The 54,947-nt window shown below is 72.6% G+C and carries 58 protein-coding genes (1 of these 58 running past the window's edge); 33 read left to right on the top strand and 25 right to left on the bottom strand.

The features are described from left to right. The 9 genes from BZL64_RS11065 to BZL64_RS11025 all read right to left on the bottom strand — a co-directional run. A protein-coding gene (locus tag BZL64_RS11065; protein ID WP_086768554.1) for an ABC transporter permease crosses the window boundary here: on the bottom strand, positions 1-65 show its 5' portion. It extends 907 nt beyond the left edge of the window; only the first 65 of its 972 coding nucleotides appear in the window; it begins with the start codon at positions 63-65; its stop codon lies off the left edge, out of view. After that, positions 62-1,636 (bottom strand): ABC transporter substrate-binding protein, encoded by a 1,575-nt coding sequence (locus tag BZL64_RS11060; RefSeq protein WP_086768552.1) that lies wholly within the window; start codon positions 1,634-1,636, stop codon positions 62-64. Before BZL64_RS11060 ends, BZL64_RS11065 begins: the two co-directional genes overlap by 4 nt. Positions 1,637-1,676: 40 nt before the next feature. Beyond that, positions 1,677-2,477: a class I SAM-dependent methyltransferase gene (locus BZL64_RS11055; protein ID WP_086768550.1), complete on the bottom strand. Its 801-nt coding sequence runs from the start codon at positions 2,475-2,477 to the stop codon at positions 1,677-1,679. Continuing rightward, entirely contained in the window at positions 2,474-3,871 is a 1,398-nt protein-coding gene (locus BZL64_RS11050) for an MFS transporter (RefSeq protein WP_107430266.1), read from the bottom strand. Before BZL64_RS11050 ends, BZL64_RS11055 begins: the two co-directional genes overlap by 4 nt. Next, positions 3,855-4,886: a mandelate racemase/muconate lactonizing enzyme family protein gene (locus BZL64_RS11045; protein WP_086768549.1), complete on the bottom strand. Its 1,032-nt coding sequence runs from the start codon at positions 4,884-4,886 to the stop codon at positions 3,855-3,857. The genes BZL64_RS11050 and BZL64_RS11045 overlap by 17 nt, the downstream gene beginning before the upstream one ends. Next, complete coding sequence (locus tag BZL64_RS11040; RefSeq protein ID WP_086768547.1) at positions 4,883-5,971, bottom strand: PLP-dependent cysteine synthase family protein; 1,089 nt, start codon at positions 5,969-5,971, stop codon at positions 4,883-4,885. The genes BZL64_RS11045 and BZL64_RS11040 overlap by 4 nt, the downstream gene beginning before the upstream one ends. Beyond that, positions 5,968-6,807: a Rossmann-like domain-containing protein gene (locus BZL64_RS11035; protein ID WP_086768545.1), complete on the bottom strand. Its 840-nt coding sequence runs from the start codon at positions 6,805-6,807 to the stop codon at positions 5,968-5,970. Before BZL64_RS11035 ends, BZL64_RS11040 begins: the two co-directional genes overlap by 4 nt. Further along, positions 6,804-8,060 (bottom strand): ATP-grasp domain-containing protein, encoded by a 1,257-nt coding sequence (locus BZL64_RS11030; RefSeq protein WP_208639417.1) that lies wholly within the window; start codon positions 8,058-8,060, stop codon positions 6,804-6,806. The genes BZL64_RS11035 and BZL64_RS11030 overlap by 4 nt, the downstream gene beginning before the upstream one ends. A 209-nt stretch (positions 8,061-8,269) precedes the next feature. Then, on the bottom strand, positions 8,270-8,563 hold the full coding sequence (locus BZL64_RS11025; protein ID WP_086768541.1) for a DUF6355 family natural product biosynthesis protein: 294 nt from the start codon (positions 8,561-8,563) through the stop codon (positions 8,270-8,272). A 266-nt stretch (positions 8,564-8,829) separates the two neighbouring features. Between BZL64_RS11025 and BZL64_RS11020 the strand changes: the two genes are divergently transcribed. From BZL64_RS11020 to BZL64_RS10970, 11 genes are all read left to right on the top strand, one after another. Next, entirely contained in the window at positions 8,830-10,404 is a 1,575-nt protein-coding gene (locus tag BZL64_RS11020) for a hypothetical protein (RefSeq protein ID WP_208639416.1), read from the top strand. 236 nt (positions 10,405-10,640) lie between these two features. Continuing rightward, entirely contained in the window at positions 10,641-12,329 is a 1,689-nt protein-coding gene (locus tag BZL64_RS11015; RefSeq protein WP_086768539.1) for an FAD-dependent oxidoreductase, read from the top strand. Positions 12,330-12,551: 222 nt separating this feature from the next. Next, positions 12,552-13,019 carry a hypothetical protein gene (locus BZL64_RS11010; RefSeq protein WP_086768537.1) on the top strand — a complete coding sequence of 156 codons (468 nt, stop codon included), beginning with the start codon at positions 12,552-12,554 and terminating at the stop codon, positions 13,017-13,019. A 111-nt stretch (positions 13,020-13,130) separates the two neighbouring features. After that, positions 13,131-13,808, top strand: coding sequence for a class F sortase (locus tag BZL64_RS11005; protein WP_425276034.1), 678 nt, complete (start codon positions 13,131-13,133; stop codon positions 13,806-13,808). Between the two features lie 148 nt (positions 13,809-13,956). After that, on the top strand, positions 13,957-15,111 hold the full coding sequence (locus tag BZL64_RS11000) for a SchA/CurD-like domain-containing protein (protein ID WP_086768535.1): 1,155 nt from the start codon (positions 13,957-13,959) through the stop codon (positions 15,109-15,111). Between the two features lie 60 nt (positions 15,112-15,171). Further along, positions 15,172-15,627: a cupin domain-containing protein gene (locus BZL64_RS10995; protein WP_229894670.1), complete on the top strand. Its 456-nt coding sequence runs from the start codon at positions 15,172-15,174 to the stop codon at positions 15,625-15,627. Then, the gene (locus BZL64_RS10990; RefSeq protein WP_086768531.1) at positions 15,624-16,895 is read left to right on the top strand and encodes a beta-ketoacyl-[acyl-carrier-protein] synthase family protein; all 1,272 of its coding nucleotides are present in this window, start codon (positions 15,624-15,626) and stop codon (positions 16,893-16,895) included. Before BZL64_RS10995 ends, BZL64_RS10990 begins: the two co-directional genes overlap by 4 nt. Then, a complete protein-coding gene (locus BZL64_RS10985) occupies positions 16,892-18,142 on the top strand; it encodes a ketosynthase chain-length factor (protein WP_086768529.1) in 1,251 nt (416 codons plus the stop codon). Before BZL64_RS10990 ends, BZL64_RS10985 begins: the two co-directional genes overlap by 4 nt. A 54-nt stretch (positions 18,143-18,196) precedes the next feature. Continuing rightward, positions 18,197-18,454: an acyl carrier protein gene (locus BZL64_RS10980; RefSeq protein WP_086768527.1), complete on the top strand. Its 258-nt coding sequence runs from the start codon at positions 18,197-18,199 to the stop codon at positions 18,452-18,454. A 1-nt stretch (position 18,455) separates the two neighbouring features. Then, on the top strand, positions 18,456-18,935 hold the full coding sequence (locus BZL64_RS10975; protein ID WP_086768525.1) for an SRPBCC family protein: 480 nt from the start codon (positions 18,456-18,458) through the stop codon (positions 18,933-18,935). 17 nt (positions 18,936-18,952) lie between these two features. Further along, entirely contained in the window at positions 18,953-19,288 is a 336-nt protein-coding gene (locus BZL64_RS10970; protein WP_086768523.1) for a TcmI family type II polyketide cyclase, read from the top strand. A 21-nt stretch (positions 19,289-19,309) separates the two neighbouring features. On the opposite strand, the gene BZL64_RS10965 is transcribed toward BZL64_RS10970, so the two are convergent. Both BZL64_RS10965 and BZL64_RS10960 read right to left on the bottom strand, forming a co-directional pair. Further along, positions 19,310-20,338, bottom strand: coding sequence for a methyltransferase (locus tag BZL64_RS10965; RefSeq protein WP_086768522.1), 1,029 nt, complete (start codon positions 20,336-20,338; stop codon positions 19,310-19,312). Positions 20,339-20,383: 45 nt separating this feature from the next. Then, positions 20,384-21,442, bottom strand: coding sequence for a right-handed parallel beta-helix repeat-containing protein (locus BZL64_RS10960; RefSeq protein ID WP_086768520.1), 1,059 nt, complete (start codon positions 21,440-21,442; stop codon positions 20,384-20,386). Positions 21,443-21,633: 191 nt separating this feature from the next. On the opposite strand from BZL64_RS10960, the gene BZL64_RS10955 reads away from it, so the two are divergent. The 6 genes from BZL64_RS10955 to BZL64_RS10930 all read left to right on the top strand — a co-directional run bounded on the left by BZL64_RS10955 (position 21,634) and on the right by BZL64_RS10930 (position 26,033). Next, positions 21,634-22,047: a VOC family protein gene (locus BZL64_RS10955; protein ID WP_086768519.1), complete on the top strand. Its 414-nt coding sequence runs from the start codon at positions 21,634-21,636 to the stop codon at positions 22,045-22,047. Between the two features lie 104 nt (positions 22,048-22,151). Further along, complete coding sequence (locus BZL64_RS10950) at positions 22,152-22,769, top strand: DUF6629 family protein (protein ID WP_086768517.1); 618 nt, start codon at positions 22,152-22,154, stop codon at positions 22,767-22,769. A gap of 229 nt (positions 22,770-22,998) precedes the next feature. After that, positions 22,999-23,505 (top strand): DUF2617 family protein, encoded by a 507-nt coding sequence (locus BZL64_RS10945; RefSeq protein ID WP_086768515.1) that lies wholly within the window; start codon positions 22,999-23,001, stop codon positions 23,503-23,505. After that, positions 23,502-23,909 (top strand): DUF4247 domain-containing protein, encoded by a 408-nt coding sequence (locus BZL64_RS10940; RefSeq protein ID WP_086768513.1) that lies wholly within the window; start codon positions 23,502-23,504, stop codon positions 23,907-23,909. Before BZL64_RS10945 ends, BZL64_RS10940 begins: the two co-directional genes overlap by 4 nt. 70 nt (positions 23,910-23,979) lie before the next feature. Beyond that, positions 23,980-24,420 (top strand): DUF350 domain-containing protein, encoded by a 441-nt coding sequence (locus tag BZL64_RS10935; RefSeq protein WP_086768512.1) that lies wholly within the window; start codon positions 23,980-23,982, stop codon positions 24,418-24,420. An 11-nt stretch (positions 24,421-24,431) separates the two neighbouring features. Continuing rightward, entirely contained in the window at positions 24,432-26,033 is a 1,602-nt protein-coding gene (locus tag BZL64_RS10930; protein ID WP_086768510.1) for a polyamine aminopropyltransferase, read from the top strand. A 53-nt stretch (positions 26,034-26,086) separates the two neighbouring features. Here the strand turns inward: BZL64_RS10930 and ligA are convergent, their stop codons facing one another. Continuing rightward, positions 26,087-28,180, bottom strand: a complete 2,094-nt coding sequence (ligA, locus tag BZL64_RS10925; RefSeq protein WP_244205297.1) for an NAD-dependent DNA ligase LigA — start codon at positions 28,178-28,180, stop codon at positions 26,087-26,089. 180 nt (positions 28,181-28,360) lie between these two features. Here ligA and BZL64_RS10920 point away from each other — a divergent pair, with 180 nt between their 5' ends. Further along, a complete protein-coding gene (locus BZL64_RS10920) occupies positions 28,361-28,810 on the top strand; it encodes a carboxymuconolactone decarboxylase family protein (protein ID WP_086768507.1) in 450 nt (149 codons plus the stop codon). A gap of 9 nt (positions 28,811-28,819) precedes the next feature. On the opposite strand, the gene BZL64_RS10915 is transcribed toward BZL64_RS10920, so the two are convergent. Beyond that, complete coding sequence (locus BZL64_RS10915; RefSeq protein WP_086768505.1) at positions 28,820-30,061, bottom strand: erythromycin esterase family protein; 1,242 nt, start codon at positions 30,059-30,061, stop codon at positions 28,820-28,822. 69 nt (positions 30,062-30,130) lie between these two features. Between BZL64_RS10915 and BZL64_RS10910 the strand changes: the two genes are divergently transcribed. From BZL64_RS10910 to BZL64_RS10900, 3 genes are all read left to right on the top strand, one after another. Next, positions 30,131-30,850 (top strand): TioE family transcriptional regulator, encoded by a 720-nt coding sequence (locus BZL64_RS10910; RefSeq protein ID WP_086768503.1) that lies wholly within the window; start codon positions 30,131-30,133, stop codon positions 30,848-30,850. A 66-nt stretch (positions 30,851-30,916) separates the two neighbouring features. Then, complete coding sequence (locus BZL64_RS10905) at positions 30,917-31,459, top strand: GNAT family N-acetyltransferase (RefSeq protein ID WP_208639415.1); 543 nt, start codon at positions 30,917-30,919, stop codon at positions 31,457-31,459. A gap of 150 nt (positions 31,460-31,609) precedes the next feature. Beyond that, on the top strand, positions 31,610-32,851 hold the full coding sequence (locus BZL64_RS10900; protein WP_208639414.1) for a phosphodiester glycosidase family protein: 1,242 nt from the start codon (positions 31,610-31,612) through the stop codon (positions 32,849-32,851). Between the two features lie 48 nt (positions 32,852-32,899). Here BZL64_RS10900 and BZL64_RS10895 read toward each other — a convergent pair whose 3' ends face one another. The 6 genes from BZL64_RS10895 to BZL64_RS10870 all read right to left on the bottom strand — a co-directional run bounded on the left by BZL64_RS10895 (position 32,900) and on the right by BZL64_RS10870 (position 38,249). Next, complete coding sequence (locus tag BZL64_RS10895; RefSeq protein ID WP_086768499.1) at positions 32,900-33,094, bottom strand: hypothetical protein; 195 nt, start codon at positions 33,092-33,094, stop codon at positions 32,900-32,902. Between the two features lie 144 nt (positions 33,095-33,238). Further along, positions 33,239-34,123 carry a phosphatidylinositol-specific phospholipase C/glycerophosphodiester phosphodiesterase family protein gene (locus BZL64_RS10890; protein ID WP_086768497.1) on the bottom strand — a complete coding sequence of 295 codons (885 nt, stop codon included), beginning with the start codon at positions 34,121-34,123 and terminating at the stop codon, positions 33,239-33,241. Positions 34,124-34,297: 174 nt separating this feature from the next. Next, a complete protein-coding gene (locus tag BZL64_RS10885; protein ID WP_086768495.1) occupies positions 34,298-35,371 on the bottom strand; it encodes an acyl-CoA dehydrogenase family protein in 1,074 nt (357 codons plus the stop codon). Next, positions 35,368-36,549, bottom strand: coding sequence for an acyl-CoA dehydrogenase family protein (locus tag BZL64_RS10880; protein ID WP_086768493.1), 1,182 nt, complete (start codon positions 36,547-36,549; stop codon positions 35,368-35,370). The genes BZL64_RS10885 and BZL64_RS10880 overlap by 4 nt, the downstream gene beginning before the upstream one ends. Beyond that, complete coding sequence (locus tag BZL64_RS10875; RefSeq protein ID WP_086768491.1) at positions 36,546-37,517, bottom strand: NADPH:quinone oxidoreductase family protein; 972 nt, start codon at positions 37,515-37,517, stop codon at positions 36,546-36,548. Before BZL64_RS10875 ends, BZL64_RS10880 begins: the two co-directional genes overlap by 4 nt. A 117-nt stretch (positions 37,518-37,634) precedes the next feature. Then, the gene (locus BZL64_RS10870; RefSeq protein WP_244205296.1) at positions 37,635-38,249 is read right to left on the bottom strand and encodes a helix-turn-helix domain-containing protein; all 615 of its coding nucleotides are present in this window, start codon (positions 38,247-38,249) and stop codon (positions 37,635-37,637) included. Positions 38,250-38,327: 78 nt separating this feature from the next. Here BZL64_RS10870 and BZL64_RS10865 point away from each other — a divergent pair, with 78 nt between their 5' ends. The 5 genes from BZL64_RS10865 to BZL64_RS10845 all read left to right on the top strand — a co-directional run bounded on the left by BZL64_RS10865 (position 38,328) and on the right by BZL64_RS10845 (position 43,028). Beyond that, positions 38,328-39,275, top strand: a complete 948-nt coding sequence (locus tag BZL64_RS10865) for an NAD(P)/FAD-dependent oxidoreductase (protein ID WP_086768489.1) — start codon at positions 38,328-38,330, stop codon at positions 39,273-39,275. Positions 39,276-39,304: 29 nt separating this feature from the next. Next, complete coding sequence (locus BZL64_RS10860) at positions 39,305-40,843, top strand: ATP-dependent DNA ligase (RefSeq protein WP_086768487.1); 1,539 nt, start codon at positions 39,305-39,307, stop codon at positions 40,841-40,843. Continuing rightward, positions 40,840-41,304, top strand: a complete 465-nt coding sequence (locus BZL64_RS10855) for an NUDIX hydrolase (RefSeq protein WP_086768486.1) — start codon at positions 40,840-40,842, stop codon at positions 41,302-41,304. The genes BZL64_RS10860 and BZL64_RS10855 overlap by 4 nt, the downstream gene beginning before the upstream one ends. A gap of 76 nt (positions 41,305-41,380) precedes the next feature. Further along, positions 41,381-42,766, top strand: coding sequence for an NADP-dependent succinic semialdehyde dehydrogenase (locus tag BZL64_RS10850; RefSeq protein WP_086768484.1), 1,386 nt, complete (start codon positions 41,381-41,383; stop codon positions 42,764-42,766). 25 nt (positions 42,767-42,791) lie between these two features. Then, positions 42,792-43,028 carry a DUF6213 family protein gene (locus BZL64_RS10845; protein ID WP_057580803.1) on the top strand — a complete coding sequence of 79 codons (237 nt, stop codon included), beginning with the start codon at positions 42,792-42,794 and terminating at the stop codon, positions 43,026-43,028. Positions 43,029-43,075: 47 nt separating this feature from the next. Here the strand turns inward: BZL64_RS10845 and BZL64_RS10840 are convergent, their stop codons facing one another. Continuing rightward, complete coding sequence (locus BZL64_RS10840) at positions 43,076-44,305, bottom strand: acyl-CoA dehydrogenase family protein (protein WP_086768482.1); 1,230 nt, start codon at positions 44,303-44,305, stop codon at positions 43,076-43,078. Between the two features lie 168 nt (positions 44,306-44,473). Between BZL64_RS10840 and BZL64_RS10835 the strand changes: the two genes are divergently transcribed. Then, positions 44,474-45,115, top strand: a complete 642-nt coding sequence (locus BZL64_RS10835; RefSeq protein ID WP_086768480.1) for a TetR/AcrR family transcriptional regulator — start codon at positions 44,474-44,476, stop codon at positions 45,113-45,115. Positions 45,116-45,144: 29 nt separating this feature from the next. Here the strand turns inward: BZL64_RS10835 and def are convergent, their stop codons facing one another. Then, positions 45,145-45,684 carry a peptide deformylase gene (gene def / locus BZL64_RS10830; protein WP_086768478.1) on the bottom strand — a complete coding sequence of 180 codons (540 nt, stop codon included), beginning with the start codon at positions 45,682-45,684 and terminating at the stop codon, positions 45,145-45,147. Between the two features lie 158 nt (positions 45,685-45,842). Here def and BZL64_RS10825 point away from each other — a divergent pair, with 158 nt between their 5' ends. The 5 genes from BZL64_RS10825 to BZL64_RS10805 all read left to right on the top strand — a co-directional run bounded on the left by BZL64_RS10825 (position 45,843) and on the right by BZL64_RS10805 (position 50,450). Beyond that, on the top strand, positions 45,843-47,081 hold the full coding sequence (locus tag BZL64_RS10825; protein WP_086768476.1) for a Mur ligase family protein: 1,239 nt from the start codon (positions 45,843-45,845) through the stop codon (positions 47,079-47,081). An 18-nt stretch (positions 47,082-47,099) separates the two neighbouring features. Next, the gene (locus tag BZL64_RS10820) at positions 47,100-47,828 is read left to right on the top strand and encodes a type 1 glutamine amidotransferase (RefSeq protein ID WP_086768474.1); all 729 of its coding nucleotides are present in this window, start codon (positions 47,100-47,102) and stop codon (positions 47,826-47,828) included. Between the two features lie 215 nt (positions 47,829-48,043). Continuing rightward, complete coding sequence (locus BZL64_RS10815) at positions 48,044-49,069, top strand: 6-phosphofructokinase (protein WP_086768472.1); 1,026 nt, start codon at positions 48,044-48,046, stop codon at positions 49,067-49,069. Between the two features lie 118 nt (positions 49,070-49,187). Beyond that, positions 49,188-50,135 (top strand): cytochrome c oxidase assembly protein, encoded by a 948-nt coding sequence (locus BZL64_RS10810; RefSeq protein WP_086768470.1) that lies wholly within the window; start codon positions 49,188-49,190, stop codon positions 50,133-50,135. 132 nt (positions 50,136-50,267) lie between these two features. Then, positions 50,268-50,450 carry a hypothetical protein gene (locus tag BZL64_RS10805; RefSeq protein WP_086768560.1) on the top strand — a complete coding sequence of 61 codons (183 nt, stop codon included), beginning with the start codon at positions 50,268-50,270 and terminating at the stop codon, positions 50,448-50,450. A gap of 12 nt (positions 50,451-50,462) precedes the next feature. Here BZL64_RS10805 and BZL64_RS10800 read toward each other — a convergent pair whose 3' ends face one another. The 4 genes from BZL64_RS10800 to BZL64_RS10785 are packed head-to-tail and all read right to left on the bottom strand — an operon-like array spanning position 50,463 to position 54,491. Continuing rightward, complete coding sequence (locus BZL64_RS10800; RefSeq protein ID WP_086768469.1) at positions 50,463-51,668, bottom strand: sensor histidine kinase; 1,206 nt, start codon at positions 51,666-51,668, stop codon at positions 50,463-50,465. Next, on the bottom strand, positions 51,665-53,380 hold the full coding sequence (locus BZL64_RS10795; protein ID WP_086768464.1) for a sodium/solute symporter: 1,716 nt from the start codon (positions 53,378-53,380) through the stop codon (positions 51,665-51,667). Before BZL64_RS10795 ends, BZL64_RS10800 begins: the two co-directional genes overlap by 4 nt. After that, complete coding sequence (locus BZL64_RS10790; protein ID WP_086768558.1) at positions 53,377-53,739, bottom strand: hypothetical protein; 363 nt, start codon at positions 53,737-53,739, stop codon at positions 53,377-53,379. The genes BZL64_RS10795 and BZL64_RS10790 overlap by 4 nt, the downstream gene beginning before the upstream one ends. A 2-nt stretch (positions 53,740-53,741) precedes the next feature. After that, complete coding sequence (locus BZL64_RS10785; RefSeq protein ID WP_086768462.1) at positions 53,742-54,491, bottom strand: LytR/AlgR family response regulator transcription factor; 750 nt, start codon at positions 54,489-54,491, stop codon at positions 53,742-53,744. 78 nt (positions 54,492-54,569) lie between these two features. Here BZL64_RS10785 and BZL64_RS10780 point away from each other — a divergent pair. After that, a partial coding sequence (locus BZL64_RS10780) for an Lrp/AsnC family transcriptional regulator (protein ID WP_244205295.1) occupies positions 54,570-54,947 on the top strand: 378 nt, incomplete at its 3' end.

The raw sequence follows: 54,947 nt of genomic DNA, 5'->3' as shown, positions 1-54,947 counted from the left end.
GCGCCGAGGAGCAGCCGCCGGGCGACGAACGAGCGCAGGCCACTCGTCCTCGGGCTCTTGGTCACGCCAGCCAGACCTTGTCGAAGCGGGCCCAGTCGAGCGTGTTGGCGGGCGCCTCGGTCTCGACTCCCTTCACCGCACGGGCCGTTCCGATGATCCAGTCGGCGAACCCCCAGATCAGGAAGCCGCCCTCGGCGTACAGGCGGCGCTGCATGCGCTCGTAGACGGCGGCCCGTCCTGCCTTGTCACGGGTGGCCTGCGCCTGCTGGTAGAGGGCGTCGAAGTCCTTGTGCTGCCACTTGGTGGCGTTGGTGGTGGAGTCGGTGAGCAGGCGCTGCGAGATGTGCGCCTCGATGGGCATGGCGCCGGAGCGGTAGCAGCACAGGGTGCCGCTGTCGAGGATGTCCTTCCAGTAGGAGTCCTTGCTGCCCACCTTCACGTCGACGGTGACGCCGGCCTTGGCTGCCTGGTCGCGGAAGATGCCTGCGGCCTCGGTGAATCCGGCGGCGACGGCCGAGGTGTCCAGGGTGACCTTCAGTTTCTCGGCACCGGCCTGCTTCAGCAGGGCGCGGGCCCTGTCGAGGTCCTGGGCGCGCTGCGGGAGGCCGTCGGCGTAGTACTCGTATCCCTTGCCGAACAGGTCGTTGCCGACGACGCCCGCGCCGGACAGGGCGCCGTCGACGAGTTCCTGGCGGTCGGCGATGAGGAAGAACGCCTCGCGGACCCGCTTGTCGTCGAAGGGGGCGCGGTCGGTCTTCATGCAGAAGGCCTGCATGGCGCTGCCGCGCAGCCGCACGATCTCGATCTGCCCCTTGCCCTCGTGGGCGCGGGCGGTCGTCGGCGCGAGTTCGTGGGCGTACTCGATCTGGCCGCCGAGGAGGGCGTTGACGCGGGCCGACTCCTCGTTGACGACGACGAGTTCCAGCTCGTCGAGGTGCGGGGCGCCGTCCCAGTAGGCGTCGTTGCGGCGGAAGACGGCCGAGCGGCCCGGCGCGAAGGAGACGAACCGGAAGGGCCCGGAGCCGATCGGCTTCCTGTCGAAGTCGGTGGCGTTCTCGGGGACGACGTACGCGCCGAACGCGGCGAGCACGTTGGGGAATTCTGCTGTCGGCCGCTTGAGTACGAACTCGATGACCCGGTCGCCGGTGGCGCGGCTCGCGTCGAGGTCGATGGGCTCCAGCGACGCCTTCGCGCGGTACGCCTGCTTCGGGTCGGCGATACGGCGGTAGCTGTACAGGACGTCCCTGGCGGTGACCGGCCTGCCGTCGTGGAAGGTGGCCTGGCGCAGGGTGACCTTCCAGCGGGCGAGGGTCTTGTCGGGCTCCCACGAGGCGGCGAGCCGGGGCTGCGCGGAGAGGTCGGCGCCGAAGTCGGCGAGCTTGTCGTAGAGGGCCTTGGCGCGGGCGGCGTCGGCGAACAGGTTGGCCAGGTGCGGGTCGAGGGTCTCGCTCGCGCCACCGCCGGCGAACGCGGCGCGCAGCCGCCCGCCCTTGGCGGGCTTGCCGTCGCCGCTGTCGGCCGGGTCGTCGCCGGTGCCGTTGCCGTTGCCGCAGCCGACGAGGGCGAGGGCGGCGGCCCCGGTGCCGGCGGCGAGGAAGCCGCGTCGGCGCAGGCCGGAGAAACGTTCGTCATGCATGGCTGTTCCTTGGGGTGGAGTCGACAGGAGCGTGGGTGGATCAGGGGGTGGTGGTCAGGCGGGCCACGAGGTGCAGGCGGTCCCCGTCGGCAGTGACGCCGGGCGCATCGCCTTCCCGCCAAGGGGGTTCGGTGCGCGGACCGGGGCCGTCGTGGAGTTCGAGGACCTCGAAGCCGTGCGCGCCGAGGAAGTGCCGCAGCTCCTGCGGGAACAACAGCCGCCAGGCGGAGTGCTGTTCGACCGGTGGCGTGCCGTCGTCGGCGGTCCATACGCGGATACGGCGCAGGAGTTGGGCGCCGTGGTCGACGTACAGATTCGTGGCCGAGCGGTAGTTGACGCCCCGCCAGGTGAACGCGTCGACCTTCGGGGTGTCCAGGAGGTCCGTACGGCCCAGGAGGTAGGCGCCGTTGCGCATCTCCGCGACCAGCAGTCCGCCGGGCGTGAGGGCGTGGCGGCAGGAGGCGAGGAAGCCGTCGAGCTGGTCGTTGGTGTGGCAGTACAGCAGGGAGCTGTCGAGGCAGACCACCGCGTCGAAGGCGGCCCGGCCGAGGTCGAAGCCGTGCAGGTCGGCCCGGAGGTAGGCGGGTCCCCGGTGGTGGGCGCGGGCGTGGCCGAGCATCGCCTCGGAGAGGTCGGCGCCGGTCACCGTACGGCCGGCGCGGTGCAGGTGGGCGGCGTCGCGGCCGGTGCCGCAGCCGATGTCGAGGACGCGCGGACCGGCGTCGTGCCGGCGCAGGCGGTCCTCGGCCCAGCGTCCGGCGAGCCGGTCGGGGTCGGGGAACCGGGCCTCGTAGAGGGCGGGGTTGTCGGTGAGGAGGTTGCCGTCGGCGTGGACGGTCACGCGTTGCTCCTCTCGTCGGCGGAGGCGGTGGAGCAGGAAGACGCGGAGGAGGTGGAGGCGGAGTTGGAGGCCGCGCAGGAGGTGGAGGTGGCGGACGCTCCCGAGGCGGCCTGGGCCGGCGAGCCCGTCAGGTCGGCCGGGGCCGTCAGGTCGGCCGGGCCCGCCGGATCGGCCCCCCGGCCCGCGGGCAGTGCCCCTCGCCTGTGCAGCCAGGCCACCCCGGCCGCCGAAGCGGGCCCGAACACGGCGCAGAACACCCACGGCAGCCACTCGGCGCCGGTTCCCTCGCCCGTGTCCATGGCCCAGCCGACGACCGTGTTGCCGAGGGCGGCGGCGACGCCCGAGACGGCGTAGAAGATCCCGAAGTAGGTGCCGGTCAGCTCGGGGCGGCCGAAGCCGGGGATCAGTTCCATGACGAACGGCGAGGCGATCATGACGCCGAGGTGCAGCAGCAGGGCGCCGAGCAGGACGGGCACGGCGACCAGCCATCCCTCGGACGACGATCCGGCCACCACCGCCGGGGGCAGGAACGCCAGGCCCATCAGCGTGAGTCCGGCGGCGATCCAACGGGCCCGGTGGCCGCGGGACTTCAGGGCCCGGGTGACGCGCAGCTGGAACGCCAGGTTGGCGAGTGTGCCGACGAGGAGGACGAGGCCTGCCGCGCCGTCCCAGCCGGTGGCCCGCCGGGCGCCGTCGGGCAGCAGCAGGTAGAGCTGGTTCTCCAGGGTGAACATGCCGACCATGGCGAGGGCGAAGCCGAGGAAGGCGCGGTTGCCGGCCACCTCGCGCCAGTCCGCGAGGACGCTCGCCTCGCTGGGCGGCACCTCGCGGGCGGGCAGCACGAGGGCCTGCGCCACGGTGAGGACGGCGAAGATGCCGGCGGCGGTCAGCGCGGAGGCGCGGAAGTCGACGAGGAGGAGGGCGCTGCCCAGCAGCGGGCCGATCAGGGCGCCGGTGGTGGCGAACACGTTGAACAGGGCGAACGCCTCCGCCTTGCGCTCCCCCGCCTCCTGGGAGAGGTAGGTGCGCACGGCCGGGTTGAACAGGGCGCCCGCGAGTCCGCTCAGCACCGACGCGGCGAGCAGCACGGGCAACCCGTCGCCCAGCGCGAACAGCGCGAACCCGACCGTCCGCAGGGCGCACCCGGCGATGATCACGCCCCGCGCGCCGAGCCGGTCGGCCGCGGAGCCGCCGATGAGGAACAGGCCCTGCTGGCTGAGGTTGCGCACGCCGAGGACGATGCCGACGACGGCCGCCGACATGCCCAGGTTCTCGCCGAGGTGGACGGCGAGGTAGGGGATGAGGAGGTAGAACCCGGTGTTGACGCCGAGCTGGTTGACGAGCAGCAGCCGGACGGCGACCGGGAAGCCGCGTATCTCATGCCAGGTCCGCATGCGTCACCCCCAGTCCCGGACGGTCGCTCGCGCGGACGAAGCCGTCGGCGCCGCCGATGCCGCTCCAGGGGTCGTCGGCGAGGAGCAGGTGTCCGTCGAGGTCGGTCCAGCGGGCGCGGTCGGCGAGGTGGACGGCGGGCGCGAGGCCGAGGCTGCTGGCGGTGAGGCAGCCCAGCATCAGCGCGGTGCCGCTGCCCTCGATGGCCTCGGCGATGCGCAGGGCCGCGTGGACGCCGCCGCACTTGGCGAGCTTGACGTTGACGCCGTGCACGCGTCCGGCGAGGCGGCGGGCGTCCTCCAGGCCGACGGCGTCCTCGTCGGCGATGACGGGCAGCGGTGACCTTTCGGCGAGGGCGGCCAGCGTCTCCGGATCGCCGGGCGCGAGGGGCTGTTCGACGGCCTCGACGCCGAGTTCGGCGTAGCGGGGCAGGAGCTTCTCGGCCTGGCGGAGCGTCCAGGCACCGTTGGGGTCGAGGAGCAGCCGTGCACCGGGGGCCGCGTCGCGCACGACGCGGACGCGTTCCACGTCGTCCTCGGGGTCGGGGCTGCCCGCCTTCACCTTGAGGACCTGGAAGCCGCTCGCGGCGAGCCGGCGGGCCTGCGCCGCCGCATGGGTGAGCGAGGTGATGCCGAGGGTGCGGGCGGTGGCGGCCACGGGGGCCGCGGGCGCGCCGAGAAGCCGGTGGACGGGAGCGTTCGCCCGCTTGCCCACGAGGTCGAGGAGGGCGGCCTCGACGGCGGCGGTCACGGCCGGCGGCACGGAGGGTTCGTCGTCGCGCAGGGCTTCCAGGGCGGTCTCCGGGTCGGCGAAGCGGCCCAGGTCGACGGCGGCGAGGAGACGTTGCAGGGTGGGGGTGTCGAGGCCGTAGTACACGCTGGTGACGGCCTCGCCGTGGCCGCGCAGTCCGTCGTGCTCGACGGTCAGCCACACGGCGTCGCGGGCGGCCATGGTGGAGCGGGAGATGCGCAGCGGCTCGGCGAGGACGAGGCGCACGGTGCGCAGGCGGGCGTTCACCTGTGGGCCTCCGTGCCGCGGAGGGCGCCGAGCGGGTCGGTGACGCGGGTGCAGCGCGCCCAGCCCGTCGCCTCGGCGGTGTGCGGGTGCGGTATCTCCACGGGCCGGGTGGCCGCGGTGGCGGGGTCGACGCCGTGCGCGGCGGTGAAGTCCTCGTCGTAGACGGTGCCGAGGTAGCGGTGCGGGCCGTCGGGGAAGACGGTCGCGACGACCGCGCCGGGGTGCACACGGGCCGCCCAGGCGGAGACGCGGGCGACCGCGCCGGTGCTCCAGCCGCCGGTGACGAAGCTGCCGCGGGCGAGTCTGCGGCAGCTGTCGACGGCCTCGGCGGGGCCGATCCAGTGGACCTCGTCGAAGGCGTCGTAGGCGACGTTGCGCGGGTGGATGCTGCTGCCGAGGCCGCGCATCAGGCGGGGGCGGGCGGGCTGGCCGAAGATGGTGGAGCCGGTGGCGTCGACGCCGATCAGCCGCAGTGCGGGCCAGTGGCGGCGCAGCGGTCCGACGACGCCGGCACTGTGGCCGCCGGTGCCGACGCTGCACACCAGGATGTCCAGGTGGTCGAGCTGGGTGGCGAGTTCGGCGGCGAGGGAGGCGTAACCGGCGGTGTTGTCGGGGTTGTTGTACTGGTCGGGCCAGTAGGCGCCGGGGAGTTCGGCGAGGAGTTCGCGGAGCCGGGCGAGGCGGGCGGCCTGCCAGCCGCCCTGGAGCGCGGGCCGTTCGGCGATCTCCAGGCGGACGCCGTGGGCGCGCAGCAACTGCCGCATCGACCGTTCCAGTTCGCGGTCGCCGACCAGCACGACCGGGTGGCCGAGCGCCTGTCCGGCGAAGGCGAGGCCGATGCCGAGCGTGCCGGAGGTGGACTCCACCACCGGGGCGCCGGGGCGCAGTTCGCCGCGTTCGCGGGCGCCGAGCAGCATGGACACCGCGGCCCGCGCCTTCATGCCGCCGGCCGAGAGCGCCTCCAGCTTGGCCCAGAAGCCGGGGTGCGGGCCGGGCAGGTCGGCGGTGACGCGCACCACGGGGGTGCGGCCGAGGAGCGCGAGGAGTTCGCGGCGCGCGTCGGGCAGGACGGCGGTCGTGGTCATCGAGCGGCTCCCGGACGGCCGTAGCGGTGGACGGTTCCTGGTCCGCCGTCGAGCCAGAAGAAGGGGTAGGGCTCGGCGCAGACGGCGCTCACCCCGTGGCCGAGGAGGCGGGGCAGGACGGCGCTGCCGGTCTGGGCGAACGCGACCAGTTGCTTGCCGTGCGTCTGGGCGTGCCGGCGCAGGGGTTCGAAGGTGCCGTTGCCGAGGGTCATGCCGGAGACGAGCAGGGCGTCGCAGCGGTCGGCGGCGGCGAGGGCGTCGGTGAGGACGGGCTCGCCCCACTCGGTGGTGCCGCCCTTGAGGTCGCTCGGCAGGTAGCCGAGACCGCGCGAACGGAGCGCTTCGAGGAGGGAGTTGACGACACCGACGACGAGGACGGTCGCTCCGGCGGGCAGGTCGAGCAGTTCGACGACGGCGCGGGCGCGGGCGCGGGACTTCTCCAGGGAGGATCCGGCGGGCAGCGGGACCGGGCGGGCGCCGTGCTCGGGGGTGTGGGGGGTGACGTGCAGGAGGTAGGCGTCGAGGGCGGCGACCCGCACCGGCAGCAGGGGGTGCTCCAGGAGGTGGGCCACGTCGGCGCCGACGCAGTCGTCGAGCGCGCTGTCCGGCAGTTCTCCGGGTTCGACGGCGCAGGAGCCGACGGCCTCGGCGAGGCGCAGGCTGAGCACCTCGTTGCGGTAACCGGTGCCGCGCCCGTCGTGGCGTACGGCCTGCCGGGTGGTGAAGGCGACGGCGATCCGCCGGGTGGCCGGGTCGGGGCCGAGGGCGCCGGCCCGGACGCGGTCGACGAGGTCGTCGTACGCGTGGAAGGTGTGGAAGGCCGCGGTGGTCGTCATCGGACGACCAGTCCCGCGCGCAGCCCGGACAGCAGGTCCTCGACGCGGGCGCGGGCGCCGGGGCCGCCGGTGTCGGCGGTCATGACGTGCCCCAGGTATTCGTTGTTGCTGCCGGCCGCCTTCACCGTCCGGCCGGGTTCGGCGAGTTCGACCTCCAGGACGCCGTCCGCCTCGCGTACGCCGTTCCCGTCGAGCGCTTCCAGGGTGCCGGCGCGCTCCGGGACGAGGAAGCCGATGGCGGCGCTGCGCACTCCGGTGTCGGTGCGCCGCAGGTCGGGCGCGCGGCCGAGGGCGACGTCCACGAAGGCGGCGGCGAGGTCGACGCCGGTGACGTGGCGGACCAGTTCGGTGATGCGGTTTCCGGCGGGCCGGGGGTTGACCTCGACGACGCGCGGTCCGGCGGAGGTCAGCTTGATCTCGGTGTGCGCCACGACCCCCTCGGTCAGGCCGAGGGCCTTGAGCGCGCTCAGTGCGGTCTGTTCGGCGGCCTCGGTGTCGGCGGGGGTCAGGTCGGCGGGGAACATGTGGCCGGTCTCGATGAAGGCGGGCGCCCCGCCGACGCTCTTGTCGGTCACACCGACCACCTGGACCATGCCGGCGTGCGAGACCGTCTCGACGCTCACCTCGGGCCCGTCCATGAGTTCCTCCAGCAGCACGGCGGTCGACCTGCGCTGCCCGCGCGCATTCACCGGGAAGCCGGCCATCGCCCGTACGGCGTCGGCGAGTTGGCGCTCGTCGTCCACGCGGCGCACGTACATGCCGGCGCACAGGTCGACCGGCTTGACGACGAGTGGGTAGCCGATCTCGCGGGCGGAGCGGGCCAGGTCGGCCCACTCCTCGTGCAGGGCGAAGCGGGGGCCGGGCACGGCGGCCTCGGCGAGGACGCGGCGGGTGGCGTCCTTGCGGCAGGCGTTCCCGACCGCTTCGGGGCCGGGGCCGGGCAGTGCGAGGCGGTCGGCGATCCGGGCCACGGCCGGCAGGTAGTAGTCGCAGGAGGTGAGGACGCCGTCGAAGCGCAGTGCCGCGTGCAGCCGCTCGGCCTCGGGGAGCAGGGCGTCGAGGTCGTTGGTGTCCGCCGTGATCACGTTGCGGGCGCCGAGCAGCGGGTGCGCCGTCCCCTCGGGGGCCGAGCGCAGGTAGTGGTGCAGGTCGCGGGTGAGGAAGGTGAACGTGTGGCCGCCCTCCCCGATGGCCCGGGGCAACAGCCTGCTCATCGATCCGACCCAGCTCTCGACCATCAGCAGATGAGCCACAGTTCCCCTTTTTCGAGCGGCGAGTTCGGGCGCGCCAGGGCAGCCCGGCGAACCCTCGCCGAAGGTCGAGGATGCCGGGCTGCGCGCACCCACACGCTATCGATAACCATTTTCATTTGCCAGCCCCTTTCGCCCCTCCGTTCCGGAAGGCCGCATGCCGGAGGGCCGGGACGAAGCCGTCCCGGCCCTCCGTGGCCCCACCGCTTCGGTCAGCAGGTGCGGCCGGTGTAGTGGGCACCCTGGATCTCACCGGCGGAGCCCAGCCACGTCTTGCCGGGCGCGACACACCGCTCGTAGTCGGGCGCCCAGGCCACCTCCACCTTGACGATCACGCGCGAGCCGTCGGAGGTGCAGTGGTTGTAGTAGGCGTCGGAGCCGGTCTCGTAGAAACCGCAGGGGTCCGCTGCGGCGGAGCCCGCGGTGACGGCGGTCACCGCGCCCAGGGAGGCGAGAACGAGAGCGGCGGAACCGAGGGTGCTGAGCACCGTACGAGGAACACGCACAGCGGAACTCCTTGAGGAAGAGTCGGGAAAGTCAGGAAAAGGCCTGCGCCAGCATCGCCGCGCGGCCCTGTGCCTGACCGTGCGTCACCTCTCGATTCACCCAGCGAATCGATTCATCGCTGGGCCGAAGGGGTGATCCCGTCGCACGTCGGGCATGATCGGGCGAACCGGGGGATCAATGCCCGGCACCTCTGTCAGCCGCGCATCGGCGCCCGTAGACTGACAAGTCACCGAAGTTCGGGCGCTGTTGATGGGGGAGGACAGCCATGTCCGGGGATCCGTACGGCATGCAGAACCACAGTTATCCGATGCCACCCATGCCGGCGGCGCCGCCACCGGCCCCGCCCTCGCCGCCGGACGGCGCGCGGGCCGTCGCGGTCGCGGTGCTCAACCTCAGCGGCCTGGGGCTCGGGTACGCGCTGCTGCGCCGCTGGGTGCTCATGCTGCTGTGCTGGACCGCCACCGCCGTACTGCTCCTCGTGGCCCTGCCGGCCGAACCGGACGGCGTCCCGGTCGCGGCCCTCCTGCTGTACGCCGTCTTCCTCGCCGGGGCCGCGGCGCACGGCGCGTCCGTCGGCCTGCGCTCCCGCACGGCCGTCGTCCAGCGAGCTCCCCTCGCCCTCTTGCTGGGCCTGGTCCTGCTCGCCGTACCGACCGGCGGTGTCGTGCTGTACGACGACGCGCGGGACGAGGCGACGGAGCAGATGCTCCTCGACCGGCTCGACGAGGCCGACGAACTGGTCACCGCCTCCGGCAAGAAGGACTTCAGCGGCGGCAAGGCCGGCTACCGCGAAGCGCTGAAGGCCTACGAGGCCCTCAGATCCGACCACCCCGGCTCGCGGGCGGCCGAGCGGGTGCCGACCCGGATGAAGACCTTCTACACCACGGTCGCCGCACCCTTCGAGGACGCCGACTACTGCACCGCCGTGGCACCCCTCACCTATCTGCGCACCGTCCCCGAGGAGATGCCGTCCACGGACCTCGGAACCCTGGAGAAGTGGCCCGACGACCGGCTGGCCACCTCCCTGTACGAGTGCGCCTCGCGCGGCCTCGCCTCCGACCAGTCCACCTGGGCGGCACAGTTCGGCGAACTGCTGACCACCTTCCCCGACTCCGACCAGGCCGCCAAGGTCCAGCCGGCCGTGGCCGCCGCCGTCACCCGCGAGGTCAAGGGCCTCTCCGGAGCCGAACCCTGCACGGCCGTCCAGCGGCTGAGCGACCTCGGCTCCCGCATCGCGGACCTGCCGGGCGACGAGGCGGGCATCGAGGCCGCCCTCACCGCGGACGCCGGACGCGCCACGAGCAGCGCCGACGCGGGCGCGTACACCTGCGGCGTGGACCAGTACCGGGACGGCGACTTCGAGGCCGCGCAGACGACGATGAACGAGTACGTCTCGGCGCACGGCACCGCCAAGAACGCGGCCCGCGCAAAGAAGATCGCGATCGGGGCGGAGATAGCCCAGACCCTGCCGGCCGCGGGCAAGACCCTGCCCACGACGCGGTCCGGCGGCAGCATCTCCGTCACGGTGAAGAACGACAGCCCCGACGAGGTCACCGTCCTCTACACCGGCCCGGTGACGGGCAGCCTCACCCTCAAGGGCTGCGGCAGCTGCAAGGCGTACTCCGTGTCCAGCACCCTCAACCCCTCGTTCGAGCCGTGCAGCGGCAGCAAGAACTACCCGCAGCGCACGATCAGCCTGCCGCCCGGCACCACCTACTTCGTACACAAGTCGACATCGGACTCCATCTCCACCCCGGCCACGGACACCGCGAAGCTGGAGCCCGGCTACATCTACACCGAGTGCGCCTACACGACGGGGACTCTGGGTTCGGGCATCTGAGAGGCCCGCACCGCCCCCGAGGGCCGTCGCCGCCGCCGGACCGTTCCTCACGGCTCACCGGCGCGTGCGACGGCCCTCGCGCACGCCCGGACTCCGGCCGCCACGGCCGCCCCGCCGGCGCACGGTCAGGTGGGTGAAGCCTGAGCCGCCGTTCGTCGCGTGGGGCATGCATGAGAGTCCCGGCCGTACCGGCCGCACCGGCCGAGTCGGCGGACACGACGTGCTGGAGACACATCATGAACCAAAGAACCGACCAACCGGGCGGCGCGATCCACAGGGTCCCCGTCCTGATCGTCGGCGGCTCCCTCGTGGGCCTGTCGACCTCACTGTTCCTGGGCCGGCTGGGGGTGCCGCACACCCTCGTGGAGCGCCATTCCGGAACCTCCCGCCACCCCCGCGGGCGCGGCAACAACGTACGCACGATGGAGCTGTTCCGGGTGGCCGGCATCGAACCGGCGATCCACCGGGCCGCGGCCACCCTCGCCGACAACCACGGCATCCTCCAGGCCCGCGACCTGGTGGGCGACCCGGGTGAGTGGCTGGTCAAGGACATCGACCCGGGCGGCGGACTGGCCCGCTTCAGCCCGAGTTCCTGGTGCCTGTGCAGCCAGAACGACCTGGAGCCGGTCCTGCTCGACCACGCCACCGAGCTGGGCGGCGACCTGCGGTACTCCACCGAACTGCTGTCGTTCGACACCGACCCGGGCGGTGTCACCGCGCTCGTCAAGAGCCGGGAGACGGGCGAGCACACCAGGATCCGCGCCGACTACCTGGTCGCCGCCGACGGCCCCCGCAGCCCCGTCCGCGAGCAGCTCGGCATCGGCCAGAGCGGCCCCGGCGAGCTGTTCAGCAACGTCAGCATCACCTTCCGGTCCCGCCTTCTCGCCGACGTGGTGGGCGAGCGCCGGTTCATCGTCTGCTACCTCACCGACCCCGACGGCGACGGTGCGCTCCTGCCGGTGGACAACCGGGAGAACTGGGTCTTCCACGCCCCCTGGCACCCCGAACGCGGGGAGACGCTGGAGGACTTCACCGACGAGCGCTGCGCGCAGCACATCCGCCGCGCGGTCGGCAGGGCCGACCTCGACATCGAGATCACCGGGCGGGCACCCTGGCACGCCGCCCAGCGGGTGGCCCGCGGCTACCGCTCGGGACGCGTCCTGCTGGCGGGCGACTCCGCGCACGAGATGTCCCCCACCGGCGCCTTCGGCTCCAACACCGGCATCCAGGACGCCCACAACCTGGCGTGGAAACTGGCGGCGATGCTCGGCGGCTGGGCGGGGCACGGGCTGCTGGACTCCTACGACCTCGAACGCCGCCCGGTGGCGGAGGCCACCAGTGCCCGCGCCGCCGTCCGGTCGGCCGAGCACAGCCACCCCGGCTTCGCCCCGCCGGCCGGCGGGGGCGGCGGCGCGCCCGCGGCGGGGCCGCAGCGCGGCATCCTCAACGTGGCCCTCGGCTACCGCTACCCGCGGGGCGCCGTCGTCGGCACCGACCCCACCTCGCCGGTCGTCCCGGAGAAGCTCGCCCTGAACGGCGAACCCGGCACCCGGGCGCCCCACCTGTGGGTCCGCCACGAAGGCACCCGACTGTCCACGCTCGACCTGTACGAGCGGTCCCTGGTCCTGCTGAGCGACGGCGACGCCGGAGCCCGTGCCGACGGGCCGAGCGGATGGCACGAGGCCGCCGTCCGCCTCGCCGCCGAACTCTCCGTCCCCCTGGTGTCCTACCGCCTGGGAGCGGGACCTGACGCCGAGTTGGTGCCCGAGGACGGCGCGGACTGGCGGGAGCGCCACGGCACGGCGCACGGCGGCGCCGTCCTGGTGCGGCCCGACGGGTTCGTCGCCTGGCGCTCGCCGGGCCCCGTCCCGGAGGCCGAGGGCGTGCTGCGGCGCGTCCTGAGCACGGTTCTGGCGTTGAGCTGACCGGTCGTCGGATGCCGTACGGGCGTCCGCGGGCCTGTGCCGGCCACCCCTCGGGGCGGCCGGCACAGGCCTTTCGGCTTTCCCCCGGCTGCCGCCCGCGCTCACCCGGCTGAGCGCCTCGAGTGGTGGAAGTCGACGGGGTGACTGACGGTGGATCACGTCGGGGCCGGGTCACCTCAGCTGACGGACCGCCAGCTGCCCGGCCGACGGAAGGACCCACAGATGCGCTCAGCACGCATGATCCTGGCCACCGCGGCGGCTTCGGCCGCCCTCGCCCTCTCCGCGCCCGGCGCGTACGCGGCGGGCGGTGACTGGGAGCACGAGGACTCCTCCTACAGCAAGGAGCAGGACAACGGGAGCAAGCACGACGCGCCGCGCGGCGGAATGCACACGGGTGGCGGCGCGCTGACCTCGGTCACGGCCGACGACTGGGGCACCGCGCGCGACCCCAAGCACGACCCGGAGACGTACAAGAAGGACAGCGAGCAGAGCAAGGACTCCTCCTGGACCAAGGACGGCGAGCAGAAGGAGTCCTGGAGCGGCGAGGAGAAGCCGCGCGGCGGAATGCACACCGGTGGCGGCGCCCTGGACGCGCCCACCGCGACCGCGGGCGGCCTCGCCGTCCTGGCCGTCGCCGCGACCGGCCTGTACGCCGCGCGCCGTAAGAAGTCGGCCCACGGCCTGGCCTGACCCATGCCGGGCGACATAGCAGCCGTGGCCGCCACCTGAGCTCCATGTGGCGGCCCGGCTCGCTTTCCGCCCCCTTCCGCTGCCGCGCACCAGCTAGTGAGGTCACCTCAGATGGCTGTCCACTCCTCCGACTCCTCCCCCGACGGCCGCACGCCGGCCCGGCAGCCCCGCCGGGGGCTGACCATGCTGTGCGCCGGGGCGCTGCTGCTGCTGGCGGTGCGCCTGCTCGGCGACGACACCCCACAGGCCGGCGCGCCCAGCCCGCCGCCCGACGCGCGGTCCGCCCCGCGGGCCGCCGCACCCGCCTCGCCCGGCGCCCGGCCGGTGGCGGAGCACCTGCCACGGTCCAGCCCCGTGCGCCTGCTCATCCCGAAGATCTCCGTCGACGCCCCCTTCACCGACCTCGCCGTCGGCGCCGACGGGCAGCTCCAGGCCCCGCCGCCGCACAACACCAACCTCGTCGGGTGGTACGCCAAGGGCGCCTCCCCCGGTGAGACGGGCACCGCGGTCATCGCCGGGCACGTCGACACCGCCACCTCCGCCGCCGTCTTCGCCGAACTGAGCCGGCTGAAGAAGGGCGACGTCTTCCGCGTGCGGCGGGCCGACGGACGCGCGCCCGTCTTCGTCGTCGACAGCGTGGAGACCTTCGACAAGGACCGCTTCCCCAGCCGGCGGGTGTACGCCGACACCGCCGACGCCCAGGTGCGGCTCATCACCTGCGCGGGGGACTACGACCGCACGGTCAAGGACTACACGGAGAACCTCGTGGTCTTCGCGCACCTCAGGTGACGCAACCTCACACGGACGAGGGGAGCAGGTCACCCGCGTAGTCCCTCCCGGTCGCGCACCGGTCTGGACCGCCACAGGATCGAGGCACGCTCACGTCGCTTCACCGCAGCCGAGGTTCCGCCTCGCTTCCCGAAGGAGATCTCCCACGATGACCACCACGTCCGCCCCCGTTTCGGAAGCGCTGACACGTCAGGTGTCGCAGCGCGTCTCCCAGTCCGTCTTCGACGGCTCCCACCTCCGGGTCGTCCTTCTGGTGGACGTCTACGACGGAGCCCAGCAGCAGTTCCTGGAGGCGTACGAGCAGCTCTGCAACCAGGTCGCCTCGGTCCCCGGACACGTCAGCGACCAGTTGTGCCAGTCGATCGAGAACCCCTCCCAGTGGCTCATCACCAGTGAGTGGGAGAGTGCCCCGCCGTTCCTCACCTGGGTCAACAGCGAGGAGCACGTCCGGATGGTGGAGCCGCTGCACAGCTGCGTGCGCGACACCCGGTCGCTGCGGTTCCACGTCGTCCGCGAGACCGGCGGCCCGGCCGCGCACGCCGAGCCCGGCGAGCGCCGGCTCCAGTCGTCGCCCCGGATCGGCGACGGCGTGATCCGTCACGCGCTCACCTTCACGGTCAAGCCGGGCGGCGAGGAGGCCGTCGCGAAGATCCTCGCCGACTACGCCTCGCCCGAACCACGGGTCGACGACACGACCCGGCTGATCCGCACCTCCCTCTTCATGCACGGCAACCGCGTGGTGCGGGCCATCGAGGTGCGGGGCGACCTGCTCGCCGCGCTGCGGCACGTCGCCCGGCAGCCCGAGGTGCGGGCCGTCGAGGAGGCCATCAACCCCTATCTGGAGCAGGACCGGGACCTCGACGACCCCGAGTCGGCCCGCGTCTTCTTCACCCGCGCGGCGCTGCCCGCCGTCCACCACGTGACGGCGGGCGAGGCCAAGCCGGACGCCGTACGGCACGCCCTGTACTACCCGGCGCGCGACGGCGGCGGTCTGCGGCTGGCCGAACTCCTCTCCCAGCAGGACGAGCAGGCGGCGGACGACCCGCGCAGCCCGGTGCTGCGCAGCACGATCTTCCAGCGCGACGACGTCGTGGTGCGCCTGGTCGACGTACGCGGCGGCGACACCGACCCGGCTCAGGTGCTCGGTCTGGCGGACCGGGCCCGCGCCGCCGAACTGACGGCGCTGCTGGACGCCGAAGCACTCGGCGTGGACGCCGCCGCGCTGCGGGACGGGGCGGCCGACCGGCTCCTCACGCTCGCCCGCATGGAACTCGTCACCGACCGCCGCTCGCCCGACGCCTGAGCCGTCCGGCAGGCGGGGCGCTCGCCCACGCCGACACAGCACACGAAACGGAGCAACGTCGTGATCACATCCCGTCCCAGAATCGTGGACCTCAGCGAGGTCGAGCCCAACACCCGGCGCGGCGGTGACCTGCGCGCCATGCTCACGCCCACCACGTCCGGCGCCACCAGCGGCTTCATGGGCGTGGCCATCGTCCAGCCGGGCGACCGCATCGGTGAGCACTACCACCCGTACTCCGAGGAGTTCGTGTACGTCGTGTGCGGGCAGCTGGAGGTCGACCTCGACGGAGAACCGCATCCGCTCCGGCCCGAGCAGGGGCTGATGATCCCGATGCACATGCGGCACCGGTTCCGCAATGTGGGCAACGTGGAGGCGCGCCTGGTCTTCCACCTCGGCCCGCTGGCGCCGAGCCCGCCGCTCGGGCACGTCGACACCGAGGAGACCGAGCCCGTCGCCGTCGCGGCGGAGTCTGCCCACGGTGGGGTCCGCACGGCCGAACGGCAGGCCCGCTCATGAGCCGCCGCCGGGTCGCGGTCACCGGCATAGGCGTCGTCGCCCCGGGTGGCATAGGCGTGCCGGCGTTCTGGGACCAGCTGTCCCACGGGCGCACCGCGACGCGGGGCATCACCTTCTTCGACCCGACGGGTCTGCGGTCGCGGATCGCGGCCGAGTGCGACTTCGACCCGGCGGCGCACGGGCTGGACGCGGAGCAGGTCGCCCGGTGCGACCGCTACATCCAGTTCGCCCTGGTCGCCGGGGAGGAGGCGGTGCGGGACTCCGGTCTCGACCTCGGCCGGGAGAACCCCTGGCGGGTCGGGGTGTCGCTGGGCACCGCTGTCGGCGGAACCACCCGCCTGGAACAGGACTACGTCCTGGTCAGCCACGGCGGTCAGCGCTGGGACGTGGATCACGGCCGGGCCCAGCCGCATCTGCACCGCGCCTTCTCCCCCAGCACGCTGGCCTCCACGGTGGCGGAGCGGTTCGAGGCGCGCGGGCCGGTGCAGACGGTGTCGACGGGCTGCACCTCCGGGCTCGACGCCGTCGGGTACGCCTTCCACACCATCGAGGAGGGCCGGGCCGACGTCTGCATCGCCGGCGCCTCCGACTCGCCGATCTCGCCGATCACCATGGCCTGCTTCGACGCCATCAAGGCCACGTCGTGCAACAACGACGATCCGGCGCACGCCTCGCGTCCCTTCGACGCCAACCGTGACGGCTTCGTCATGGGCGAGGGCGGCGCGGTGCTCGTCCTGGAGGAACTGGAGCACGCCAGGGCCCGCGGTGCGCACGTCTACTGCGAGCTGGGCGGCTACGCGACCTTCGGCAACGCGTACCACATGACCGGTCTGACCAGCGAGGGCCTGGAGATGGCGCGGGCCATCGAGGACGCCCTGGACCATGCCCGGGTCGACCCCACCGCGGTCGACTACGTCAACGCGCACGGCTCGGGAACCAAGCAGAACGACCGGCACGAGACCGCCGCCGTGAAGCGGACCCTGGGGCAGCACGCCTACGACACGCCCATGAGTTCCATCAAGTCGATGGTGGGGCACTCGCTGGGCGCGATCGGGGCGATAGAGGTCGTCGCCTGTGTGCTGGCCCTGGCCCACCAGGTGGTGCCGCCCACCGCGAACTACGAGACCCCGGACCCCGAGTGCGATCTGGACTACGTGCCGCGTGACGCGCGCGAACGGAAGCTGAACAGTGTGCTCTCCGTGGGCAGCGGGTTCGGCGGATTCCAGTCGGCGGTGGTCCTGAACCGGCCGAGGGAGAGGGAAAGATGACCGAACCCCATCCGAGGCGCGCCGCCGTCACCGGTATCGGTGTGATCGCGCCCAACGGAGCCAGCACCGAGTCCTTCTGGAAGTCCACCCAGGAGGGCCTGAGCGCCCTCGGCCCGGTCACCCGCGAGGGCTGTGAGCATCTGCCGCTGCGGGTGGCGGGCGAAGTACGGGAGTTCGAGCCGTCGGCGGCGGTCGAGGAGCGTTACCTCGTCCAGACCGACCGGTTCACGCACTTCGCGCTGGCCGCGACCGACCTCGCGCTGGAGGACGCCCGCCTGGGGCAGGCCGACACCGGTGAGGCGCCGTACTCCGTGGGCGTGGTCACCGCGGCCGGCTCCGGCGGCGGCGAGTTCGGCCAGCGCGAACTCCAGCGGCTGTGGGGCAAGGGCAGCCGGTTCGTCGGCCCGTACCAGTCGATCGCCTGGTTCTACGCCGCCAGCACCGGCCAGGTCTCCATCCGGCGCGGCTTCAAGGGGCCCTGCTCGGTCGTCGCCTCCGACGAGGCCGGCGGACTGGACGCCCTGGCGCACGCGGCGCGGGCGGTACGGCGCGGTACGGACGTGATCGTGGCCGGCGCGACCGAGGCGCCGCTCGCCCCCTACTCGGTGGTGTGCCAGCTCGGGTACGAGGAGCTGAGCACCTGCGACGACCCGGAGCGGGCCTACCGCCCCTTCACGCAGGGGGCCTGCGGGTTCGTCCCGGCCGAGGGCGGCGCCATGTTCGTCGTCGAGGCGGAGTCCGCGGCCCGGGAACGCGGCGCGCGGGTGCGGGCCACGCTCGCCGGGCACGCGGCGACGTTCACCGGGGCCTCCCGCTGGGAGCTGTCGCGGGAAGGTCTCGTGGAAGCGATCCGCGCGGCCCTGGCGGACGCCGGCTGTGCGCCCGAGGAGATCGACGTGGTCTTCGCCGACGCGCTCGGTGTGCCGGAGGCGGACCGTGCCGAGGCGCTGGCCATCGCCGACGCCCTCGGCGCGCACGGCAGGCGGGTGCCGGTCACCGCGCCGAAGACCGGGATCGGGCGGGGCTACGGCGCGGCGCCGGTGCTGGACAGCGCGGCGGCGGTGCTCGCCATGGAGCACGGCCTGATCCCGCCCACCCCGCACGTCGTCGACGTCTGCCACGACCTCGACCTCGTGACCGGCCGGGCCCGCCCCGCCGAACTGCGCACGGCACTGGTGCTCAGCCGGGGCCTCATGGGGTCGAACTCGGCGCTGGTGCTGCGGCACGGCGCCACCGGCGCCTCCTGACGAGGCGCAACACCCAGCAGGACAAAGGGAACAGAGCATAAGGAGAGGTACCGCATGAGTGACCGCATCACCGTCGAGGAACTGGCCGAACTGATGAAGAAGTCCGCGGGCATCACCGTCGCCTCGGACGACCTCCAGCGGCAGTACGACATCGGGTTCGACGCGCTCGGCATCGACTCGCTCGGGCTGCTCGGCATCGTGGGCGAGCTGGAGAACCGCTACGGCACCCCGATGCCGCCGGACGCGGAGCGCAGCAAGACGCCCCGGCAGTTCCTCGACCAAGTCAACAGTGCTCTCCTGGCAGGGGCGTGACATGTCCGCACACACCGAGAACGAGATCGTCATCGCCGCTCCGCTGGACCTGGTCTGGGACATGACCAACGACGTGGCGAACTGGCCGCAGTTGTTCACCGAGTACGCCTCGGCCGAGATCCTGCGGCAGGAGGGCGAGAAGACCACCTTCCGGCTCACCATGCACCCGGACGAGAACGGCAAGGTGTGGAGCTGGGTATCCGAGCGTGAGGCGGACCGCGACACGCTCACCGTGAAGGCCCGCCGCGTCGAGACCGGACCATTCGCCTTCATGAACATCCGGTGGCGCTACGAGGAGGTGCCGCAGGGCACCCGGATGGTGTGGACCCAGGACTTCCAGATGAAGGCCGAGGCCCCGGTGGACGACGCCTGGATGACCGACAACATCAACCGGAACTCCAAGGTCCAGATGGCCCTGATCCGGGACCGCATCGAGCAGGCGGCCACGGAGCACCGGCCCGTGCCGAGCCTGGCCGACTGAGCCGGACGGAGGACAGCATGACGCACCAAGCCCTGATCGTCGCCCGGATGGCCCCGGGGTCGGCCCCGGACATCGCGAAGCTGTTCGAGGAGTCGGACCGTGGGGAGCTGCCGCACCTCGTGGGCGTCTCCCGGCGCAGTCTGTTCCAGTTCGACGACGTGTACCTGCATCTCATCGAGTCCGAGCAGGACCCGGGCCCCGCCATCGCCAAGGCGGCCGGGCACCCCGAGTTCCGGGCCATCAGCGAGCGGCTGACCTCGTACGTCAGCGCGTACGACCCCGCGACCTGGCGTTCGCCGAAGGACGCGATGGCGCACTGCTTCTACCGCTGGGAGCGGGACTCCACAGCCTGAGAGTCCGGTGGTCCGGCGGTGTCACGCGGGCACGGTGCAGTCGAACGCGTGCAGGTAGGGGTTGACCGGCCGGATGTCGTCGATGACCAGGCCCGCCCCGGTCAGCCGGCCCACCATGCTCTCGGTGGTGTGCTTCGCGCCGCCCACGTTGAGGAGCAGCAGCAGGTCCATCGCGGTGCTGAAGCGCATCGAGGGTGAGTCGTCGACGAGGTTCTCGATGACGACGACGCGTGCGCCGGGCCCGCCGGCCGCCATGACGTTGCGCAGGGTTTTGGCGGTGCTCTCGTCGTCCCATTCCAGGATGTTCTTGATGACGTACACATCGGCCTGGACGGGGATGGACTCGCGGCAGTCGCCGGGCACGATGCGCATCCGGTCCGCGAGCGCGCCGCCCGGACGCAGCCGCGGGTCGGCGTTCTCCACCACGCGGGGCAGGTCGAGCAGCGTCCCGTGGAGGGTGGGGTACTTCTCCAGCAGGCTCGCCACCACATGGCCCTGGCCGCCGCCGATGTCGGCGACGGAGGCGCTCCCCGACAGGTCGAGAAGCTGGGCGACGTCCCGTGCGGACTGCGCGCTGGACGTGGTCATGGCGCGGTTGAAGACGAGCGCGGATTCGGGCGCGTCCTCGTTGAGGTAGGTGAAGAACTCCTTGCCGTACAGGTCCTGTACGACGTCGTGGCCGGTGCGCACGGCCTCGTCGAGCTTGGGCCAGGCGTCCCAGGTCCACGGCTCGGTGCACCACAGGGTGATGTAGCGCAGGCTGTGGGGGTCGTCCTCGCGCAGCAGGCGGGACATCTCGGTGTGCGTGAAGGTTCCGTCGCCCTGTTCGGCGAAGACGCCGTAGCAGGACATGGCCCGCAACAGCCGTCGCAGCGGCCCCTGTTCGGTCTTCACCGCGGCCGCGAGGTCCTCCACGGTCATGGGGCTGTCGCCGAGGGCGTCGGCGACGCCGAGGCGGGCCGTCGCGCGGAGGGCGGCGGCACAGGCCGCCCCGAACACCAGCTCCCGCAGCCGCATGGACGGCGCGGGGGCAGTTTCTGCGGTCGTCATGGCCGCCTTTCCTGTTTCGTCGTGTTCACGGGTGGATACGGCCGGTCAGCACAGGCCGGCGGGCCGGGACACCTGGCAGGTGTTGGCCTCGAAGGTGTTGGCCTTGCCGGTCTCCTGGTCGACGAGGTCGGCCGGGGAGTTGCCGCTGAGTTCGTTGTCGCTGATCCGGTTCCGCTCGCTGGCCGTGCCGACGAAGCTCTTGAACAGCACGATGCCGCCGGACAGCGGGGACGTGCCGGCGTTGTCCCGGATGACGTTCTGTGTGATCAGGGTGTCCTCGGTGCCGGTCAGGACGATGCCGGAGCCCTGGAGGGCGTCCAGCCGGGCGGTCTTGGGGCAGGACTTGTTGTTGCGCACGATGCGGTTCTCGGCGACGGTCACCTGGCCGGCCCTGGGCTTGTTCTCGTCGCCGACGACGAACACTCCGGCGCAGTTGCCGGTGAGGTGGTTGCCGGTGACGGTGAGGTTGCGCAGCCGGCGGACGGTGACGCCGATCCGGTTGCCCTCCAGCCTGTTGCGCTCGACGAGCGTGCCGCCGGTGTCCGTGGCGCCCTGTTCGGCGCTGATGGTGTTGGCGAGGAAGACGCCGGCGTCGCCGTTGTCGCGGGCGGTGTTGCCGCGGAACACGCCGCGGACCGAGCCCTCCTGGGCGATGCCCCACACCCCGTTCTTCACCGCGGTGACATGGCGCACGGTCAGCCCGTCGGTGGCGGTGGCGTACACGCCGCTGCGGGTGAAGCCGGTGACGGTGAGGGAGGCGAGGGTGACGTCCTCGACCTTGCGCTCCTTGGTCCCGACCACGCAGATGCCGTTGCCGCCCGCGGCGCAGGTGCCGGCGGCCTTGGCGGCGGCCGGTTCGATGACCACGCCCCGGCCCACGCCCCGCAGGGTCAGTCCGGGGGTGGTCACCGTGACGCTCTCCCGGTAGGTGCCCGGGGTGATCAGCACCGTGTCGCCGGACTCGGCGGCGTCCACCGCCTTCTGGATCGACTGTCCCGCGTGGACCACGTGGGTCATGTGACCGGCGGACGCCGGAGCGGCGCCCAGGCTCGTCCCCACGACCGCGGCGGTGCACGCGAGATACACGAAAGGATATTTCTTCATATTCCGGACAATATGCTTGCCGGGTCGACAGCTCGGCGATATCGGCCGTCCGGTGGCGTGTTGCGGAGCGACCGGTCGCCCGCGCGACCGGCACAGGGCGGCGCCGGGCCCTTCCCGGCCGAGGGGCCGCCGCCCGCACCCGGCGTTACGCTGCCCGGAACCGACCGTTTTGCCCGTTCCTGGAGGTGGTCATGGCCTCGCGCCTCAACCCGTACATCAGCTTCGGCGGCGACGCCCGGCAGGCGATGGAGTTCTACAAGGAGGTCTTCGGCGGCACCCTGGTCCTCAACACCTTCGGGGAGTTCGGACAGCAGGACGCGCCGCAGGCCGACCAGATCATGCACGCGATGCTGGAGACCCCGAGCGGCTTCACCCTGATGGCCTCGGACACCCCGCCCGGAATGAACGTCACGCGGGGCGACAACATCTGCGTCAGCCTCAGCGGCGACGACGCCGCCGCGCTGCGCGGCCACTGGGAGAAGCTGTCCGCGGGCGGGTCGGTGAGCGTCCCGCTGGAGAAGCAGATGTGGGGCGATGTGTTCGGCATGTGCACCGACCGCTTCGGCATCCCGTGGATGGTGAACATCAGCGAGTCCCAGGGCTGACCGCAGCGGCCCGGCGCCGTCGTCCGCGACCTCGGCCGGACCCGACGTAGCGTGGCCCGCACAGCGGGGCTGAGGCTCACGACGGTCGACTCGATGGTGGCGCGATGTGTTGGAGTGCGACGGCCGATCTGGTGGCGGGCGCCGGGGTCACCGCCGTCGGACTGGCCTGCGTGACGCGGGTGCGTGGCGTGCGGGACCTGCCGCTCGCCGCGCTGCCGCTCCTGCTCGGCGCCCATCAGATCGTCGAGGCGATGGTCTGGGACGCGGGCGGTGGCAGCGGGCCCGCCACCGTCGTCTGGGCCGTCATCGCGTTGCCGCTGCTGGCGGTGTGGGTGCCCGCGGGGGTGTGGTGCGCCGCCCCGCCGCGGGCGAGGCGGCGGCTGGGTGCCGTTCTCGCGGTCGGCGTCGTGACCGCCGCGGGGCTCGCGTACGGGCTGGCCGTCGGCCCCGTCACCGCCGAGATCCGGGGGCACACGATCGGCTATGTGACCGACCTGTCCCACCCCGTGCTGCTCATCGCCGGCTACCTCCTGGCCACGGTGGGCTCCTTGTTGCTGTCCGGAGACCGGCGGCTGCTGACACTGGGCCTCTTCGTCGCCGTGGGCGCGCTGGTCTGCTGGGTGCTGTGGCGACTGGAGTTCGTGTCCACCTGGTGCGCTTTCGCGGCGGTGTGCTCCGTTCTTCTGCTCGGCTGGGTCCGCGCCCGGCCGACCCCTCGATGAGCACCTGACCCGCCGACCCCGGGGCAGGCGACCGCTCGCCCGAACTCCCTTTCCCCCTGCGGCCGTTCGGCCTCCCGCCCGGCCCCGTGGGGTAGTGTTCCCCCGACCCCCGGGCGGGCAGCGCCGGGGTCCGGAGTCGATCGCTCCTGCCCCCGTTGGTCAAACCCCCTGCGCCAGATGTGCCATACTCGGCGCCGCTTATAGCAAGATCTGACCGGGGGGGTCCCACCTGCACGCCATAGCCCTGGACGCCCCCTATCTGGACACGGACGCGGACCAGCTCTGCTTCTCTCTGGACCTGGACGAGCGGCCGGCCCTGGCCGAGCACGCGACGACGGTGGGCGGACTCGACGTACGCCTGCGGCTGCTCGGCGCCTCGCACCAGGTCTTCGCCGGCCCCGTACGGGAGACCGTGGCCTGCCTGCTGGGCTCCGTGAAGGGCCTGCCCGGCACGTTCACCCGCCAACTGCCGGGCTGGAACTACGACTTCACCGCCGACACCCGACGGCTGGACCCCGCGAGCTTCAGCGAGGTGGTGGCGGGGATCCGCCGTGAGGTCGCCGCGAACCCCGACAGCCTGTGCGGGATCTTCCCCGGTTCACCGGACGCGCTCACGGCCGTCGTCGTCGAGTCGGCCGACGGACCGCACGGCGGCGGACTCTTCTGGCGCACCTGGCACACGTATCCGCAGCACGGCCAGATCGTATCGACGTACACCCGGCTGGAGGCCCGATGAAGAGCGCCCGACTCGTCCGCGCGGCGGTGACGGCCGTACTGGCCGCGGCACTGCTCACCGCCTGCTCCTCCGACGGCAACGGCAACGACGGCGTACCGCGCGGCTGGATACGCGAGCAGTACACCGAGAGCGGCGCGGACTGGGTCGTCCCGGGCAAGTCCCCGGTCTCGGTCGCCGACGCCATCCACGGTCACCGCCCGGCCCTCGACCGCGCGTCCGGCGAGAGCATGGAGTTCCTGCGCTACGGCGACGACATGGTCACCGTGTCCCCGTACCAGAGCGGCAGCCGGATCGAGATCGAGGACTACCGGGGCGGCTACCACCGGCACAGCCGGCACCTGACGTACTGGCCCAGCCCGGACAGCGACAGCTTCCGCGGCGGCGGCCCCGGCGAAGGCAAGTGACACCCGGCGGACCTGCCCCACGTGTGACTCACCACCAGACCCTGACGACGCCGTCAAGAAAGGCAACACAGTGACCGAGATCTTCGAGTCGACGGGCCAGGCCCTGCTCTACGGAGTGGTGGGCCTCGCCGTGATGGCCGTCGGCTTCATCGCCCTCGACCTCGTCACGCCCGGCAAGCTGTTCCACGTGGTCTGGACGGACCGCAACCGCGGCGCGGCCGTCCTGCTGGGCAGCCAGTCGATCGCCGTCGGCCTCGTCATCATGGAGGCCATCCGGGCCAGCGAGTCCGAAGAGGGCCTCGGCTACGGCCTGGTGAGCACCCTCCTGTACGGCCTCGCCGGCGTGCTGGTGATGACCCTGGTCGGCATCGTGATCGGGCACCTCACGCCGGGCCAGATGGGCGCGGTCGCCCTCGACGACAGCAGCGACGGCCGCCCGCACCCCGCCGCCTGGGTGCAGGCCGGGATGTACCTCGGCACCGCCCTCATGGTCGGCGCGGCACTGTCATAGGCGCCGCACCCGTGAGCACCACCGCACTTCGGGGCCGCGACACCGCGGCACCCACCCGCCCCCCGGCCGTCCGGCACACCCGGGGGGCGCGCTTCCTCCTGCTGCTCGCCGTCTTCCTCTGCGCCGCCTGCGGCCTCGTCTACGAGCTCGCGCTGACCGCGCTGGGCAGCTACCTCATCGGCAACTCCGTCCTGCAGACCTCCGTGGTCATCTCCGTGATGGTCTTCGCGATGGGTCTGGGCTCGCTCGCCGCCAAGCCGCTGCGCCGCCGCGCGGTCGGCGCGTTCGCCGTCGTCGAGGGCGTCCTCGCGCTGGTCGGCGGGCTGTCCGTGCTGGTGCTGTACGCCGCGTTCGCCTGGCTCCAGCTCTACACCCCGGCGATGATCGTGATCACGCTGATCGTCGGCCTCCTGATCGGGGCCGAGATCCCGCTGCTGATGACACTGCTGCAACGCATCCGGCGCCAGGAGGCGGGCAGCGCCGTCGCCGACATGTTCGCCGTCGACTACATCGGGGCGCTGGTCGGCGGGCTGTGCTTCCCGCTGCTGCTCCTGCCGACGTTCGGACAGCTGCGGGGCGCGCTGGTGGTCGGCGCGGTCAACGCGGTGGCCGGCGTCCTCGTGGTCCTCTTCATCTTCCGCAGACAGACCCGGCGTTTCGTCCAGGTCGGTCTCCTGTCCGGCGCGACGGCCGTACTCGCCGTCCTCGGTACGGCGTACGTGCTCGCGGACGACCTGGAGGTCACCGCGCGCCAGCAGATGTACCAGGACCCGATCGTGCACGCCGAGACGACGCCGTACCAGGACATCGTCGTCACCCGCTCCACCGCCTTCACCGGCGGTGACGACACCCGACTCTTCCTCAACGGCGACCTCCAGTTCAGCTCCGTCGACGAGTACCGCTACCACGAGTCGCTCGTCCACCCCACGCTGTCCGGACGCCACGGCGAGGTCCTGATCCTGGGCGGCGGGGACGGGCTCGCCCTGCGCGAGGTCCTGCGCTACGACGACGTGCGGCAGGTGACTCTCGTCGAGCTGGACCCGGCCATGACCGACCTCGCCCGTGACTTCGAGCCGCTGCGCAGGCTGAACGACGGGGCGTTCGCCGACCCCAGGGTCCAGGTGGTCAACGCCGACGCCTTCAACTGGCTGCGCACCGCCCGGCAGCGCTACGACGCGGTGATCATCGACTTCCCCGACCCGGACACGGCCGCGCTGGCCAAGCTGTACTCGGTGGAGTTCTACACCCTGCTCGGCCAGGTCCTGACGCCGCAGAGCCAGGTCATGGTGCAGAGCGGGTCGCCGTTCTTCGCGCCGAAGACGTTCTGGTCGATCGCGGCCAGCGTCGAGGCGGCCGGCTACACGACCGCCGAGTTCCAGGTCGACGTGCCGAGCTTCGGCAACTGGGGCTTCGTGCTGGCCACCCGCGGCGGCACCGCTCCCCCGCCGCTCCGGCTGTCGCCGGACGCCCCGCGCCTGCGCTATCTGGACGACTCGGTCCTCGGGGCGGCCACGGTGTTCCCCGTCGACCGCCGCCGCGAGGACGTACGGCCGAGCACGCTGATGGAGCCGACGGTGCTGGAGTACGTGCTCGACGAGTGGAAGAACTACTGAGCCGGCGCCGGGCGGAGCCAGGATGATCCCGGCTCCGCACGGCGCGGTCCCCGTCAGGCGATGAGGTCGGCGACCAGGACGGCGAACTCGTCGGGGGTGGCCAGGCGCACGCCGAGGGTCTCCGCCTTGGCGCGCTTGGAGCCGGCGCCCTCCCCCGCGACGACCAGGCTGGTCTTCTTGGAGACGCTGGAGGAGGAGCGGCCTCCCGCGCGCTCGACGAGTTCGTTCATCTCGTTGCGGCTCAGCTTCTCCAGCGGGCCCGTCATCGCACCGGTGACCACAACCGTCATGCCGGCCAGCGGCCCACCGGCCGGTTCGGCGGCGGATTCGGTGGTGCCGTCGTCCTCGTCGGCCGCGGGGGCGACCGGCGGGGTGGCGCCGGGCTCGGTCATGTTGACTCCCGCCGCGACCAGCTTGTCGATGAGCGGGGCGAGTTCGGCCAGCTCCGCCACGATCGACGGGGCTTTCTCGGTGCCGATGCCGTCCACGCGCTGGATCGCTTCCGCGTCGGCGGCCCGCAGGTGGTCCATGGTGGCGAAGTGGCGGGCGATACGGCGGGACATGGAGCGCCCGGTGCCGCGCACGCCGAGCGCGCACAGTACCCGCGCCAGCGGTCTGCCCTTGGCCGTGGCGAGCGCGGCGAGCAGGTTGTCGGTGCTGGTCTCGCCCATCCGGTCCAGGCCGAGCAGCTGCTCGCGGGTGAGGATGAACAGGTCGGCGAGATCGGCGACCAGCCCCGCTTCGACGAGCTGCACGACGCGGGTCCGGCCGAGGCCCTCGATGTCGAGCTGGTCGCGTCCGGCGGCGTAGGAGAGGGAGGCGACGAGGTGGCAGTTGCGGCCGTTCTCGCAGCGCCAGCGCTGCTCGCCGGTGTCGATGGCCGACCCGCAGCGCGGGCAGACGGCGGGGAAGACGATCGGCTGTTCCTCGCCGGTGCGCAGGTGGGCGACGGGGGCCTCGACGCGGGGGATGACGTCACCGGCCCGGTGGACCATGACGTGGTCGCCGAGGCGCAGGTCGCGGCGGGTGATGTCGGCCGGGTTGTGCAGGGTGGCGTAGGTGATCGTGGAGCCGTCGATCTCCACCGGGGCGAGGACGGCGCGGGGCGCGATGATGCCGGTGCGGCCCACGTTCCACTCCACCTCCAGGAGGCGGGTGATCTTCTCGACGGCCGGCAGTTTGTAGGCGATCGCCCAGCGCGGGGCCCTGGTGCCCGATCCGGCGGCCTGCTGGTCGGCGGCCAGGTCGGCCTTGACGACGATCCCGTCGATCCCGAACGGCAGCTCGGGACGGAGTGCGCCGATCTCCCGCACCCGGGCCAGGACGGCCTCCACGGTGTCCGCGGTGACGCCGGGCACGGCCGTCGTGGCGGTCGTGTTCACGCCGAGCACCGCGGCGCGGGCCATCAGGTCGCTGTGGGCCGCCTCGCCGAGGGCGGCGGCGAGGTCCGCCTCGGTGTCGGCGAGGGGGAGCAGGCCGTAGCCGAAGAAGGTCATCGGCACGGTGTAGGCGCGATCCTTGGCGCGCAGGGTGCCCGCGGCGGCGTTGCGCGGGTTGGCGAAAGGCTGGCCGCCGTGCGCGGTACGGACCTCGTTGGCGTGCTCGAACTGGGCGGTCGTCATGAGGACTTCGCCGCGCACCTCCACGGTGACCGGCTCGGTCAGTCGCTCGGGCAGGCCGTCGACGGTGCCGGCGGCGTGCGTGACGTCCTCGCCGGCCGTCCCGTCGCCCCGCGTGATCAGCCGGGTCAGGCGACCGTGGGTGTAGCGGGCCGCGATCGCGAGGCCGTCCAGCTTCGGCTCGACGCTGTAGCGCTCCGCCTCGTGGCCGACGCGCCGGGCCAGGGACGCGGCCCAGGCGGTGAACTCCTCCGGCGAGAACACGTTGTCGAGGCTGAGCATCGGGACCGTGTGCGGAACGTCGCCCTCCACGGCGCCGCCCGCCACCTTGCCGGTCGGCGAGTCGGGCAGGACCTGCTCGGGATGGGCGGCCTCCCAGGCCGCGATTCCCCGCACCAGGCGGTCGTAGGCGTCGTCGTCCAGCACCGAGGTGCCCCCGGTGTAGTAGGCGGCGGACGCCTGCACGGCGTCCTCGACCGCCTGCGCGTAGGCGGCGGCATCCACGATCTGTGCGGCAGGTGTCGTCATACCCGCCATCCTGCCTCCCACCACTGACAACGCCCTTGCGCGAGGCCTGCCGGAGCCCCGACGACCACGCCCCTGGTGACAGGTCCCGCCCGCCGGGGTGAGAGGCTCGGCCTTGTTCACTGTGCGCCGCCTCTCGTCCGCTCCGCCCCACCCCTCCTCAAGAATGTTTTATATTCAACTATGACTCGACGGATCTTCATCGACAAGCAGAGCCCCAAGGCCTACCACGCACTCCTGCAGACCTCCGAGGCCGTGCGCGCGACAGCCGCCGAGGCGGGCCTGGAGCGCACCGTCGTCGAGCTCGTCAATCTGCGTGTCTCGCAGCTCAACGGCTGCGCCTTCTGCCTCGACCTGCACACCAAGGCCGCCCTGCGCGCCGGAGACTCCCCCCGGCGCCTCGGCGTGCTCGCCGCCTGGCGGGACACCGAACTGTTCAGCCCGCTGGAACGCGCCGCGCTGGCCCTGGCGGAGGCGACCACCTTCCCGGCCGACGCCGCCGCGCAGGAGGCCGCGTACGCCGACGCCCGGCAGGCCCTCACCGAGGACCAGATCTCGGCGGTGATCTGGGCGGCGGTCACCATCAACGCCTTCAACCGGGTGTCCGTCATGAGCAAGCACCCCGTGCGCTGACCGGGAGGCTCAGCGCACGACACCGCGTCGCGCCTCTTCGGCACGGTCCCCGGCCGTCGGGACGTCCTTGACGAACACGATCCCGTCGCTGCCCGCCAGATGGGCCGGGTCCAGCGGGGCGTAGCCGAACCACGGGGAGACGCGGGGCGCGGGCCGCGTGTCGCCGAGGGCGGCGGCCAGCCCGGCAGCGTCGACGAGGCAGCGGTCGTCCGGGAGCGCGTACAGCAACCCTTCGACGGTGTCCGGCGCCGGGGTGTCCACACCCTGGTGCCGGATCGTGCCGAGGGCCGTGGCCAGGAACGCGTACTCCTCGCCCAGGCGGGCGCTCACGATCGCGCCCGCGCCCCACCACTCCAGCGGCATCCCGCCCATCCGCATCGCGCTCTTCTCCCGCTGGAGATGGGAGTTGTGGGCGTGGACCAGCAACGGCCCCCGTTCGGCGAGGGCGAGAAGGTTGCCCGCCATCATCAGGTCCCGCAGCGCGGCCAGCCGGGTGAGCCGGTTCGGCGCAGGGTCGGCCATCGCGAAGTGGTAGCGCAGCAGACCGGTGGCCGTACGCCCGTACAGGCGCGCCCGGTCCCGTGCGTCCCGTGGGTCCGTCGCGATCAGGTGCGGTGACTGGGCGTCCGACAACGCCACCAACTCGTCGGCCACCAGCCGCAGTTCCCTGGCGTCCGCCGACCTCCCCACCGACCTGGCCGGGTCCCTCATCGCGGCGGGCTCGGTCCACCGGTCGTCGGCGCCGAGGAGGTGGTCCAGTGTCTTCGCGGTGCAGGGCAGGAGGTCCGGGTCCACGCGGGCCGCGAGGTAGCCGTGCAGCGCGGTGAGGGACTGCCGGGGGCTCGCGGCGGCGGCCATCTCCAGCGGGCCGTCGAAGCCGGCGAAGCGGACCTGCTCGGACGCGGGCCTGCCGTCGTTGTGGACGCGCATCCAGCGCACGAGTTCCCGGTTGGCCGCGGAGGCGCCCCAGCCGTGGCTGAATCCGTGCTCCATGACGTCGTCGAGGGTGCCCGTGCCGGAGGTGACGTGGTCGTCGACGAGCAGGCCCGACACGCAGTCGCTCTCGACGGCGATGGTGCGGTAACCCTCCTGTTCGACGAGCTGACGGAAGAGGTCGTTGCGGAGGTCGAGGAGCGTGTCCTCGCCGTGCGTGGGCTCGCCCAGGGCGAGGAGCCGGGGCAGGCCCGGCAGCAACTCCCTGACGGCGGCGGCCTCGACGGCACGCACGGTGTCCCTGAGATCGGTAACCATGCCTTCAACGGTATCTTTGAACCCTCCATGGAGACTTGGTGGCAAGTCTCCCGTGACAACGGCAGGCTCATGGGGCAGAACCTTCAAAGCGGTGAGCGGCTCCGGCCGGTCGATCTGGCACGTGCGCACGGTCTGTCCACCCAGGCCGTCAGGAACTACGAGGAGGCCGGCATCCTCCCGGCCGCCGCACGCACCCCGCACGGCTACCGCACCTACACGCCGCTGCACGCGCGGGCCCTGAGCGCCTTCCTCGCCCTGGTGCCCGGCCACGGTCACCGCGCGGCGGCGTCGGTCATGCGGGCGGTGAACGAGGGCGCGGCCGACGAGGCGTTCCGTCTGCTCGACGAGAGCCACGCCCAACTCCTGGAGGACCGGCGGACACTCGGCGCCGTGGAGGACGCACTCCGCGACCTGGCACCCGACGACACGGCGCCGTCCCCGGCGTCGGGCACCTTCATCGGGCCGCTGGCGCACCAGCTCGGCGTCCGCGCCGCCACCCTGCGCAAGTGGGAGCGCGCCGGACTGGTACAGCCCCGCCGCGACCAGCGGACCGGATACCGCGTCTTCGACGAGGCCGACGTACGGGACGCCCGGCTGGCCCACCAACTGCGGCGGGGCGGCTACCTCCTGGAGCAGATCGCCCCGCTGATCGCCCAGGTGCGCTCGGCCGGCGGACGTCAGCCGCTGGAGGCCGCGCTGACCGACTGGCGTGCCCGGCTGACCGCCCGCGGCCGGGCGATGCTGACCGGGGCCGCCGAGCTGGAGGCGTACCTTCGCTTCCGCGGATGAGCAGTCGCCCGCTCCTCACCTCGTCCCGGCGCCCGCGATCGCGTGGCGGCGTGCTTGCATACGGCGGTGACCTCCGCCCCCGCCGCGACGCCGGCGCTCTCCGTCCGGCCGCGTGTGCCGGCCGACCTGGACGACTGTGTGGACGCCCTGGCGCTGGTGCACGCGCACAGCCGCTACCCGGTCAACTGGCCCGCCGAGCCCGCCGCCTGGCTCACCCCGCCGGCTCTCCTGGCGGCCTGGGTGGCCGAACGGGACGGACGGATCGTCGGACATGTGGCGCTGTGCCGGGGCGAGGGCGGCGATCCCGCAGCGCAGTTGTGGGCGGCGCGCGGCGGCGGGGTGCCCGCGGTCTGCGTCAACCGGCTGTTCGTGGCGCCCGAGGCGCGCGGGCTCGGCGGCGGAGCGGCCCTCATGGAGCGGGCGGTCGCACAGGCGCGCTCTCGCGGGCTGCACCCGGTGCTGGACGTGGTGGCCGCCGACCCGGCCGCGGCCTTCTACGCCCGGCTCGGCTGGCAGCACCTGGGCCTCGTGGACCAGCGATGGGGTCCCGGCCAGGTGGTCTCCCTGCGCTGCTTCGCCGCACCGGAGCACGCCGTGCGGACCGGCTAGCACGGAACCGGGCGCCGTGGGTGCCGGGATGACGGGATGACACCCGGATTCGCGCCTTATCTCACCCGTTCCGTGGGGCCCACCCCCACCTCGCCGCCGCACTCCCCACCCGCGTGAGAAAGTGGCCGCCCAGGTGAGACAGGGGAGTATGTGACACCTAGTCATAGTTGGTCCCGTACGCGCAGGGAGACACTGACCCTGCTGACGGCGCTCGGCACGCTGGCCGGTGCGGCCCTGACGGGGGCGGCACCGGCCGGCGCGGCGACCGGGACGCGTACGGGGACCACGATCTCATCCGGTGTGGTGTACCGGCAGTACGACCTGACGGCGGGGGCCGGTGTGACGCGCGTGCACGTGCTCGCCGTCGACCTCACCGACACCCGCGTGCGTCTGGGCCTGCTGTATCCGGGGAAGGTCGCGTCCCGCGCCCCCCTCTCCCTGCAGGCCACCGCGCAGAAGGCCGTCGCCGGCATCAACGGCGACTTCTTCAACATCACGGAGGCACAGCATCCGGGCGTCGTCGCGACCGGCGCGAGCGTGGGTCCGGCGATCGCGAACGGCAAGGTGCTCAAGGCCGCCGTCCCGACGGGGCAGCGGTTCGGCCCGCAACTGCCTCCGGGTACGGACACCGACGACGTGCTCGGGGTGAGCGGTGACGGGCGGGCCCGGCTGGACAGCCTGGCCCTGACCGGCACGGTCACCACCCTGGGCCGACGGCTGCCGCTGCGCGGGCTCAACCAGTACGCGCTGGCGGAGAACTCCATCGGCGCGTACACGTCCGACTGGGGCGGCGTCTCGCGGGCGCGGGCCACCTGCGGCACCGACACCGACCGGGCCGCGCCGTGCGCCACCCGCACCTACGAGGTGACGGTGAAGCGGGGCCGGGTGGTGTCGGGGTCGGCCGGACCGGGCAGCGGCCCCATCGCGGCGGGCGTGACGGTGCTCGTCGGCCGGGAGGCGGGGGCGCAGCGTCTGCGGACACTGGTCGAGGGGCAGCGGGTGTCGGTGCGGTACGACCTGACGGCCGCCTCGCGGCGCGCCTACCGCTTCGCCCTCGGCGGCTATCCGGTGCTCACCGGCGGGAAGCCGCTGCCGGGCCTGGACACGCGGACCTCCGCGGTACGCACCGCGGCGGGCATCGCGAACGGCGGACAGCGCGTGCTGCTGTTCGCCGTGGACGGCGCGCCCGCGTACCGCAGGGGGCTGACGATCGCCGAGGTCGCCGCCGCCCTCAAGAGCCTCGGTGCGACCGAGGGATTCAGCCTGGACGGCGGCGGATCCTCGACGCTGGTGGCGCGCGCGCCGGGCGCGGCCAGGGTGTCGGTGCGCAACCATCCCTCCGACGGCACGGAACGTGCCGTGCCCAACGGCATCGGGGTGTTCACGCGGTGAAAGGTGCCCTCACCCAGGGGCCGTTCGGCCGGTGATCCCGCGGGGGCCTCACGGCCGCAGGCTGCTGACGATGTCGGCGGTCGCCGTGAGGCCGCTCTGGATGGTGGGGGCCATGCTCGTGCCGGCCAGGAAGAAGCCGAGCAGCAGGCAGACCAGCGCGTGCGACACCTTCAGCCCGCCGCTGCGCAGGAAGATCACCGCCAGGATCAGCAGCAACAGCACCACGGAAATGGAAACGGCCACGTCAACCTCCTCCGCCACGTCCGCTTTCGCGGCATTCGGCCGCAAGTGTGGCGTAGCGGAGGGTTCGTCCGTGCGGCTGACCTGTCCTCCGAACGAGTGGTTCCCGGATCGGCCGGGATGAGCGGCCCGGGAGATCGGACGCGGTTACGCCGTCCCGCGGGCGTCCAGGAAGGCCTCCAGGCCTGCCAGGTCGTCGGTGTTGAGGTAGTCGACACCGGCATCGAAGAGTTCGCCCCACAGCGCGTCACGGGCCGGGCCCTCGAGGTCGGGCGTGGCCCAGAAGCGGACCTTCTGCCCGCGGTCGTGCGCGGCCCCGACGATGGCGCGCAGCTTCTGCCGTTCCGCGTCGGGGAAGGCGCCGACGCCCCGCCAGGTGAAGTTGAGCGTCCAGTTGTCGCTGATCAGGGAGGCGAAGGAGGCGTCGGTGGAGCCGAGGTCGGCGAGACGTCCGTCGTAGAAGGCGCGGCGGACGGTCTGTGCCGTCATCGGCGGCCGGGCGGCACGGTCGCCGGAGATGACGGCGGTGACCGGGCCGCGGCGCACCCGGCCGTGGTCGTAGGTGGTGAACAGGTGCTTGTAGCGGCGCAGTCGGCGGTCGAGTTCGAGGTACGTCGAGGAGCCCTCGGTCTTGATGTCGATCAGCAGTTGCAGCGGAGTGCGCGAACCCCGGTGGACGGTTCCGCCGTTGGCCCTGACGCGGGCGGCGAGCGGGGCGAGGTAGAGGGATTCGAGGGTGCGGGTCGGGTCGAGGTCCACCGGGTCGTGGGCGACGAGGAGTTGGCCGTCGACGAGGAAGATGTCGGCCTCGACGCTGCCGAAGCGGTGGTCGAGGGCGTCGAGCAGGGGGCGGGGGTGCTCGTAGTCGTTGTGGGCGTGGGCGTGCCACAACGGGTGCGGGCGGGGCTTCCGTTCGTCGGCGGAGGGGAGCTTGTGTCCACCGGCGAAGGCGCTGCCGGCGGGCGGCGCGAGCACTGCCGTGAGGGCGGCGCCGGCCGTGGTGAGGGCTCTGCGGCGGGTGATGAGGGCCATGCTCTGCCTCCCTGTGGGACGGGTCTGAACCACAGGGAGTATGAGTCCGGCCGGGCCGCTATGAACCTGTACATGCCAGTAGTTGGCCGGACTGCCGCCGGGTGTTCACTCCTTCCGCGCGAGCGCACGGAATAGCCCGCCCCAGGTGGGGCGGGCTTCACCGGTGAGGGACCGTCAGGGAGCGGGCAGGTCGACGAGTCCGGCCAGGGTGTCGCGGTGGGCGCCCGCGGTGCCGTAGGCGATCGAGTCGGCCTTCGCCCGCTTCAGGTACAGGTGGGCCGGGTGCTCCCAGGTCATCCCGAGGCCGCCGTGCAGCTGGACCGCCTCCTCGGCGGCGTGGACGGCGACGGACGCGGCGTACGCCTGGGCCACGGCGACGGCCACGTCGGCGTCCTCGCCGGTCGTGAGCGCGTCGGCCGCACCCCGGGCGGCGGCCCGCAGGTTGACGACCTCCAGCCACAGCTGGGCGAGCCGGTGCTTGAGCGCCTGGAAGCCGCCGACGGGCCGGTTGAACTGCTTGCGGTCCTTCAGGTAGCGCACGGTCTCGGTCAACGCCCATTCGGCGACACCGAGTTGCTCGGAGGCGAGCAGTCCGGCGCCGGTGCGCAGGGCTCGGCGTACGGCGGGGGCGGCGTCCCCGAGCCGGCGGCCGGACACCCCGGCGAGGGTCACCGTGGCGAGCGGCCGGGTCAGGTCGAAGGACACCTGCGGGGTGACGGTCGCGGCGGCGGCCTCGACCGCGTACAGCCCGCCGTCGTCCGCGGGCACGAGGAGCAGGTCGGCGAAGGCCGCGTCGGCGATGCCGGTCAGCTCACCGTGCAGGCGGCCGTCCTCCAGCCGTACGGACGGGAAGGCGGCGCCGGGCGCGGTGTGCAGGCCGACGGCGAGCGCGGCGACCGTCGTGCCCTGCGAGAGCCCGGCGAGCAGGTCGTCGGAGCCGCAGGCGAGCAGCGCCTCGGTGGCGACGACGGCGCTCGTCAGGTACGGAACGGGGGCGACCGCGCGGCCCAGTTCCTCCAGGACGACGGCCGCCTCGCGGTGGGTGGCGCCCTGGCCGCCCAGCCCCTCGGGGACCAGCAGACCGGCGAGCCCCATCTTGTCGGTGAGGGCCTTCCACAGCCGGAGGTCGTGCGGGGCGTCCGACTCGGTGCGGGCGATCACGCCGGCCGCGTCGCAGTGGTCGCCGAGCAGATCGCGGACCGCGGCGCGGAGGGCCTCTTCCTCCTCGGTGTAGAGCAGATCGGTCATCGGGCCAGGTCCTTCCAGGCGACGTCCTTGTCGGTGCGCGGCTCGGTGGGCAGACCCAGCACGCGCTCGGCGACGATGTTCAGCAGGACCTCGGTGGTCCCGCCCTCGATGCTGTTGCCCTTGGAACGCAGGTAGCGGTAGCCCGCCTCGCGGCCGGTGAAGTCGACGAAGTCGGGCCGGCGCATGGTCCAGTCGTCGTACGACAGGCCCTCCTCGCCCAGGAGTTCCACCTCCAGGCCGCTGATCTCCTGGTTGAGGCGGGCGAAGGCGAGCTTCATGCCGGCGCCCTCGGGTCCGGGCTGGCCGGCGACGAGCTGCTGGCGCAGCCGTTCGGCGGTGAGCCGGGAGACCTCGGCCTCGACCCACAGCTTCAGGAGCCGCTGGTGCAGGTCGTGGGTGCGCAGTCCGGGACGCTCGCGCCAGGTCCTGGCGGCGGGGCCGATCATGCCGCCCTCGCGGGGCAGTCGCATGCCGCCGATGGCGACGCGCTCGTTGTTGAGCGTGGTCTGCGCGACCCGCCAGCCGTCGCCGACCTCGCCGAGGCGGTGGGCGTCGGGGATGCGGACGCCGGTGAGGAAGACCTCGTTGAACTCGGCCTCGCCGGTGATCTGCCGCAGCGGGCGCACCTCGACGCCGGGGTCGCTCATGTCGCACACGAAGTACGTGATGCCCCGGTGCTTGGGCACGTCCGGGTCGGTGCGCGCGATGAGGATGGCCCAGCGGGCGACATGGGCGCTGGACGTCCACACCTTCTGCCCGTTGACGACCCAGTCCTCGCCCTCCCGGACGGCGCGGGTGCCCAGGGCGGCCAGGTCGGAGCCGGCGCCGGGCTCGCTGAAGAGCTGGCACCAGACCTCCTCGCCGGTCCACAGGGGCCGCAGGAAGCGCCGTTTCTGCTCCTCGGTGCCGTACTGGAGGATCGTCGGCGCGGCCATGCCCAGGCCGATGCCGATGCGCCGGGGATCGTTGTCGGGGGCGCCCGCGGCCTCCAGCTCGGCGTCCACGACGGCCTGGAGGGAACGGGGGGCGCCGAGCCCGCCGAGCCCTTCGGGGTAGTGCACCCAGGCCAGGCCGGCGTCGAAACGGGCCCTGAGGAAGTCGAGCGGGTCGGTGCCGGCCGGCGGGTGGGCGGCCAGCAACTCTGCGGTGCGGCGCCGGAGTTCGGCTGCGTCGGTCATACGGCGGCTCCGTTCTGCGGTACGACGGCGACCCGGCCGGTGGTGACACCGTCGGCGACGCGCTGGACGGCGGCGGCGGCCCCGTCCAGCGGCACGCGCTCACTCACCAGCGGCTTGATCACGCCACGGGCGGCCAGGTCGGTGAGCTGCTCGTGGCAGTGCTGGACCAGCTTGGGGTTCTTGGTGTTGTACAGGCCCCAGTGCAGGCCGAGGATCGAGTAGTTCTTCACCAGGGCGTGGTTGAGGGAGGGGCTGGGGATCGTCCCGCTCGCGAAGCCGACGACCACGATGCGGCCCTCGAAGGCGACGACCTTGGCGGACTGGGTGTAGGCCTCGCCGCCGACCGGGTCGTAGATCACGTCGGCGCCCCGGCCGCCGGTGGCCTCCTTGACTGCGCCGACCACGTCCTCGGCGCGCCGGTCGATCACCACGTCGCAGCCCAGCTCGCGGGCGACGGCCGCCTTGTCGGGCCCGCCGACGACGCCGATGACGGTGGCGCCGGCGGCCTTGCCGAGCTGTACGGCGGCGCTGCCGACCCCGCCCGCCGCGGCGTGCACGAGGAGCGTCTCACCGGCCTCCAGCCGGGCCCGGCGGTGCAGGCCGAACCAGCCCGTCTGGTAGCCGATGTGCAGCGCGGCGGCCTCCGCGTCGTCCAGCGAGTCCGGCGCCTGCAGCAGGGCGGCGGTGTCCGCGACGGCGTACTCGGCGAAACCGCCGTACGGCAGCGCGGGGTTGGCGATGACGCGGCGGCCGTCCTCGGTCTCGCCGCAGATCTCCACGCCCGGCGTGAACGGCAGCGGCGGCCTGACCTGGTAGTGGCCGCGGACCATGAGCACGTCCGGGAAGTTGATGTTCGCGGCGCGCACCTTGAGCAGGGTCTGGCCCTCGCCGGGCGTGGGCCGCTCGACGTCCGAGAGCCGCATCACCTCGCTCGGCTCGCCGTTCTCGTGCACCTGCCATGCCTGCATGCGGAGCCTCCACGGGACTGCGTCGTCTGACCGGGGTCGATCGCATACTAAGCGGTCGCTTGCCGTTCAGGGAACAGCCGGCGGGCAACAGGCCGGACTGCGGACGCGTCGGATGCGTCACGCCCCCTTGGGCCGCGCCCGCACATGCATCCGCTCGCCCTGCGGTCCGAAGAGGCTGAGGAACTCCACCGGCCCCTCCCCCGTCGACCCGAACCAGTGCGGCACCCGCGTGTCGAACTCGGCGGCCTCCCCCGCCGACAGCACCACGTCGTGCTCGCCCAGCACCAGCCGCAGCCGCCCGGACAGCACGTACAGCCACTCGTACCCCTCGTGCGTCCGGGGGTCCGGGTCGCCCGTGCGCTGCGGTTCCAGCACCTTGAACGCCTGGAGGCCGCCGGGCTGGCGGGTCAGCGGCCAGTGGGTGCGGCCGTGCCGGACGATCGGCTGGGCCCGGACCCGCGGGTCGCGCACCGACGGCGCGCCCACCAGTTCGTCCAGCGCCACCTCGTGGGCCCGCGCGATCGGCAGCAGCAGCTCCAGGCTGGGCCTGCGCAGTCCGGACTCCAGCCGGGACAGCGTGCTCACCGAGATACCGGTCGCCTCGGACAGCCCCGCCAGCGTGGCGCCGCGTTCCTTGCGGATCCGGCGCAGCCGGGGCCCGACCTCGGCGAGCACGGTGTCCATGTCGTCGTCGACGCCGTCCACGTCATCCGCCCTGCCGTCGTCACTCATGGATCCCATTGCAGTTTCGGCAAACTTGTTTGTCAATACGGCAGTGTGGCGTGACGGTGGACGTGGAGGTGGTCACACATGACCGAGAACACCGCACTCGCGGACAGCTACGAAGTGATCGTCATCGGCGGCGGCGCCGCGGGCCTGTCCGCGGGCCTGGTGCTGGGCCGGTCCCGGCGCCGCACCCTGGTCGTCGACGCGGGCGAGCCGCGCAACGCGCCCGCCGCCCACATGCAGGGCTATCTGTCGCGGGACGGCATGTCCCCGGCCGAGTTCCTGGCCACCGGGCGCGAGGAGATCGCCCGGTACGGCGTGGAGCTGGTCCGGGACCGGGCCGTGGACGCCACTCGGGACGACGGTTTCACGGTGACGCTGGCGGGCGGCCGGACCGTGCGGGCCCGGCAGCTCGTCGTCGCCACCGGCCTGAAGGACGAGCTGCCCCCGGTCGAGGGGCTCGCCGAGCGGTTCGGACGCGATGTGCTGCACTGCCCGTACTGCCACGGCTGGGAGGTCCGCGACCAGGCCTTCGGGGTGCTCGCCACCAGCCCGATGAGCGTGCACCAGGCGCTGATCGTGACCCAGTGGTCGAAGGACGTGACGCTGTTCCTGCACACGGTGACCGAGGCGGAGCTGTCCGCCGACGACCTGCGCCGGCTCGCGGCGGCCGGTGTCCGGGTGGTACCCGGCGAGGTGGCCGGGCTGGTCGTGGAGGACGACCGGCTCACCGGGGTCCGGCTGGGGGACGGGAGCGCGCACGCCCGCGAGACGCTGTTCGTCGCGCCCAGGGCGGTGCCGCGGACCGACCTGTTGGCACGGCTGGGCGCCGAGATGACCGAGACACCGTTCGGCGTCTACCCGGTGGTGGACGGCCGGGGCCTGACCACCGTGCCGGGCCTGTGGGCGGCGGGCAACGCCTCCGGCTTCGCGGAGCAGGTGATCAACGCGGCGAGCCGTGGCTACCGTGCGGGCGCCGCGATCAACGGGGAGCTGCTGCTGAACGATCTGGACGCCGCCGTCCAGGTGTAGTCGCCACGCCGGCGTTGCACCATGGCTGCATGCTGCTGACCCGGCTCGCCGATGTGTCCCGCGAGGTCGCCGCCACCTCGGCGCGCTCCCGCAAGATCGCTCTGCTCGCCGCGCTGTTCCGGGACGCACAGGCGCAGGACGTGCCGATCGTGATCCCGTATCTCGCCGGACGGCTCCCGCAGGGGCGGCTCGGCATCGGCTGGAAGGCGCTGAGCCGCCCGGTCGCCCCGGCCGCCGCGCCGACCCTGACCGTACGCGAGGTGGACGCCCGGCTCACCGCGCTGGGCGCACTGTCGGGCCCCGGATCCCAGGCCGAACGGGCTCGTCTGGTCGGCGAGTTGATGGGCGCGGCCACTGAGGACGAGCAGCGTTTCCTGATCGCCCTGATCACCGGCGAGGTCCGGCAGGGCGCCCTGGACGCGGTGGCGGTGGAGGGCCTCGCGGAGGCGACCGCCGCTCCCCCGGCGGACGTGCGCCGGGCGGTCATGCTGGCCGGGTCGCTCCGGACGGTGGCCGAGGCGCTGCTCACGGACGGGCCGGCGGCACTGGAACGGTTCCGGCTCACGGTCGGCCGCCCGGTGCTGCCGATGCTCGCGCACACCGCGTCCTCGGTGGCCGAGGCCGTCGGCAAGCTGGGCGCCTGCGCGGTGGAGGAGAAGCTGGACGGCATCCGCGTCCAGGTCCACCGGGACGGCGACACCGTACGGGTCTACACCCGCACCCTCGACGACATCACCGACCGGCTGCCCGAACTCACCTCGGCGGCAATGGGGTTGAACGGCGAACGGTTCATCCTGGACGGCGAGGTCATCGCCCTCGACGACGCCGGCCGGCCGCGTTCCTTCCAGGAGACCGCGGGCCGGGTCGGCTCCCGGGCGGACGTGGCCACGGCCGCCGCGGCGGTCCCCGTCTCGCCCGTCTTCTTCGACGCGCTGTCGGTCGACGGCCGGGACCTGCTCGACCTGCCCTTCTTCGAGCGGCACGCGGAGCTGGCCCGGCTGGTGCCCGAGCCGATGCGGGTGCGCCGGACGGTCCTGGCGGGCGAGGCCGACCTCCAGGCGGCCGAGGACTTCCTGGAGGAGACGCTGGCCAGGGGCCATGAGGGCGTGGTCGTGAAGTCCCTCGACGCGCCCTACAGCGCGGGCCGGCGCGGCGCGTCCTGGCTGAAGTTCAAGCCCGTGCACACGCTCGACCTGGTGGTCCTGGCCGCCGAGCGGGGTCACGGCCGGCGCACCGGCAAGCTCTCCAACCTTCACCTCGGCGCCCGCACCGCCGACGGCGGCTTCGCGATGCTCGGCAAGACCTTCAAGGGCATGACCGACGCCATGCTCACCTGGCAGACCGGCCGCCTCCAGGAGCTGGCCGTCGAGGACGACGGCTGGGTGGTGACCGTACGCCCCGAACTCGTCGTGGAGATCGCCTACGACGGCCTCCAGCGCTCCACCCGCTATCCGGCCGGGGTGACCCTGCGCTTCGCCCGCGTGGTCCGCTACCGCGAGGACAAGCGCCCCGAGGAGGCGGACACCGTGGAGACCCTGCTCGCCGCCCACCCGGAGGTACGGCCGTGACGGCGCGGCGCAGCGCGGGACTGCTGTTGTTCCGGCACACCGCCGACGGTCCGCAGGTGTTGCTGGGGCATATGGGCGGCCCGTACTTCGCGAAGAAGGACGCGGGTGCCTGGACCGTGCCCAAGGGCGAGTACGAGCCCGACGAGCCGGCCTGGGAGGCAGCCCGCCGCGAGTTCCGGGAGGAGCTGGGGGTGGCGCCGCCGGACGGCGAGGCGTTCGCGCTCGGGGAGGTCCGGCAGACCAACGGCAAGATCGTGACGGCCTGGGCGATCGAGGCGGACCTCGACCCGGCGGCGATCGAGCCCGGCACCTTCGTCATGGAGTGGCCGCCGCGCTCGGGGCGGACCGAGGAGTTCCCCGAGCTGGACCGGGTCGCCTGGTACGGCCTGGAGCGGGCGCGCGAGCTGATCGTGAAGGCGCAGGCCGCGTTTCTCGACCGGCTCGCGGAGCACTCGGGCTGAGCGGACGCGCCCGCGTTGCGGGTCCCACCGCGACGCGCGAAGGTCGAAGCACAGCCAGCACTCCAGGAGGTCGGTCATGCCCATCGCGACGGTGAACCCGGCGAACGGCGAGACGCTCAAGACGTACGAGGCCATGGACGAGGAGGAGCTCGAACGCCGGCTCCGCCTCGCCGAGGCCACGTTCCGCACGTACCGCACGACGGCGTTCGCCGACCGCGCCCGGCTGCTGAACCGGGCCGCCGACCTCCTGGACGAGGACCGGGCGGAGATCGCCCGCGTGATGACCACCGAGATGGGCAAGCCGGTGCGGCAGGCACGCGCCGAGGCGGCGAAGTGCGCCAAGGCCATGCGCTGGTACGCCGAGCACGCGCCGGAACTCCTCGCCGACGAGCGGCCCGCCGAGTCCGACGTCAAGGACTCCGGCGCCTCGCACGCCCTGGTCCGCTACCGGCCGCTCGGCCCGGTGCTCGCGGTGATGCCGTGGAACTTCCCGCTGTGGCAGGTCGTCCGCTTCGCCGCGCCCGCGCTGATGGCGGGCAACGTCGGCCTGCTCAAGCACGCCTCGAACGTCCCGCAGACCGCCCTCTACCTGGAGGACCTCTTCCACCGGGCCGGCTTCACCGAGGGCTGCTTCCAGACCCTGCTGATCGGTTCCGGGGCGGTCGACGAGATCCTGCGCGACGAGCGGATCAAGGCGGCCACCCTGACCGGCAGCGAGCCCGCGGGCCGCGCGGTCGCCTCCACCGCGGGCGAGATGGTCAAGAAGACGGTGCTGGAGCTGGGCGGCAGCGACCCGTTCGTCGTCATGCCCTCCGCGGACGTCGACCGGGCGGCCGAGGTCGCGGTGACCGCGCGCGTGCAGAACAACGGGCAGTCGTGCATCGCCGCCAAGCGGTTCATCGTCCACTCGGACGTGTACGACCGCTTCACCGAACGTTTCACCGAGGGGATGAAGGCGCTGAAGGTCGGCGACCCGCTGGAGGAGGAGACGCAGGTCGGTCCGCTCGCGAGCGAGCAGGGCCGCGCCGACCTGGAGGAACTCGTCGACGACGCCCGGCGCGGCGGCGCCACGGTGCTGTGCGGGGGCGAACGTCCCGACGGGCCCGGCTGGTACTACCCCCCGACCGTCCTCGCCGGCCTCGGCCGCGAGATGCGCATCCACCGCGAGGAGGCCTTCGGGCCGGTGGCGACCCTGTACCGGGCGGCCGACCTTGACGAGGCGGTGCTCATCGCCAACGACTCCCCCTTCGGCCTGAGTTCCAACGTATGGACCCGCGAGGCGGCCGAGGTGGACCGTTTTGTACGGGATCTGGAGGCGGGCGGGGTGTACGTCAACGGGATGACCGCGTCCCATCCGGCGTTCCCGTTCGGCGGGGTGAAACGGTCCGGGTACGGGCGTGAGCTGTCCGGGCACGGAATCCGGGAGTTCTGCAACATCACCACGGTTTGGCACGGTGCGTGAGCGCGGCGCGGCTACGATCCCGGTTGTGAACCGCGAAGTGACTCTGCCTCTGATCGTCGATGACCGCGGGACCCTCCAGGTGGCCGCGGCCGACGTGAGCAAGCTGCTCCGCACGCTGGGCGGCCGGTGGCTGCATCTCGTCGAGGCCGGGGCGGAGGGGCTGGACGAGGACACGGTCGCCGCGCTGACCATCGAACTCGCGAAGCTGGCCGACCGCATCGACGTGGCGTGCATCGCGCACAGCAGCGGCGGGGCGCCGTAAAGCCGATACGGTCCGACGCCCAGCCGCCCCCAGCCCGCTACCGGCCGCTACCGGATCGGCATCCCCGACAGGGTCCGCGCGATCACCAGCCGCTGGATCTCGCTCGTGCCCTCGAAGATGGTGTAGATGGCGCTGTCCCTGTGCATCCGCTCCACCGGGTACTCCCGCGTGTAGCCGTTGCCGCCGAGGATCTGGACGGCCTGGGCCGTCACCGTCTTCGCCGTCTCGCTGGCGTACAGCTTCGACATGGAGCCCTCGGCCGCGGTGAACGGGCGGCCGTTGACCGCCATCCAGGACGCGCGCCACACCAGCAGCCGCGCCGCGTCGATCTGGGTGCGCATGTCCGCGAGCTGGAAGGCGACACCCTGGTTGTCGATGATCGGGCGGCCGAACTGCTCGCGCGTCTTCGCGTAGTCGAGGGCGACCTCGTACGCCGCGCGGGCCGTGCCCACGGCCATCGCGCCGACCGCCGGCCGCGAGGCCTCGAACGTCGCCATCGCGGCGTTCTTCACGCGCTCGCCGCCGCCGGCCTTGGCCCGCTCGCGTGCCCGCGCCAGCCGCTCGTCGAGCTTCTGCTTGCCGCCGAGCAGGCAGGAGCCGGGGACGCGCACCTGGTCGAGGATCACCTCGGCGGTGTGCGAGGCGCGGATGCCGTGCTTCTTGAACTTCTGGCCCTGGGCGAGACCGGGCGTGCCCGGCGGGACGATGAAGGAGGCGTGCCCCTTGGAGCCCAGGTCCGGATCGACGACCGCGACGACCACGTGGACGTTGGCGATGCCGCCGTTGGTCGCCCAGGTCTTCGTGCCGTTGATCACCCACTCGTCCTTGGCCTCGTCGTACACGGCACGCGTGCGCATGGAGGCGACGTCGGAGCCGGCGTCGGGCTCCGAGGAGCAGAAGGCGGCCACCTTGACGTCGGCCGGGTCGCCGTACATCTGGGGGATCCAGGTGCCGATCTGTTCCTCGGTGCCGTTGGCGAGGACGCCGACGGCGGCGAGGCCGGTGCCGACGATGGAGAGGGCGATGCCGGCGTCTCCCCAGAACAGCTCTTCCATCGCCATCGGGATACCGAGGCCCGTAGGGTCGAAGTACTGCTGGGCGTAGAAGTCGAGGGAGTAGATGCCGACCTTCGCGGCCTCCTGGATGACCGGCCAGGGAGTCTCCTCACGCTCGTCCCATTCGGCGGCCGCGGGGCGGATGACGTCGGCCGCGAAGCCGTGCAGCCAGTCCCGGACCTCCTTCTGTTCGTCGTTGAGCTCCATGGTGAACTCGGCCATGTCCCCTCCAGTGGCGGAACGTGTGTTACTAGCGGTAACACGAGTCTGTTACCGGTCGGTAGGAAAAGTCAACTCCTGATGACAGCTCGGCAGCCCGTTCGATGTCGGGCCGCCGTCAGGTGTTAGTTTGCGCAGGCGTCACCGAATCACCACGGGTGGGGAGAGCACATGGACACCACACAGCGGACCGAGCAGCAGAGGTCCGCCGACCGCCGCCGGCGTGAACTGCTGGAGGCCGCCGACAGAGTGGTGCTCCGCGACGGGCCCCAGGCCTCCATGAACGCCATCGCGGCGGAGGCCGGCATCACCAAGCCCATCCTCTACCGCCACTTCGGCGACAAGGGCGGACTGTACGCCGCTCTCGCCAAGCGGCACACCGACGCGCTGCTCGCCTCGCTGCGGGCCGCGCTGGACGCTCCCGCCGAACGCCGGGAGCGGGTCGAGGCCACGCTGGACACCTACCTCGCGGCCATCGAGGCCCGCCCTCAGGTCTACCGCTTCCTGATGCACCCGTCGGACGGCGCCCCCGGCGAGCAGGGTTTCGACGTCGGCAAGCACTCGGCCCCCGTGCTGCGGCGGATGGGCGAGGAGCTGGCCCAGGTCATCGAGGAGCGGCTCGACCTCGGCCCCGGCACCCAACAGCTCGCCCGTGTCTGGGGACACGGGCTCGTCGGGATGATGCACGCGGCCGGGGACTGGTGGCTGGGTGAACGGCCCTGCTCCCGCGCCGAGCTGGTGCGCAGCCTCGCCGATCTGCTGTGGGGCCGCCTCGCCGCCGCGGGCGACAAGGTGGGCGGTCCCGGGTTCTGACCCGGCCCCGCGCCCCCGGATGCGTCCGCTCACCCGCTCCAGGAGGCCCGCGCCACCTGGCGCGTCAGCCGCCGTTTGCGCCAGCCCTGAACGCGGTCCGCGTACACCCGCCCCTCCAGGTGGTCGCATTCGTGCTGCAAGCATCTGGCAAAGAATCCCGTCCCGTGGACCGTGACCGGTTCGCCCGTCACCGTGAACCCCTCGACGAGCGCGTGGTCGTAGCGTTCCGTCCCCGCTTCCAGGCCCGGCAGGGACAGACAGCCCTCCGGGCCGCGGATCACCACACCGTCGGCGTCCACCAGGCGTGGGTTGACGAGATGGCCGAGGTGGCGGACGTCCTCGTCGTCGGGGCAGTCGTAGACGAACACCCGCAAGGCCTCGCCGACTTGGTTGGCGGCGAGGCCCACGCCCTCGGCCGCGTACATCGTGGCGAAGAGGTCCTCGACGAGACGGGCCAGTTCCGGACCGAACTCGGTGACCTCCGCGCAGGGTTGCCGCAGGACCGGATCACCGAGCAGGGTGAGGGGCCGGACGCGCCCGTGGGCGCCCGGGATGGAACCTTGTCGCATGGCGGCAAGGGTACGGTCCTTTCTGACACGCGCATGCCGTGCGCAGCGTGAGACGGTGCCGGGATTCGGGACTGTGAATGGATCTCGATAGGCTGACCACCTACCACGTTGCCGTCAGGCTTCAGGCGCGGCGCGTACGCAAGGAGGATCGAGAACTGATGGCAGGCAACTCGGACCCGCTCACGCCGCGGGCCAAGATCGCCGTGACCGCGGGCAAGGCGGTCGCTGCGGCATCGCGGGCCGCGGGACGCGGCAGCGGTTCGGTGATCGGCGGCCGGGTGGCGCTGAAACTCGACCCCGACCTCCTCGCCCGGCTCGCCCAGAACCTGGATGTCATCCTCGTCTCGGCGACCAACGGCAAGACCACGACCACCCGTCTCATCGCGGAGGCCCTGGGGGCCGCGGGCCCGGTCGTCTCCAACGCGCTCGGCGCGAACATGCCCGCCGGCATCACCTCGGCGCTCGCGGGCGGCTCGGACGCCAAGTACGCCGTGATCGAGGTCGACGAGAAGTACCTCGCCGGGGTCGCCCGCGACACCGCGCCCAAGTGCATCGCGCTGCTCAACCTCTCGCGCGACCAGCTGGACCGCGCCGCCGAGACCCGCATGCTCGCCGAGAACTGGCGCGAGGGACTGGCCGGTTCCAAGGCCGTCGTCATCGCCAACGCCGACGATCCCCTGGTGGTGTGGGCCGCGTCCTCCTCCCCCAACGTGATCTGGGTCGCCGCCGGGCAGATGTGGAAGGACGACGCCTGGTCCTGCCCGTCCTGCGGCGGTGTGATGCAGCGCCCCGGCGACGACTGGTTCTGCGGCGAGTGCGGGTTCCGGCGGCCGACGCCGAGCTGGGCGCTCTCCGGCGACCACGTCCTCGACCCGCACGGCTCCGCCTGGCCGATCCACCTCCAGCTGCCGGGCCGCGCCAACAAGGCCAACGCCGCCTCCTCGGCCGCCGTCGTCGCCGTGTTCGGCGTGCCGCCGCAGGTCGCGCTGGAGCGGATGTACCAGGTGCAGGCCGTCGCCGGACGCTACGACGTCGTCCAGTTCATGCAGCGCGACCTGCGCCTGCTGCTGGCGAAGAACCCGGCGGGCTGGCTGGAGACGTTCAGCCTGATCGATCCGCCGCCCACGCCGGTCATCCTCTCGGTGAACGCGCGCGGCGCCGACGGCACCGACACCTCCTGGCTCTGGGACGTCGACTACACCCGGCTGACCGGCCACCCGATCTTCGTCGTCGGTGACCGCAAGCTGGACCTCGCCGTGCGGCTCGAGGTGGCCAACCAGCACTTCCAGGTGTGCGAGAACGTCGACCAGGCCGTGCAGCTGGCGCCGCCCGGCCGTATCGAGGTCATCGCGAACTACACCGCATTCCAGGACCTGCGCCGCCGCGTCGGCAACTGACCCGAGGAGCTTCACGTGATGAGTGACAACCAACTGCGGGTCGTCTGGATCTACCCGGACCTGCTCAGCACCTACGGCGACCAGGGCAACGTCCTGGTCGTGGAGCGGCGGGCGCGGCAGCGCGGGCTCGACGTGGCCCGGCTGGACGTGCGCAGCGACCAGCCGATCCCGACCTCCGGCGACATCTACCTGATCGGCGGCGGTGAGGACCGGCCGCAGCGGCTGGCCGCCGAGCGGCTGCGCCGGGACGGGCACCTGTACCAGGCGGTGCAGAACGGCGCGATCGTGTTCGCGGTGTGCGCCGGCTACCAGATCCTGGGCCACGAGTTCGTCAACGACCTCGGTCAGCGCGAGCCCGGCCTCGGTCTGCTCGACGTCACCACGACCCGCGGTGAGGGCGAGCGCTGTGTCGGCGACGTCCTCGCGGACATCGACCCGCGTCTCGGGCTGCCCTCGCTCACCGGCTTCGAGAACCACCAGGGCATCACCCACCTCGGCCCGACCGCCCGCCCGCTCGCCCGCGTCCAGATCGGCAAGGGCAACGGCACGGGCGACGGCACCGAGGGCGCGTACAACGACACCGTCTTCGGCACCTACATGCACGGTCCGGTACTGGCCCGCAACCCGCTCATCGCGGATCTGCTGCTGAAGCTGGCGCTCGATGTGAACGCGCTCCCGCCGACCGACGACCGCTGGTACGAGGCCCTGCGCAGCGAGCGCATCGCGTCCGCGCAGCAGCCCGCCTAGCAGGCGCTCCGCGGCAGCCCGCGTGACCTGTGTGTTCACCCGATCTTCGGGGTGCCGCCAGCAGCCCGAATGACGGTACGTCCGCACAGGTGAGCAGGCACGTCCAGCAGGCGGACGTGCGCTTCGGCCCCGCCCCCTCCTGCCGCTAGGGTGGCGGGGATCGAGCCGGACAATGCGGTCCGGATCCGGCCCACGTGGAGAAGGTTGTTCGGGCTATGCGCATTGGTGTCCTCACGTCCGGCGGCGACTGCCCCGGCCTGAACGCCGTCATCCGGTCCGTCGTGCACCGTGCCGTCGTGGACCACGGCGACGAGGTCATCGGCTTCCGGGACGGCTGGAAGGGCCTCCTGGAGTGCGACTACCTCAAACTCGACCTCGACGCGGTGGGCGGCATCCTCGCCCGCGGCGGCACGATCCTCGGCTCCTCCCGCGTCCAGCCCTCCCAGTTGCGGGACGGCGTGGAGCGGGCCCGCGGACACGTCGAGGAACTCGGCCTCGACGCCATCATCCCGATCGGCGGTGAGGGCACGCTCAAGGCGGCCCGGCTGATGTCGGACAGCGGCCTGCCCATCGTCGGCGTGCCGAAGACCATCGACAACGACATCGCCGTCACCGACGTGACCTTCGGCTTCGACACCGCCGTCGGTGTCGCCACCGAGGCGCTCGACCGGCTCAAGACCACCGCCGAGTCCCACCAGCGGGTCCTCGTCGTGGAGGTCATGGGGCGGCACACCGGCTGGATAGCGCTGCACTCCGGCATGGCGGCCGGCGCCCACGCCATCGTCGTACCGGAGCGTCCCTTCGACATCGAGGAGCTGGCCCGGCGGGTCGGCGAGCGGTTCGAGGCCGGCAAGCGGTTCGCCATCGTCGTCGTCGCGGAGGGGGCCAAGCCGGCGCCCGGCTCGATGGCCTTCGACGAGGGCGGCAAGGACATCTACGGGCACGAGCGGTTCGCCGGGATCGCCCGGCAGCTCTCCATCGAGCTGGAGCAGCGGCTCGGCAAGGAGGCCCGGCCGGTGATCCTCGGGCACGTCCAGCGGGGCGGCACGCCCACCGCGTACGACCGGGTGCTCGCCACCCGGTTCGGGTGGCACGCGGTGGAGGCCGTGCACCGGGGCGAGTTCGGGAAGATGACGGCCCTGCGCGGGACGGACATCGTGATGGTGGAACTCGCGGAGGCCGTCGAAACGCTGAAGACGGTGCCCGAGGACCGGTACGCCGAAGCGGAGTGCGTGCTCTAGCCTTCCGGGCTCCTCGTGGGTGCCCCTGTCTCTGCCCCCGGTGACGTGAGTCGCCGGGGGCGGTTCTAGTCTTGGGGCGCAGGAAACGTACAACCCCCCACGAATCAGGAGCCGGCGGATGGATCACAGCGGGCACGGCATGACCATGGATCTGCCGCCGTTCACGCTGGGGCGGGGTCTTCAGTGGTCACCGGACCCGTTCTTCCTCGTCGCCTGTCTGGCCGCGCTCGGGCTGTACGCCTGGGGTGTCGTGCGGCTGCGGCGGCGCGGGGACGCGTGGTCGGCGGGGCGGACGGTGGCGTTCGTCGTCGGCGTACTGACGATCATGCTGGTGATGTGCACGAGGCTGAACGACTACGGCATGGTCATGTTCAGCGTGCACATGGTGCAGCACATGGTGATCAGCATGCTGTCGCCGATCCTGCTCCTGCTCGGCGCCCCGGTCACCCTGGCGCTGCGCGCCCTGCCCACCGCGGGCAAGGGCCGCAAGGGGCCGCGTGAGCTGCTGCTGATGCTGCTGCACAGCTGGTACATGCGGATCGTCACGCATCCCGCGTTCACGATCCCCTTGTTCATCGCGAGCCTGTACGCGCTGTACTTCACGCCGATCTTCGACTTCCTGATGGGCTCGGACCTCGGGCACGCGGCGATGATGGTGCACTTCCTCGCCGTCGGCGTGGTGTTCTTCTGGCCGATCATGGGCGTGGACCCGGGGCCGAACCGGCCGGGCTACCTGATGCGGATGCTGGAGCTGTTCGCCGGAATGCCGTTCCACGCGTTCTTCGGCATCGCGCTGATGATGGCGTCCACGCCGATGGTGAAGACGTTCGAGAACCCGCCCGCCTCCCTCGGCATCGACGCCCTCGCCGACCAGAACGCGGCCGGCGGTATCGCCTGGGCGTTCAGCGAGATCCCGTCGGTGCTGGTGCTGATCGCGCTGCTGTTCCAGTGGTACGGCTCCGAGCAGCGGCAGGCCAAGCGCCAGGACCGGGCCGCCGACCGTGACGGTGACAAGGAGCTGGAGGCGTACAACGCCTACCTGGCCTCGCTGAGCGGACGCCGTTGACCGGACGCCGTTGACCGGATGCCGTGGGCACCGTTGACGCCGTTGGGCGTTCGCCGGGGCTGAAGGGCCGGAACCAGGGCACCATGGAGGGGGACACACCCTGTGGGGGGTGTGCCGGAGGAGGGTGTCGCGATGCCCCGGTCCATGAACGGTTCGGCGGACAGTTCCACGAAGACCATGGGGGTGCTCACCATCGGCGGCCTCGTCGCGGTGACCGCCTACACGGTGGCGCTCGGCAGCAACGGCTGGCTGTGGTTCGGCTGGGTCGTGCTCGGGCTGATCACCCTCGCGATGGTCGCCATGCGCACGACGTGATGACCGGGCGGCTCAGCCCGGTGTCAGGCGGGCCGCCGAGTGGACGCCCGGCTGGTACTTCGGCAGCCGGGCGCTGATCCTCATGCCCGCTCCGGGCGCGGTCTCGATCACCAGGCCGTGGTCGTCGCCGTACACCTGGCGGAGCCGGTCGTCGACGTTGGACAGGCCGATGCCGCCGGACGGACTGACCTCGCCGGCCAGGATGCGGCGCAGCAGGGCCGGGTCCATGCCCGCGCCGTCGTCCTCGATGACGACCAGGGCCTCGGCGCCGGCGTCCTGGGCGGTGATCTGGATATGGCACTTGTCGGCCTTGCCCTCCAGGCCGTGCTTGACGGCGTTCTCCACCAGCGGCTGGAGGCAGAGGAAGGGCAGGGCCACCGGAAGGACCTCCGGCGCTATCTGGAGGGTGACGGAGAGGCGGTCGCCGAAGCGGGCCCTGACCAGTGCCAGATAGTGGTCGATGGCGTGCAGTTCGTCGGCGAGGGTGGTGAAGTCGCCGTGCCGGCGGAACGAGTAGCGGGTGAAGTCGGCGAACTCCAGGAGCAGCTCGCGGGCCCGCTCCGGGTCGGTACGGACGAACGAGGCGATCACCGCCAGCGAGTTGAAGATGAAGTGCGGGGAGATCTGCGCGCGCAGGGCCTTGATCTCGGCCTCGATGAGGCGGGTGCGGGAGTCGTCGAGGTCGGCCAGCTCGAGCTGGACGCTCACCCAGCGGGCCACCTCGCCCGCGGCCCGGACCAGCACGGCCGACTCACGCGGCGCGCAGACGACGAGGGCGCCGTGCACCCGGTCGTCGACGGTCAGCGGGGTGAGCACGGCCCAGCGGACCGGGCAGTCGGGGGCGTCGCAGGTGAGCGGGAAGGCCTCGCCGCGGCCGGTGTCGAGCGGGCCGGCCAGCCGGGCCATGATCTCCGTGCGGTGGTGGGCGCCCACGCCGTCCCAGGCCAGGAGCTGTTCGCGGTCCGTGAGGCAGAGTGCGTCCGTGCCGAGCAGGGTGCGCAGCCGGCCGGCGGACTTGCGGGCCGTCTCCTCGGTGAGGCCGGCGCGCAGCGGCGGGGCGGCGAGGGAGGCGGTGTGCAGGGTCTGGAAGGTGGCGTGCTCGACGGGTGTGCCGAGGTCGCCGAGGCTCTGCGGGCGGGCGGTGCGCCGGCCCAGCCAGAAGCCGACGGCGAGGCAGGGCAGGATCGCGATGCACAGGCCCGCGAGGAAGCCGCTCATGCCTTGACCTCCGCCGCCCGCAGTTCCTCCGGCAGATGGAAGCGGGCCAGGATCGACGCCGTACCGGCCGGGACGCGGCCCGGGGTGGCCAGGGACACCAGGATCATGGTGAGGAAACCCAACGGGACCGACCACAGGGCGGGCCAGGCCAGCAGGGCGTGCAGGCCGCCCGTGACGGGCAGCCCCGCCATGGTCGCGGCGACGGCGACGAAGGCCGAGCCGCCGCCCACCAGCATCCCGGCGGCGGCGCCCGGCGGGGTCAGCCGGCGCCACCAGATGCCTAGGACGAGCAGCGGGCAGAACGAGGACGCGGACACGGCGAAGGCGAGCCCCACCGCGTCGGCGACGGGCAGCCCGCCCACCAGCAGGCTCGCGGCGAGCGGTACGGCCATGGCGAGACCGGTGCCCAGCCGGAAGTGCCGTACGCCGCGGGTGGGCAGGACGTCCTGGGTGAGGACGCCCGCGACGGCCATGGTCAGGCCCGACGCGGTGGACAGGAACGCAGCGAAGGCGCCGCCCGCGACCAGCGCGCCGAGGAGGTCGCCGCCGAGGCCGCCGATCATGCGGTCGGGCAGCAGCAGGACGGCCGCGTAGGCGTCGCCGGTGAGGGCCAGCTCCGGGGCGTAGATGCGGCCGAGGGCGCCGTAGACGGGCGGCAGCAGGTAGAAGGCGCCGATCAGGGCCAGGACGGCGACGGTGGTGCGGCGGGCGGCGACACCGTGCGGACTGGTGTAGAAGCGGACGACGACGTGCGGCAGGCCCATCGTGCCGAGGAAGGTGGCGAGGATCAGGCCGTACGTGGCGTACAGCGGGCGTTCCTCCCGACCTGCGGCGAGGCTGGTGGACATGCCGCCGTTGCTGCCGCGTTCGGCGGTGGGGACGGGGGTGCCGGGGGTGAAGCCGAGGCGGGTGCCCTGTTCGATGCGGTGGGTGCCGGCGGGGAGGCTGAGGGCGGCCTCCTCGTGGCGGTGGCCGTCGACCGTGCCGGTCACCGTCACGGTCAGGGGCCGGTCCAGCAGCAGGTCGAGGGTGGTGTCGACGCGGACGGCCCGCTGGTCGCGGAAGGCGGGCGGCTCCTCGAAGACGTGCCGGGGCGCGCCGTCGGCCTGCCAGGCGAGGATCAGGAAGAGGGCGGGGACGAGGAGGGCGGTGAGCTTGAGCCAGTACTGGAAGGCCTGCACGAAGGTGATGCTGCGCATGCCGCCGGCGGCGACGGTCGCGACGACCACGACGGCGACGATGAGTCCGCCGAGGGAGTCGGGCGCCCCGGTCAGCACGGTCAGGGTCAGTCCGGCGCCCTGGAGCTGGGGCAGCAGATAGAGCCAGCCGACGCCGACGACGAAGGCGCCTGCGAGCCTCCGTACCGCCTGGGAGGCGAGGCGGGCCTCGGCGAAGTCGGGGAGGGTGTAGGCGCCGGAGCGGCGCAGCGGGGCGGCGACGAAGAGCAGCAGGACCAGGTAGCCGGCGGTGTAGCCGACCGGGTACCAGAGCATGTCCGGGCCCTGTACGAGGACCAGTCCCGCGATGCCGAGGAAGGAGGCCGCGGAGAGGTACTCGCCGCTGATGGCGGCGGCGTTGAGGCGGGGGCCGACCGTGCGGGAGGCGACGTAGAAGTCGGAGGTCGTGCGGGAGATGCGCAGGCCGAAGGCGCCGACGAGGACGGTCGCCACGACGACGAGGGCGACGGCGGGGACGGCGAACGTGGAGTTCATCGGTCCTCGACCAGGCGCACGAGGTCGCGTTCGTTGCGTTCGGCGCGGCGGACGTACCAGCGGGCGAGGAGCACCAGCGGGGCGTACAGGCCGAAGCCGAGGACCGCCCACTCCAGGCGGCGGGCGTCGGGCATCGCCGCGAACAGCAGGGGCAGCGGGCCGACCAGCAGGACGAGGACGGCGAACACGGTGAGGGCGGCGCGCAGCTGGGTGCGCATGAGGGAGCGGACGTAGGTGTGGCCGAGGGTGGTCTGCTCGTCGATCTCGGTGCGCGGGCGGTAGTAGCCGGAGGTACGTCGGGTGCGGCGGGGCGGGCCGGTGACGACGACGCGGCGCTCGGCGGGGTCCTGCTGGGGCACCGTCACGGCCTCCTCATCAGCAGGTCCCGCAGTTCGCGGGCGTGGCGGCGGCTGACCTGGAGTTCCTCGCCGCCGACGACGACGCTGACGGTGCCGGCGTCCAGCCGGAGTTCGCCTATGTGGCGCAGGGCGACGAGGTGGCGGCGGTGGATGCGGACGAAGCCGCGGGCGCGCCAGCGCTCCTCCAGGGTGGACAGCGGGATGCGGACGAGGTGGCTGCCGCGGTCGGTGTGCAGGCGGGCGTAGTCGCCCTGGGCCTCCACGTGGGTGATGTCGTCGACGGGGACGAACCGGGTCACCCCGCCCAGCTCGACGGGTATCTGGTCGGGGTCGGGTTCGTGGACGGGGATGCGGGGGGCGGCGCCGCGCTGTTCGGCGGCGCGGCGGACGGCCTCGGCGAGGCGTTCCTTGCGGACCGGTTTGAGGACGTAGTCGACGGCCTTCAGGTCGAAGGCCTGGACGGCGAAGTCCTCGTGGGCGGTGACGAACACCACCAGGGGCGGTCGGGCGAAGCCGGTGAGCAGCCGGGCCAGGTCGAGGCCGTCGAGGCCGGGCATCTGGATGTCGAGGAAGACGACGTCGATGGCCTCCGGGCCGTCGGGGCCGGACTCCAGGGCCCTGTTGATCCGGCGCAGCGCCTCCGTCGCGTCACCGGCGCCCTCCACGCTCCCGATCCGGGGATCCGCGGTGAGCAGGTAGAGCAGCTCCTCCAGTGAGGGGCGTTCGTCGTCGACGGCGAGGGCGCGCAGCATGAAGGTGGAGTGTAGGGGCGATCCGTACGGCTGGACATGTACCGGGGTGCGGACGTATCCGCTGGATACAGTGCCCACATGAACAGCGGCCCCGCCCCTTTCGACGAGCTCGACCGGAAGATCCTCACCGCGCTGATGGCGAATGCCAGGACGAGCTTCGCCGAGATCGGCACGGCGGTCGGGCTGTCGGCGACCGCGGTCAAGCGCCGGGTGGACCGGCTGCGGGACAGCGGCGTGATCACCGGGTTCACGGCGACGGTGCAGCCGTCGGCGCTGGGCTGGCGTACGGAGGCGTACGTGGAGGTGTACTGCGAGGGGGCCGCGCCGCCCGTCACCGTCATCGCCGCGGTGATCTCCGGATGGTTGCGCACCACCTCCGTGAGCCGCCGCGGCGGCGCGGCCCCCTCGCAGTACACCTCCACGTACGCCTCCGTACGCCAGCCCAGCGCCGACGGC

Source organism: Streptomyces bobili, from assembly GCF_002154575.1.
GTDB lineage: Bacteria > Actinomycetota > Actinomycetes > Streptomycetales > Streptomycetaceae > Streptomyces > Streptomyces bobili.
This window is presented reverse-complemented; position numbering and strand designations above follow the sequence as displayed.

Bases quoted from the DNA above. Each gene is read 5' to 3' on its own strand.
- def (WP_086768478.1), bottom strand. From the start codon at position 45,684: ATGCGACAAGGTTCCATCCCGGGCGCCCACGGGCGCGTCCGGCCCCTC.
- BZL64_RS10950 (WP_086768517.1), top strand. From the start codon at position 22,152: ATGTGTTGGAGTGCGACGGCCGATCTGGTGGCGGGCGCCGGGGTCACC.
- BZL64_RS10820 (WP_086768474.1), top strand. From the start codon at position 47,100: ATGAGTGACAACCAACTGCGGGTCGTCTGGATCTACCCGGACCTGCTC.
- BZL64_RS10800 (WP_086768469.1), bottom strand. From the start codon at position 51,668: ATGAGCGGCTTCCTCGCGGGCCTGTGCATCGCGATCCTGCCCTGCCTC.
- BZL64_RS10860 (WP_086768487.1), top strand. From the start codon at position 39,305: ATGCTGCTGACCCGGCTCGCCGATGTGTCCCGCGAGGTCGCCGCCACC.
- BZL64_RS10920 (WP_086768507.1), top strand. From the start codon at position 28,361: ATGACTCGACGGATCTTCATCGACAAGCAGAGCCCCAAGGCCTACCAC.
- BZL64_RS11010 (WP_086768537.1), top strand. From the start codon at position 12,552: ATGCGCTCAGCACGCATGATCCTGGCCACCGCGGCGGCTTCGGCCGCC.
- BZL64_RS10875 (WP_086768491.1), bottom strand. From the start codon at position 37,517: ATGCAGGCATGGCAGGTGCACGAGAACGGCGAGCCGAGCGAGGTGATG.
- BZL64_RS10850 (WP_086768484.1), top strand. From the start codon at position 41,381: ATGCCCATCGCGACGGTGAACCCGGCGAACGGCGAGACGCTCAAGACG.
- BZL64_RS10970 (WP_086768523.1), top strand. From the start codon at position 18,953: ATGACGCACCAAGCCCTGATCGTCGCCCGGATGGCCCCGGGGTCGGCC.
- BZL64_RS10840 (WP_086768482.1), bottom strand. From the start codon at position 44,305: ATGGCCGAGTTCACCATGGAGCTCAACGACGAACAGAAGGAGGTCCGG.
- BZL64_RS10795 (WP_086768464.1), bottom strand. From the start codon at position 53,380: ATGAACTCCACGTTCGCCGTCCCCGCCGTCGCCCTCGTCGTCGTGGCG.
- BZL64_RS10835 (WP_086768480.1), top strand. From the start codon at position 44,474: ATGGACACCACACAGCGGACCGAGCAGCAGAGGTCCGCCGACCGCCGC.
- BZL64_RS10960 (WP_086768520.1), bottom strand. From the start codon at position 21,442: ATGAAGAAATATCCTTTCGTGTATCTCGCGTGCACCGCCGCGGTCGTG.
- BZL64_RS10990 (WP_086768531.1), top strand. From the start codon at position 15,624: ATGAGCCGCCGCCGGGTCGCGGTCACCGGCATAGGCGTCGTCGCCCCG.
- BZL64_RS10885 (WP_086768495.1), bottom strand. From the start codon at position 35,371: ATGACCGATCTGCTCTACACCGAGGAGGAAGAGGCCCTCCGCGCCGCG.
- BZL64_RS11040 (WP_086768547.1), bottom strand. From the start codon at position 5,971: ATGACCACGACCGCCGTCCTGCCCGACGCGCGCCGCGAACTCCTCGCG.
- ligA (WP_244205297.1), bottom strand. From the start codon at position 28,180: ATGACGACACCTGCCGCACAGATCGTGGATGCCGCCGCCTACGCGCAG.
- BZL64_RS10890 (WP_086768497.1), bottom strand. From the start codon at position 34,123: ATGGCCCTCATCACCCGCCGCAGAGCCCTCACCACGGCCGGCGCCGCC.
- BZL64_RS10815 (WP_086768472.1), top strand. From the start codon at position 48,044: ATGCGCATTGGTGTCCTCACGTCCGGCGGCGACTGCCCCGGCCTGAAC.
- BZL64_RS10915 (WP_086768505.1), bottom strand. From the start codon at position 30,061: ATGGTTACCGATCTCAGGGACACCGTGCGTGCCGTCGAGGCCGCCGCC.
- BZL64_RS11035 (WP_086768545.1), bottom strand. From the start codon at position 6,807: ATGACGACCACCGCGGCCTTCCACACCTTCCACGCGTACGACGACCTC.
- BZL64_RS10805 (WP_086768560.1), top strand. From the start codon at position 50,268: ATGCCCCGGTCCATGAACGGTTCGGCGGACAGTTCCACGAAGACCATG.
- BZL64_RS11050 (WP_107430266.1), bottom strand. From the start codon at position 3,871: ATGCGGACCTGGCATGAGATACGCGGCTTCCCGGTCGCCGTCCGGCTG.
- BZL64_RS11020 (WP_208639416.1), top strand. From the start codon at position 8,830: ATGTCCGGGGATCCGTACGGCATGCAGAACCACAGTTATCCGATGCCA.
- BZL64_RS11005 (WP_425276034.1), top strand. From the start codon at position 13,131: ATGGCTGTCCACTCCTCCGACTCCTCCCCCGACGGCCGCACGCCGGCC.
- BZL64_RS10955 (WP_086768519.1), top strand. From the start codon at position 21,634: ATGGCCTCGCGCCTCAACCCGTACATCAGCTTCGGCGGCGACGCCCGG.
- BZL64_RS10785 (WP_086768462.1), bottom strand. From the start codon at position 54,491: ATGCTGCGCGCCCTCGCCGTCGACGACGAACGCCCCTCACTGGAGGAG.
- BZL64_RS10825 (WP_086768476.1), top strand. From the start codon at position 45,843: ATGGCAGGCAACTCGGACCCGCTCACGCCGCGGGCCAAGATCGCCGTG.
- BZL64_RS11015 (WP_086768539.1), top strand. From the start codon at position 10,641: ATGAACCAAAGAACCGACCAACCGGGCGGCGCGATCCACAGGGTCCCC.
- BZL64_RS10965 (WP_086768522.1), bottom strand. From the start codon at position 20,338: ATGACGACCGCAGAAACTGCCCCCGCGCCGTCCATGCGGCTGCGGGAG.
- BZL64_RS10980 (WP_086768527.1), top strand. From the start codon at position 18,197: ATGAGTGACCGCATCACCGTCGAGGAACTGGCCGAACTGATGAAGAAG.
- BZL64_RS10940 (WP_086768513.1), top strand. From the start codon at position 23,502: ATGAAGAGCGCCCGACTCGTCCGCGCGGCGGTGACGGCCGTACTGGCC.
- BZL64_RS10975 (WP_086768525.1), top strand. From the start codon at position 18,456: ATGTCCGCACACACCGAGAACGAGATCGTCATCGCCGCTCCGCTGGAC.
- BZL64_RS10810 (WP_086768470.1), top strand. From the start codon at position 49,188: ATGGATCACAGCGGGCACGGCATGACCATGGATCTGCCGCCGTTCACG.
- BZL64_RS10865 (WP_086768489.1), top strand. From the start codon at position 38,328: ATGACCGAGAACACCGCACTCGCGGACAGCTACGAAGTGATCGTCATC.
- BZL64_RS11060 (WP_086768552.1), bottom strand. From the start codon at position 1,636: ATGCATGACGAACGTTTCTCCGGCCTGCGCCGACGCGGCTTCCTCGCC.
- BZL64_RS10985 (WP_086768529.1), top strand. From the start codon at position 16,892: ATGACCGAACCCCATCCGAGGCGCGCCGCCGTCACCGGTATCGGTGTG.
- BZL64_RS11000 (WP_086768535.1), top strand. From the start codon at position 13,957: ATGACCACCACGTCCGCCCCCGTTTCGGAAGCGCTGACACGTCAGGTG.
- BZL64_RS10880 (WP_086768493.1), bottom strand. From the start codon at position 36,549: ATGACCGACGCAGCCGAACTCCGGCGCCGCACCGCAGAGTTGCTGGCC.
- BZL64_RS10910 (WP_086768503.1), top strand. From the start codon at position 30,131: ATGGGGCAGAACCTTCAAAGCGGTGAGCGGCTCCGGCCGGTCGATCTG.
- BZL64_RS10870 (WP_244205296.1), bottom strand. From the start codon at position 38,249: ATGAGTGACGACGGCAGGGCGGATGACGTGGACGGCGTCGACGACGAC.